Here is a 57,671-nt window from a genome sequence, read left to right on the forward strand (position 1 = left end):
TCGACTATGCCTTCAACGCCGCCAATACCTGCACCAATCATTACGCCGGTTGCAATTTGATCCTCATCGCTTTCTGGATGCCAATTAGCATCTTCTAGCGCTTCGGTTGCGGCCGATACCGCATAAACAATAAATGGATCAACCTTACGTTGTTCCTTTTGTTCCATAAATAAGTCAGGATTATATGTGCCGTTTGTGCCATCACCTAAAGGAATACGGCAAGCAATCTGACATGGCAAATCATCGACCTCAAATTCGCTGACACGACGGGCGCCACTATCCCCATTTATCAATCTCGTCCAACTATGCTCTACATTGCCGGCAAGCGGAGAAACCAGCCCTAGGCCGGTAATGACAACACGCCTCATCATCACATCCTGATCTAACATTCTTTAATTAGAATTTTTTTCAATTTAAATCACAAATTCTCAGACTTTTGAGCATTTGGTATTTATTTTGGGGTATTCATTTTTGTATTCATTCGCCTTTATAGCAACGAATTAACACACTATAAATGAAAGAAAAGCACCTTATAAAAGGCGCTTTTTTTCTAAATTTATCAAAACAGCAAAATGCTATTTTTGACGAAAATTACGCCAAAGCCTTGTCGATGAACTTAACTGCATCACCAACGGTTAGGATGGTTTCTGCTGCATCATCAGGAATTTCAACGCCGAACTCTTCTTCAAATGCCATAACAAGCTCGACTGTATCAAGGCTGTCTGCACCGAGATCATCAATGAAGCTTGCGCCTTCTGTTACCTTGTCAGCTTCTACTCCAAGATGTTCTTCAACAATCTTTTTTACGCGTTCTGCTGTATCACTCATGTCGGAACCTCGACCTCAGTTGTCCCAGCCTTGAATGGCTTGGGGTATTCAAATAAAGCTAATAGGTGCAAATCAGCATTTTGCTGTTTCTTGCACCCTGTGGATATCCCTATTGGGATAAACAGCAGATATCTGCTGCTAGAAATAATCAAAATCATTTACCGAGTTAAAAAGCAAATTATTTTGATCGAAAAAGATAGATCACTTTAAAAAATGATCGACCTCTGATTATCTAAATAGATGCGATAGACCAATTATTAAAAAAATTCAATCGCCATCATCAATAGTTTAAAGCATTTACCATGCAAATAGCACATATAAACGCCCATTTTTTATTTTTTTCACAATTATTTCTAGAAAGCCAACCATTTTTCGCTCTAGAAACATTATAAATAAAATCATAAAAAAGTGATTCAACGGCACTTTTGCAACGACTTTTAAATCATCAATGCAAATTACCATGATAAAATCACTTATCAGATCATTGCCATACCACCATTAACATGAATGGTTTGCCCCGTTACATAGCTTGCTTCATCACTAGCAAGATAAACTGCAGCTTTTGCCACTTCTTGGGCTGATCCCATACGCTTCATAGGAATAGCGCTCATGATTGCATCTTTTTGCTTATCATTAAGCTTATCGGTCATGGCTGATTCAATAAAACCAGGAGCAATGCAGTTAACGGTTACGTTACGGCTAGCAATTTCTTGCGCCAATGATTTTGAAAAACCAATGATACCGGCCTTGGTTGCGCAATAATTGGCTTGGCCAGGATTACCAGTAACCCCAACCACTGATGTAATATTGATAATACGGCCAAAGCGACGGCGCATCATTGGATGGGTTAACTCTTTGGTCAAGTTAAACACTGCGGTAAGATTAACGGCAAGAACTGTATCCCAATCTTCATCACTCATGCGAACAAAAAGGCCATCACGGGTAATGCCAGCATTATTGACGAGGATATCAACGCCGCCCATTTCTTCTTCAACACGCGCACCAAGTGCTTTTACTGCTTCACGATCGGATAAATTGGCAGGAAAGACAAAAACGCGTTCACCAAGCTCAACTGCTAATTCATCCAATTTTTCTTTGCGTGTGCCATGAAGACCAACAATCGCACCCTGCGCATGTAAATTACGCGCAATAGCTTCACCAATACCGCCAGTTGCGCCGGTTACAAGCGCCTTGCGCCCATTAAGTTCAAACATATCTGATCCTCACTGATCATTTTCAAGTCTTTATCATCATGAATTTAGAAATCATAATGACTATATCAAGAAGCCATTACTTTAGAATGAGCCTCTGTCAAAAGGAATTTTAAAACTAAACACCTAATTCTTTAAGTGCTTCTTCGATTTCTGCACCCGTATTTACTGGACGGCCAGTAATATCCTTATTAATACGTCGGGCAAGCCCAGTTAGCACTTTGCCGGTCCCCACTTCATAAAGGGTATCAACATCATTATTGCCAAACCACTCAATAGTTTCACGCCAACGCACTTGACCAGTAACTTGGGCAACCAATAAATCGGCAATCAGTTTTTCATCGCGCACAGGTTCTGCCGTAACATTGGCAACCAAAGCAATAACCGGTTGGTGTTTTTTAACTTCAGCCAAAGCTTCAGCCATAGCATCGCCGGCAGGCTGCATGAGCACTGAATGGAACGGCGCGGATACAGGTAACATAAGCGCCCGTTTTGCGCCTTTTTCACTTGCCAAGCTTGCGGCTTTTTCAACGGCTGCCAAAACACCCGAAATTACTAATTGGCCGCCGCCATTATCATTGGCTATCTGGCAAGCACCAAGACTTGACGCTTCTGCGCAAATTGCATTTACATCACTAGCTTCAAGCCCGATAATTGCCGCCATACCACCTTGACCAACTGGAACCGCTTTTTGCATAGCATTACCACGAATACGCAAAAGCCGCGCCGTATCGGCTAAAGAAAACATGCCTGCGGCACAAAGGGCTGAATATTCGCCCAAAGAGTGACCTGCAACATATTGCACTTTTTGAGGCAAATTTAATCCAAGCGACTGCATTACTTTAATAATAGCCATAGAAACAGCCATTAAAGCAGGTTGAGCATTAGCGGTTAAAGTTAAAACATCTTCGGGGCCTTCAAACATGGTGCTTGATAGCTTTTCGCCCAAAGCTTCGTCAACTTCTTCAAAAACTTGTCTAGCAACAGAAAACTGCTCTGCTAATGCCTTACCCATGCCTACAGACTGGCTGCCTTGCCCTGGAAATGTAAATGCAATTGCCATAAGGATTTGCCTCTTTATTAATATTATACTTATTTTTTGCTAATCATATAGCAAACAATATGATTAGCTACCCCCATGAATTAGGGTAGCTAAAGCTAATTAAACTGTTTTAGCGATGAGTTCTTTAACTGCAGCAATGGCATCATCAGCCTTATCAGCATCTGGACCACCAGCCTGGGCCATATCAGGACGACCACCGCCACCTTTACCGCCGAGCACTTCTGTTGCCACGCGCACAAGATCAACTGCACTTAGTTTATCGGTTAAATCATCGGTGACACCAATAACGATACTTGCCTTACCGTCTTCGCCTTTGCCGATAAACACCACAACGCCAGAACCAATTTGCCCCTTACCGCTATCAGCAAGCGGCTTTAAATCACGCGGTGAAACGCCAGTGACAACGCGCCCCATAAAACCAATGCCGTTAACTTTTTCAAGCGGTTCATCACCACCATTATTAGAGCCACCGCCAAGCGCCAATTGGCGACGCGCATCGCTTAATTCTTTTTCAAGTTTGCGGCGTTCTTCGCTCAGCAAGCGAACGCGCTCAACCACATCATTAACGCTCGTTTTCATCAATCCTGCAAGATCATGCAAACGCTCATCTTGATTTTTGAGATATTGACGAGCCCCATCAGCAGTCAGCGCTTCAAGACGACGCACACCCGCAGCAACAGCACTTTCCGACAAGATGCGAATAAGACCTATATCGCCGGTGCGACGTACATGCGTACCACCACAAAGCTCAATCGACCAAGGGCGATTACGAACGCCATTGCCAGCTTCGGCTTCACCCATGGAGACAACACGTACCTCTTCACCGTATTTTTCACCAAATAGTGCCATCGCACCCTCGGCAATCGCATCATCAACCGCCATAAGCCGTGTTGTGACTGCCGCATTTTGCAAGACAATACGATTAGCAATATCTTCAATCTCATCAAGTTCTTCACGTGAGATTGGCTTAGGATGAGAAAAGTCAAAACGCAAACGATCTGGCGATACTAGCGAGCCTTTTTGCGCAACATGGGTACCAAGAACCTGACGCAAAGCTTCATGTAGTAAGTGGGTTGCCGAATGGTTAGCCCGAATTCTACTGCGACGTTGATGATCTACGGTTAATTCAGCCGCTTCACCAACTTTAATTGTACCACTGCGCACTTTACCAATATGAACAAAGACGCCCTCGCCTTTTTTCTGAGTATCGATGACATCAAAGATAAAATCATCGCCAATGATTGTACCGCTATCACCAACCTGACCACCTGATTCGCCATAGAACGAGGTTTGATTGACGACCAACTGACATTCATCGCCGCTAGCGACACTATCAACCATGACACCATCTTTAACCAAGGCGGTAATAACTGCTTCAAGCTTTTCAGTATCATAACCCAAAAACTCGGTTGAGCCAACCTTATCGCGTACTGCAAACCAAACGGTTTCAGTTGCAGCTTCTCCAGAACCAGACCAATGGGCACGGGCTTCTGCTTTTTGACGCGCCATTGCGGCATCAAAACCATCCGTATCAACCGAGATATCACGGCGGCGCAATGCATCTTGGGTTAAATCGAGCGGGAAACCATAAGTATCATATAGTTTGAATGCAACCTCACCATCAAGCTTACCGCCAGCAGTTAAATCAGCACTTGCCTCATTTAACAAGCCAAGGCCACGTTCCAAGGTTTTACGAAAACGCGTTTCTTCCAGTTTCAAGGTTTCTGATATTAAGGATTCAGCTCGCAACAATTCAGGATAGGCCTGCCCCATTTCACGCGTTAGCACTGGCAATAGCTTAAACAATAACGGATCTTTAGAACCTAATAATTGCGCATGGCGCATAGCGCGGCGCATGATGCGGCGAAGAACATAGCCACGCCCTTCATTTGATGGCAATACACCATCAGCAATCAAAAATGCGGATGAGCGCAAATGATCGGCAATAACTCGGTGACTTGCGGTGAATTCGCCTGCAGCTTTAACGCCAGTAGCTTCTTCTGAAGCTCTAATTAATGTGCGGAAAAGATCAATGTCATAATTATCATGCACGCCTTGCAATACAGCAGCAACACGCTCAAGCCCCATGCCTGTATCAATAGATGGGCGCGGCAAATCCTTGCGTTCATCAAGGCTTACTTGCTCATATTGCATGAACACAAGATTCCAAATCTCGATAAAGCGGTCACCATCTTCATCTGCGCTACCAGGAGGGCCGCCCCAGATCTTATCGCCATGATCGTAGAAAATTTCCGAACAAGGACCGCAAGGCCCTGTATCACCCATTGCCCAAAAATTATCATTGGTGGCAATGCGAATAATCCGATCATCGGTAAGGCCAGCAATTTTCTTCCAAAAATTGGCAGCATCCTCATCGGTATGATAAACGGTTACCAATAATTTATCTTTTGCCAAACCAAATTCTTTGGTTAGCAAATTCCATGCAAAGCTAATGGCTTCTTCTTTGAAATAATCACCAAAGGAAAAATTGCCTAGCATTTCAAAAAATGTATGATGGCGAGCGGTATAACCAACATTATCAAGATCATTATGCTTACCACCAGCGCGAACACATTTTTGTGCTGTTGTCGCACGATTATAGGGGCGCGTCTCAAGGCCGGTAAAAACATTTTTAAACTGCACCATACCGGCATTGGTAAACATCAATGTTGGATCATTACGCGGCACCAATGGGCTAGATGAAACTATCTCATGCCCATTGCGATGAAAAAAATCCAAAAATGTTGATCTTATCTCATTAACGCTATTCATAAATCCACCTTGCTGTTACGCACTTTCCCATCATAATCGGGCACATATAATTGTTCGGTTTATAACAATAATGCCATAATATAAAAGAGCTAAGTTATATTTTTTATATTTTTCAACCAAATGACAACGAAAAAGCATAAAAAATACGCCTTTCCTTTGGTAAAACACATAAAATCACACGTCATTTGACCTAAAAACTACAGCTAACAATCAAAAGGCAGCCATAAGCTGCCTTTTTTAATAAATCCCCCACCACTTGAGCTATCAAGCCCCTAAAGCTTGGGAAGGGCTTCAACAAAGCTCACAGTCTGCCCAAGAGACGGCGCTACAATTTCGCCCTCCCACATAACACGATTACCACGAATAACCGTACCGACTGGCCAACCTGTTACTTGTTCACCATCATAAGGTGTCCAGCCAGCGCGTGAACCAACTTGTTCATTGCGAATGGTTTCTTTGCGTTTTAAATCCACAATTGTTAAATCACAATCATAACCAACGGCAATGCGCCCCTTTTGGGAAATGCCAAAAATACGCGCTGGCCCATGCGATGTCATATCAACAAGACGTTCTAGCGACAAACGCCCCTTATTCACATGATCAAGCATCAATGGCATAATGGTTTGCACACCAGTCATACCCGATGGTGACTGTGGATAAGGTTTATTCTTTTCTTCCAACAAATGCGGCGCATGATCAGAACCAATCACATCAATAATGCTTTGTTGCAAGCCATACCATAATTTTTCACGATGGCGCTTTTCACGCACTGGTGGGTTCATCTGAATGAGCGTACCAAGCCTTGCATAATCATCAGCCGATAAAGTCAAATGGTGCGGCGTTACCTCTAGGGTTGCAACATCTTTATGGTCTTGCAAAAAATCAATCTCTTCTGCGGTGGAAATATGCAACACATGAATACGTGTACCAGTCTCATGGGCAATACGCACCAAACGTTGTGTGCATTGTAATGCTGCAATCTCATCACGCCAAATAGGATGAGAAGATGGATCACCCTCAACACGCAAATCTTTGCGTGCATTAAGCCGAGCTTCATCTTCTGAATGGAACGCCGCACGACGACGCGTATTTTTTAAAATAGAACGCACACCCTCATCATCATCGACCAAAAGATCACCGGTAGAAGACCCCATAAAAACCTTAATGCCAGCCGCACCGGGCAAACGTTCTAATTCTGCTACTTCATGGGCGTTTTCGCGCGTGCCGCCTACCCAAAAAGCAAAATCACAATGCATGCGATTTGTTGCCCTTTTCACCTTATCAGCAAGGGCAGCTTCAGTAGTGGTTAACGGCTTAGTGTTTGGCATTTCAAAAACGGCTGTCACACCGCCAAGCACCGCTGAGCGAGATCCTGTTTCCAAGTCCTCCTTATGCTCAAGCCCTGGCTCACGAAAATGCACCTGACTATCAATGACACCGGGTAAAATATGCAAGCCTGTGCAATCAATCACTTCATGAGCACTATTTTCCGACAAGGAACCTATTTGCGCTATTTTGCTACCGATGACACCAATATCACGAATGGCAATGCCATCATGGTTTACAACAGTTGCATTTTTGAAAATTTTATCAAATGTGCGGGACATCACGTTTGCTCCTTGCAGGTTGGCCTTACCCGAATTACGTATTTAATAAAGGAAAGGCAAGGATTATGACAGAGAATCATCCACTAGCAACAGTTTGTGATCGTATATTGATAAAAATTGATGGCGAGGATAGCCAGCATTTCTTGCATAACCTCATCACCACCGATGTTGAAAAGCTTGAAAATGATACAATGCTGCCTGGCGCTTTATTAACACCACAAGGAAAAATTGCCTTTGATTTTCTAATCGGTAAAAAAGGCGAATCGTTTTTTATTGACATTGATAGTGAAATTGCACCGCAATTTATCAAACGCCTATCAATGTATAAATTACGCTCAAAAGTCAATTTAACCCAAGAAAATCAATATATTGTTGAAATATTCAACCAAGAAAACACTGATACTTCAGTTGAAGAATTAAAAAAAGAAAATAATTTACTGTTTTTTAACGATAAAAGATTCTTGCTAAACCAAAACATAATCCGCAACTATAAACTTAACAATAATCAGCAATGCCTTGATAAGAATATTAAAAATTATATATCCTTAAGAATAGCAAATGCTGTGGCGGAAAGCAGCAAGGATTATCAACTCAATGATGCCTTCCCCCATGATGTAAACCTTGACCAGCTTAGCGGAGTTTCCTTTAAAAAGGGTTGCTATATTGGACAAGAAGTGGTGTCTCGCATGCATCATCGCAAAACAGCGCGGCGGCGTATCTTAATTGCCAAAAGTAGCTCACCCCTTCCCCAATCGGGCACCACCATTGAAGCCGACGGCAAACCAGTTGGTACAATTGGAAGCGTTAATGGTGTTGATGGCTTAGCTATGGTGCGCATTGACCGCGTAAAACAAGCAATAGATAAAGCTATCCCCCTAACCGCCAATGGCATTGAAATTACTCTTGAAATTCCATCAATGGTGAATTTTACTTTTCCAGAAAATCTCGACAAAGGTGACTAAAAGATAAATTGGCTAAAATGATAAGTTGACCAACAAAACAAAGAAAGCGGATTAAATATTAAAATATTGGGTGTAAAACTTTTGAATGGATTGAAATTTGTTCACCATTTGTTTTAATTTAAGCCCTATGCTAAGTTTAATATTCTAAGCTCTTATCATGCAATTCAAAGGTTAGACTCTATGGCCAAAGCCGATAATATTGATGGACAACCACGCGCTTGGCAAAGAATGCTTTCCGGCAGACGGTTAGATCTCCTTGATCCATCACCCCTTGATGTCGAAATTATTGACATTGCCCACGGACTTGCCCGCGTTGCCCGTTGGAATGGACAAACACGCGGCGAATATGCTTATTCAGTGGCGCAGCATTCTATGTTGGTTGAACAAATTTTTGTAAGGCTGTTTCCTGATTCTACTCCGACCGAACGTATATTAGCACTACTACATGATGCGCCAGAATATGTTATTGGTGATATGATATCACCATTTAAAGCAGTACTTGGCGGCCAATATGAACTCGTGGAAGATCGCTTGGAAAAGGCCATTAATATTCGTTTTTCTTTACCGGTAAAGCCGTTAAAAAAACTAAAGAAAAACATAAAAAAAGCCGATCGTATTGCCGCTTTTTTTGAAGCAACAAAACTTGCCGGCTTTTCATTGGCTGAGGCCGAGCGCTATTTTAGTAAGCCACAAAATGTTAATCCGGATGGATTAGACCTTATTCCACGCGCAACCCAGCATGTCGAAGGCGGTTTTCTTTCACGCTTCAATGAGCTTGAACAATTACGAGCAAAGCCACCCTTGCCTTAGGGTCAGGACCTATTAATTTAAATGAAATGGCACAATAAACAGCAAAAATATACATTTTTGATATAAAGGGGAGGAAAGCGAAAAGTGGGTGGTATACCCAGTTAAGCTTTACGACGCAGTAGATTACAGCTGTTTTTGTATCCTTTCAGGATATGAGAAATTTTCGCGATAACTTTGTCGAAGCCCCTTGAAAATATTTATATTTCCTGCGGTTCTTCTCCTTGTTCTCACAAAAATTTCCTCATACCATTTCGTTCAAATTAATAGGTCCTGACCATAAGCAAAAGCATCAATAAAATTAAACTTGCTTAGTCATAATTTTAATAAGCTGAAAGAAGCTATTGCATGAATGATAATAATCCAAATAGCTTAGATGTTAACTTAACCAACACACTTATTATCACTCCGCTATCACGGCTAAAATCAGTGATTAAGCAGCATAAGCCAAGCCATATGATTACGCTGCTTAGCCCTAATGCTGTTATATTGCGCGATAAAACAATTGCACCAGAAAACCATCACGTACTTTTCTTTAATGATATTAATGAACCGCGCCCTAATTTAATTGCACCGCAAATGCAAGATGTCGTAGCGATCATTGATGCGGCTAGAAATTGGCATTTAGCGCAAGGCACATATCTAGGCGCAGCTTTATCTCCCCTTCTTATCCATTGCCAAATGGGTATATCACGCTCAACCGCTGCCGCCTATATTATCGCTTGCGCACTGAATGAAAGCATAGACGAAGAGTCCCTTGCAATTAGCTTGCGACAATTATCACCGTCCGCAACTCCTAATGCGCGATTGATTGCTTTAGCTGATGAATATCTAAATCGCAAAGACAAGATGGTAAGCGCGATCAAGCGCATTGGTCGCGGTGCAGATGCAAGTGAGGGCGCCCCCTTCATATTGCCAATTAAGATTTAATTCCATCTATCTTTTTAAATAGAATGTTTTTGATAGCCCCGTACTAATAAAATCATCGGCCGCGTTTAACAACAAGTGCATAATCTTAAAAAATAATTTCTCAAAAACGTTAAGAAAGCCTGTACGTGAGGGGATGTACAGGCTTTCTGCTTCTATAAAAAAATTGGTGAGGGTTATAGAAACAACTCATAAAATACGATTATGACATTATCAATGTTAGAATTGGTATTTAATTTTAATACCGCCACCACCACCTTGCCGCTGACCAACATAGCCTTGAGCATTAACATTAATGTTAAAATATTGATTAGTAGCTATTGGTTGGAAGTTGAAGCCAGCTTCAAATATGCCTGTACTTCCTTGCAATGATGGCTTGTCGAGATTGAACTCATAAGCTCTAGCTGCAATCTCACCATCAAACTCATATTCATAAGCGGCACCAATATAAGGTTTGAACTGCTGATTATATGCATAAGCATAACGTCCACCTATTTGTAGGCGTGAACTTTGGGCGCTATCAAAGCGGAGCTTTTCATTGCTAATTGTGACTGTGTCGCCATCCATATGTACCCATAAATAGCGACTATAGACATCAAGTGATTGTTTTTCATCAAAGTTAAAGACATAACCACCAGCAAGATGACCACCATAATAGCGGCTTTTACTATCATAGGAACCATGATAATCACCCTCTATCCGGTCAATCATATTATTGCCAACATCAAACCTACTGCTGGCACGCCCTGCACGTATTGATGCTTCAAGATAAACGCCTTCAGCTTGATCAACGGCTAAATTGCTTACCCGTCCAAGACCAGTATTTGCAAAGTCTATGCGTCCAAAAAGTCCGCCACCTTTATAATCGGTAGATCCATCGCCATGAACAGAAGCAAAATTGGTAAAGCTATTATAGGTATCATAGGTACCGCGGCCATATTCAAAGAAGGCACCGACTGTTGCTTTATGTCCGACGCTAAAATCAAAACCTGTTGCAATACCAAGTGCCATGTTAAAGCCCTTAATATCGACATGGCTACCAGTATTATAACGCTGTGATGAGCCATTGGCGATCATGAAAGGAATAAAGGCTGGTCGGTTAACATCATCATCATTGGCGCGCACCATAATGCGTATATTATCAATACCTGCTGTTGAAATTAGATCATTTGCCTGATTAAGAAAGCCAAGAGCCGCTGCCCGCCCTTCTGAATAAGATTTAGACTGTGGGTTGACTTGAGCCGCTGAACCAGTGTCTGGATCAGGAGCAACAGGTGTGGGCCGTATCGCAGGATCTACTGGTGTAGGTGTAGGTTCTGGTGTAGGTGTGGGTTCTGGTGTAGGTTCTGGTGTAGGGGGTGTCGTATCCGCTTTTTGGCCAATAGTCAGTACAAATGCTTGATCGCTGCCATTTGGTTTTTGTGACAAGGTTGCTTCATAGATGATAAATTGACCCTGTTTGATTGTATAAGGGCTAGCTGACCATGTACCAGTTGTTTTAGTGATAAAAGTAATTTCATCGCCGTTTTTAAGACGGTTGCCGCTGGCGTTCATATCCGCAACGGTATGTTTAGTATCGGTTAAGTCAACAGCTGTACCACCAGTCGCAATTGACACAAGTGTGTCGCCATTGACTACGTCACTTGGCAGTGTCCAGTTATAATTTTCAAAATTATAAATACCTGATACAGTACCACGATAGCCAACAAGATTGAGCGTATTACCAGAAAACACATCAGCAATACTTATAGTATTGTCGCCATTCAAGCTATAACCACCATAGATAGAACCATATTTGGTAACCTTGCCAGCACTGTCACGTTCGCCAATCGTGATGTCCCCACCTTCCAGTGTAACAATGTTGCCTGTAGCCGAACCACCAACGCCATCAACTGCGTCAATAAGAGTTCCTTTAGCCCCTCCATGGCTATAACCTCCGTAGATATCGCCCCAGATTAACGAAGTTCCAGAAACACTGACCTCGTTGCGGTTAACATCGCCGCCATTGCCGCCATCGCCAGTGCTAGTGTTATAGTCCAAGCCGCCAGCGCCGCCAATACTCAAACCACCATAAACCGCACCACCCCCCATACCGCCGCCGCCAGTACCAGTGCCGCCCTGCGATCCAGTCAAATGCACATCCGTTAATGTAACTGTATTGCCGCTAACATTGCCGCCAGTGCCGCCATAGCCGCCAGTGCCAATGCCATCGTTAGTGCCACCAGTGCCGCCAATGCTCAAACCACCATAAACCGAACCACCACCCATACCACCTACACCGCCGCCGCCGCCATTGCCGCCCTGAGATCCAGTCAAATGCACATCCGTTAATGTAACTGTATTGCCGCTAACAGCACCGCCAGTGCCGCCATTACCGCCAGTGCTGCCATTGCTGCCATTGCCGCCAGTGCTGCCATAGCCGCCAGCGCCGCCAATGCTCAAACCACCATAAACCGAACCTCCACCCATACCACCTACACCGCCGCCATAGCGAGTGCCAGAGCCAGTTCCGCCCTGCGATCCAGTCAAATGCACATCCGTTAATATAACTGTATTGCCGCTAACAGCACCACCAGAGCCACCAGTGCCGACAGTGGCAGGGGCATTGCCAAAGCTGCCAGTGCCGCCAATGCTTAAACCACCATAAACCGAACCACCACCCATACCACCTACACCGCCGCCATAGCCAATGCCAGAGCCAGAGCCCCCCTGCGATCCAGTCAAATGCACATCCGTTAATGTAACTGTATTGCCGCTAACAGCGCCGCCAGTGCCGCCAGTGCTATTGTCGCCAGTGCCAGTGCCATAGCCAAAGCCGCCAGCGCCGCCAATACTCAAACCACCATAAACCGAACCACCACCCATACCACCTACACCGCCGCCGCCATAGCGAATGCCAGTGCCGCCAGTGCCGCCCTGCGATCCAATCAAATGCACATCCGTTAATGTAACCGTATTGCTGCTAACAGTGCCGCCATTGCCGCCATTGCCGCCATCGCCCATGCCGTCCTCGCGATTGCCGCCAGCGCCGCCAATGCTCAAACCACCATAAACCGAACCACCACCCATACCACCTACATCGCCGCCAGTGCCGCTAGTAGTGCCATCTGGCGCTTTGTTGTCGGCGCCATCAATTCCGCCCCAATCATACTCGATGTTTTGCATGATGATTGTATTATTAACAATATCTTTACCGTCGCTCCCGTTTGTGTTTTGTTGATTTCCAGCTGTACCAACACTGACCCCACCATAGATAACGTAAGGAGCCACTGGATCAGAAAGATTTGCTTGCGTTCTCCACACCTGACGGCCACCAGTGGCTGTTAAATCTGCACCATCAGCTGGCTTAATTGTTATTATATTGCCTGTATAAATATTTTGGCCAAAAAGGCTTTTATAGGAACTGCTATTACCCGTTGGGTCTTGATGGAGTTTAGATGAAGCATCATCTGGACTACCAGTATAAACAATATTATTCTCTGCAACGGCTATTGATAAACCTACGGTTGCGATTACAGCTGTACTAACTGCTATAGTTAAGGCAAGGCGCGATGCCGAGCATTTTAAATTAAAGCATTTATCTAAACGAGCCATAATGGAATTTTTCTCTCTTTAAAAAATAATAATACCCGATATTACTGGTTATAAGCCTTATAAGTGCTGAACCTAAATATTGAGATAACTTAAAACGGTAATTTTATTAAAAGTAAATAACAAAGGTTACAATTTTCAGTGAAGTCCTTATAATATATGCTTTTTACATGCTTATATACCAAATATAGAAGATATAAACTAATTAGATCATTCTAATTTATCATTGAAACGGGCATATAATATTCTGTCTACTTGAAATATTTGAACCCATCCAAATTAATTCTACGCTAAAATTAGCTTTATTAAAATTTAGGACCTTGTCGCAAATTATAGTTCGCTTGGCCGTCTTGAATGATTAAATTTTACCACTTTGTGAAATTGGTCTTTTAAGCCGAGAATGATCGCTTTCAATGCCTTGTTGTAATATCTTGGTCGCATAATGAATATGCTTTTTAGAAAACACATTATCTCCAGTCAATGACTGCAAGGCACTAGGAAAAGCTTTTGCTTTATCTGTTCCAATTTTTGCCAAGGGGGGATTAAACTGCAAAGAGCCGATCATCTATGAAAGCCTTGCTAAAAAAGCGTATGGCCGCACCTTTATCCCTCGATGCTTTTGTCAAAAAATCAATGGAGACGCCGTGTTTATCATGAGCTAAGATAGAGATATTTCCGCAAATCTAACCCTTGGCCTTTAACCTTGATAGTGGTCTCATCAATACGAACTGAACCGCAATGAGCTTTTCTAAAATTCCGCAAACGTTTTTCTTGTTTGGCGCATATTTTAATATCCCTATAGCTTAAACAATAACGCAGATACTTGTTTTTAGCCTGAATAATGATCATTGCGTCAAAGTGCCGAACTATTAAAATTGCCTTTAAAATCATTCCTTGCACGATGAAATAATTTGTTCTTTAATCTTTCTAGCATCAATGGCTCCCTAAAACAGGAAAGCATAGTCTCAAGTTTTCATATTTTTTACGTTAACTGAGAATTACGAATAATATTTGCGACAAAGCCTTATTGTTACAGCAATAAAGGCGAAATTTGATAATTGTAACGAGAGGTAGAAAATGGCAAATTTGTTTGAAGTTCATGATGAAAGGACGGAAGAAAATTTCTCTGGCCCAATGGTTGAAATTACGGATAGTTCCAATCGAGATATTTACAAAAAAATATCCGCGCGTTTCAATCTTCGAGGATTTGAAGATTATTCAGATAAAATAGACGAGTATGAATGTAATTCTATACAGATTTATACTGAAAATATTTTAAAAAATAAGTTTAAATTTAACCCGAATTTCAGCCATATAAAAAATAAAGAAAAAATTGAATGTTTCACTATTGCTGGTGAAGGGAGTTTTGCCCCCGATTTCAATATGATTACAGAGTTTAACCAATTTCCAAATGTAAAAAGTTTTTTAGCAGGATTTAAGTTTGGAAAAAATATTACATCACTTTTTCCTTCACTTGAAGCGTTATGTATAATGGGTTGGCGGTTTAGTAAGTTTAAAACACTTGGTGATGCATGGCCTAATCTTCGGTATTTAGCGCTTACAGGTTTTAGTGATGATCTTGAAATTTTTGCAGGCCGCGATTTAAGACGTATTAACTTACAAGAATCTACTCAAGAAGATTTTGAAAAATTTTCATTATTTCCTAATCTAAAAGCTCTTGGATTTACCTTTCCAAGAGGTGAGGCAGATATTTCAGCACTTTCTGATATGAATTCACTGGAAGCACTCAATATTGAAGGTGGTAAGAAGCTTTTTGGTTGGAAAAATTTTTATAGTTCCACTTTAAAGCGTCTTTATGCGAATTATTGTCCATTAGATAATTTAAAAGAACATTTTCCAAATCTTGAAGATTATGCAATTAACTTTCGAATGGATGGGCCAAGGGTCAATCAGCAAAGAGGTGGTGATATGGGTAAACTGCAATTGTGTTGTACAGAAAAATAAATATTATAGTTTATAAATTATTATCAAGATTTAGAATAGCTTTGTCTTTTATTAAAAGGATGTTTTTTTCAAGCCTGCAAACTAATTTGCATAAACTTTATTTAAATATAGTCAATCATATATTGTTCAAACATCATATTAAAGCGGCTCATTGTAGCTTCCCACTTTGGGATAGGACATTGTACATTTTTGCAAGCTGCTATGATCGCGCGCATATCACTTTTACAGCATCAGCAGTTAAGAATGTCTTTTTCTTTTTGCTAGCAGGGCAAATGACATTAACTAAAGTTTTAAGCACCTGATTTTAATGGATATATCGACAGTAAACTGCAGTTATAAAGTTTCTTATAGATCCTTCTTGAGTTTTATTCTCAATTAATTCGCTAATACCAAGTTGTTGGCGAATTAATTAGCCAATTTTTGATTGACAATACATTGTCATTATGACAATATATTACCATGAATAAAAATTTAAATCCCATGAGTAGTTTTGCGATAAGCTTGTTTCGCGCCCACCAAGCCTTGATGGATTGTGGCGAGACAATTGCAAACAAGCATGATATGAGTGCGGCAAGATGGAAATTTCTTGGCGCGCTAGCATTAGCACAAGCACCATTAACCGTTCCGCAAATTGCACAAGATATGGGGCTTACCAGACAAGCAGTGCAACGCTTGGCCGATGAGATGAATGAGCTTTTATATGTAGAAGTTCATATAAACCCAATTCATAAGCGATCAAAACTTTATAGCCTAACCAGACTTGGTGAAGAATTATATAACCGCATCAATGATGATTGGTTAAAGATAGCAGAGCAATTACAAACAAAATTCAACCCACAAGAAGTGAGCCAAAGCATTAATAATTTGGATAAGTTTTGCAAGGCGCTTGAGGATTTAGCAAAATGAAATAATCGATTAGGGCTAATCGCAAACACTATTAATAAAAGTCTGATGTTTGCATGAATTAACAACTTAGCCAACGCGATAAATATATTGTTAAAATTCCGCTGAGTTAAAAATGACAGTCGCTTTATAAGCGTGCGAATAATATCGCATTGCTGCTTGTTAAGCTCGCCCTCAATATAGGATATTAAAAAATGAAGAAAATTGCCCTCTGCCATAGATTGGCGGCAATGATGAGTTGCGCCTTATTGCTAGCGTTTTGGCTTTCTACCATATTATCAGAAATTTTTGGCAGCCTAGCCTGCATTATTACCGTAAAATACTTAATCAGCTATGCTATTTTTCTGCTTATTATATGCTTTATGATGACAGCTATAACCGGTATGAAACTTTCAAAAAAATCAAATAATCCAATCATAAAAAAGAAGAAAATACGCATGCCATTTATAGCACTAAATGGCCTACTTATTTTAATACCATCTGCATTTTTCCTAAAAAATGCGGCCTTACATCAACAATTCAATACTGTTTTTTGGTTTGTACAAAGCATTGAGCTTATCTTCGGCGCAATCAATATTATTTTAGTATTCCAAAATATCAGCTTTGGCATAAAGTTAAAGAAACAACGCAGCTAAATAAAAAGCCCGGCTTTTTACCGGGCTTTTGTAATTTACGCTAAAACACGTGATGTCTTTTTAATATAAGCCTTCAAAGCGTTTTCATTATTTGGAAGCACCTCAAAATGCTCCTCGCGCTCCATCAAATCATCAAGCCAAATAGGTAATTGTGGTGTGACTGATGCCGCGGCTTCCACTGCTTCAGGGAATTTAGCAGGATGCGCCGTTGACAAAATCACCATTGGAACATTGGCATCGGCAAACTGGCGCGATACTTTAACCGCAGTTGCCGTATGAGGATCAGCAACATAATTATTGCTCTGGTAAATATCATGAATAAGGGTTGCTGTTTCCGGCATAGTGCTGCTACCAGCGGCAAAAAGCGCTGATATTGCCTGCATTTGCTTTTCTTCCAAGGTAAAAGCACCAGATTGCTTTAGCGAATCCATTTGCCGTTTAATAGCCGGTGCATCGCGGCCATTGCTTTCAAACAATAGGCGCTCAAAATTTGACGATACCTGAATATCCATAGATGGCGATGTGGTATGGATAATGCCTTTTGTCTCATAGACGCCCGTTTTTAGTGTGCGCGCTAATATATCATTATCATTGGTGGCAATGACCAATTTGGCAATTGGCAAGCCCATACGCGAGGCAACAAAGCCTGCGAAAATATCGCCAAAATTACCTGTGGGCACTGCAAAGGATACAGCACGATCTGGCGCACCAAGGGAAACAGCGGCTGAGAAATAATAAACAACCTGCGCCATAATGCGCGCCCAATTAATGGAATTAACACCAGAAATCGCTAATTCATCGCGGAATTTATGGTCGTTAAATAAAGCTTTTACCAAAGCCTGACAATCATCAAAATTGCCTTCAATCGCAAGAGCATGAACATTTGCAGCATTACTCGATGTCATTTGGCGTTGTTGTACAGGAGATACACGCCCTTTGGGGAAAAGAATGAAAATATCAGTACTTTCACGATTGGCAAAAGCTTCAATTGCCGCGCCGCCAGTATCGCCTGAAGTCGCGCCAATAATTGTGGCACGCTTGCCATTTTCGCCCAATATGTGATCCATCAACCGCGCAAGTAATTGCATTGCAACATCTTTAAATGCCAATGTTGGGCCGTGAAATAATTCTAAGATGAATTCATTGCTGGAAGTTTGCACTAAAGGGCAAGTTGCTGGGTGATGGAATGTTGCATAAGCTTGATCAACCATCATATCAAAAACACTGCGCTCAATCTCGCCTTCAACAAAAGGCCACAAAACTGCTTTGGCTATTGCTGAGTAAGATTTTCCGCGTAAAGCACGAATGGCACCTGGTGAAAATTGCGGATAGGTCTCTGGCACATAAAGGCCGCCATCATAAGCAAGCCCTGCCATAACCGCATCTTTAAACCCAAGAATGGGAGCCTCTCCCCGTGTGCTTATATATTTCATATTATTTAAAAGCTCCTGATATAATTTTCATCAAAGATATCAATTGGCTTGGTTCTAAAGCCAAGCCCCGTCAACTAAAACTCGGTTTAGCACAAATTTACCTTGTGCTTCCACACCCAATTATAAAAAAACACTATTGAAAATAATTTTTCATAAATATCAAGCGCAACAAGCGATCAAATTGCAACCATTAGACAAAAAAAGAGCTTAGTTTTACAAATGTATGATTATTTGCTGTTATTTTTGCCGAAGAATCGATAAAAACCTTGAAAAATGCCATAAATTGCATAAAAAGTTCATAGCGGCGTTTTGGCAGTGCTATAAAAGCCACCAAATAATAGTTTTTTTGGAAAGATAATTTTATGATAAAAGCAGGATTGTCACGTTTTGTTTCGAGCAGCGCTGTTATTTTAGCCGCTTGCACTTTTATAGGTGGCTGCACCTCTAATAAGGTTGCAAGTGAACCAACCATCACCGCAGAAGAATTACGTGCTTGGTGCCCTGCTGTCACTATGGATACCGACACTGCTTTTTATAATACCTATACACGCGGCGGCGATGGCAAACCAGACCAAGTAATTTATCAAGCAAATTTTGCTAATGTTACTCGTACTTGCCAATATCCAGCAGGACATATTTCTATGACTGTTGCTGCAGCAGGACGCATTGTACCAGGTCCCAAATTTGCAGGCGGTACTGTAACTATGCCAATTTTGGTAAAAGCAGTTGAAGGCAACCGCATTATCTATTCAAAAAAACATAGCTATTCTGTTCCAATTACGAGCCGTACCGAAGCAACGCAATTTATCTTCAAAGACGATCAAGTCTCGTTCCCAACACCACAAGGCAAAAATGTTAAGATATTTGTTAGCTTTGATGTTAAAGCGCCTGCACGCGCTGTAGTTGATACTTTTGGCTCGGTTGTGACTGAATAAGCCAATCCAAACCCAATAAGTGACAAAGCAGTCAAATGCGTTTCATTTGGCTGCTTTTGTTGCCTAAACGGAAGTAAATCAGCCTAAAAACTCAATTTTTCAATATTATCGTGGATAATAGGATTTATTCCATTTTTACGGTGAGCTAAACATGATAGCTTTACTGTTGCAACATTACCATAGATAATGAAATTATCTTTTTATACCAATATGATGATTGCATATTTATAGTGTGCGAATTATGGTGTGGGCAATCTCCAATCATTGCCCACACCACTGGACTATATGCGTCATGATCAAGCATCTTTTTTTAACTGGCCTTGCCAGTATTATCCTTTCATCAACTGCTTTTGCAGCGCCTGCAACATCAGCATCAACCGGTGATGCTGCAGTATCACAGGTCAAGATTCCTGCAGTTAATAGCTATAATGTCAATGAAAAATATCGCGCTCAAACCGTTGATTTTTCAGGCTATAAACCAGGCACTATTGTTATTGATCCTAAAAATTATTTTCTTTATTATGTTGAATCATCAACCAAAGCACGCCGCTATGGTATTGCGGTTGGCAAGCAAGGCCTTGAATTCCAAGGCTCTGCCAAGATTAAATTTAAGCGCGAATGGCCACGTTGGATCCCAACTAAGGATATGGTAAAGCGCAATCCAACGCATTATGGCAAATTTGCTAATGGCATGGATGGCGGCCCTGGTAATCCACTTGGTGCGCGCGCTCTTTATTTGTGGCAAGGTAATAAAGATACATATATCCGCATTCATGGTACAGTACAGCCTTGGACAATTGGCTCTTCTGCTTCAAATGGTTGTTTCCGCATGGTCAATGAAGATGTGCTTGATCTTTATGACCGCGTGGAACTTGGTAGCGAAGTCATCGTTTTATAAATTCCTGATGCAAAAACACTTTACTGCATTTAACAAAAAGCGGGTTTTTCTCGCTTTTTGTTTTTCAATTAAACATATTTGCACTCACTAAACCTATCACCATAAACTGCACAATCAAATTAAATTAACTTATAAAGTTGATAAGCAGCAAGCTTATTGCCACTAACTATAATTTTAACAAATAATAAAATACACAATGGCATTTTAGACCATTAAAAAAAACGCAGTTTATAAATGTTAAATTGTCTATTTTCCCCTAGCAGAATCATAAAAAAATCATTATCAAAATAATCCCATGGCGCGATATGTTTTCATTACTGGCGGCGTGGTTTCTTCCCTTGGAAAAGGCATAGCCGCAGCAGCATTGGCTGCACTCTTACAAGCACGCGGATACCGTGTACGGATCCGTAAGCTTGACCCTTATCTTAACGTAGATCCAGGCACGATGTCGCCTTACCAACACGGTGAGGTCTTTGTGACGGATGATGGTGCAGAGACCGATCTAGACCTTGGTCACTATGAGCGTTTTACGGGACGCTCCGCCAACAAACATGACAATATTACCACTGGTCGTATTTACCGTAATATTATTGAGCGGGAACGGCGCGGTGATTATCTTGGTGGCACAGTTCAAGTCATCCCGCATGTTACTGACGAGATTAAGAATTTCGTCACATCGGGTAATGATGACTATGATTTCGTATTATGCGAAATTGGTGGTACTGTTGGTGATATTGAGGCAATGCCTTTCCTTGAGGCTATCCGGCAATTGCATAATGAATTGCCACGTCAAAGTGCCGTTTTCGTGCATTTGACGTTGATGCCCTATATCCCAGCTGCTGGCGAACTTAAAACCAAACCAACCCAGCACTCGGTTAAAGAGTTGCAGGCACTTGGTATTGCTCCCGATATTCTTTTGGTGCGGGCAGATCGTCCTATTCCAGAAGCTGAACGGCGCAAGCTTTCACTCTTTTGTAATGTTCGTCCAACTGCAGTTATTCAAGCTCTTGATGTTACGTCTATTTATGATGTGCCTATTGCCTATCATAAAGAAGGCCTTGACAATGAAGTTCTAGCAGCATTTGGCATTGATCCGGCACCTAAGCCTCGGCTTGAGCGTTGGCAGGAAATTATGGCTCGTACCCATAATCCTGAAGGTGAAGTAACCATTGCCATTGTTGGTAAATATACTGGCCTTAAAGATGCCTATAAGTCGTTGATCGAAGCATTATCCCATGGTGGTATGGCTAACCGTGTGCGTGTAAACTTGGAATGGATCGAATCAGAAGTATTCGAAAAAGAAGATCCAAGCCCCTATCTTGAAAAAGTGCATGGTATTTTGGTTCCAGGCGCATTTGGTTTGCGCGGCGCTGAAGGCAAAATTGCTGCAACCCGTTTTGCGCGTGAGCGTAAGGTGCCGTTTTTTGGCATATGCTTTGGCATGCAAATGGCATGTGTGGAAGCTGCTCGTAATCTTGCTGGCATTGCTGATGCATCATCAACCGAATTTGGTACAACGGCCCACCCTATTGTTGGCCTTATGACCGAATGGGCAAAGGGCGAAGCTTTAGAAAAACGATCTGCGGCGGGTGATCTTGGTGGCACAATGCGCCTTGGTGCTTATGAAGCACGTTTAAAAGAAGGCACACATATTGCCAGCATTTATGGCAAGCCGCTTATTTCCGAGCGTCATCGTCACCGCTATGAAGTCAATGCTGATTATAAAGAACAGCTTGAACAACATGGCTTGGTATTTTCTGGCATGTCACCTGATGGTCTCTTGCCTGAAACGGTGGAATATGCTGATCATCCTTGGTTCATTGGTGTGCAATATCACCCAGAGCTAAAGTCGCGACCATTTGAACCGCATCCGCTTTTTGCGTCTTTCATCGCCGCAGCGATTGAGCAAAGTCGTTTGGTTTAATTTAATAAAAGCTGAATATTTTAGGCTTTGAAACAGCTAATAAACTAAAAAGAGTGGTAGAAATTACCGCTCTTTTTTTTTGATTTCATGCAAATATTTTTAAATCTTAGTAAAACCTATCGCTTCGTTCTGTATCCAATATATATTGATAGCAATTGTGTTTTAAAACTGAATCTAGAAATGTTTTTAAATACTTGATTGCAAATTTTAGGATATCTATTCTTATTTTTATAAATATATAACAATCAAATATTAAATCATAATTTTACGATATATTCATTTAAGCAGTCCTTACAAAAACTTGATAAACGACCACTATTCTTAGATTTTTGAATAAATATACCATCATTTAATTGCTTTAAAGCACGGGATTTACCAACTAAAACATGATCCGATTTATCCAAATTTTGTCCATTTAAGAATTGCAATGCAGCTTTATGAGGCGCAGTCTTTGCATATGTGTGATATAAATTAAAATCACTTTCATTCACATAGCAAACTTGCCTTCTTCTTTCCTCACCAAGTTCAAAGTTAAATATTTCAATACAAAATATATTTTTTTTAATAACATTTTTGGATTTTATATCATCAACAACACTATTGCTTGCGCATCTTGTTGTAGTTGTTTTGTGCTTTTCGCAATAAAAAATCATAATATCCTACATTTACTTAAATAATGCAATTTCCAACGGATTTAATCTTTATTGCCTATGAACTTCGAAGCCAAAGTACTTCCTGCAAAAGTTAGGTCAATTTTTGCGTCCGCATAATGCCATAATATACAAAATTTAGAGTTCATAACTGTTTCAACAATAAAAATACGTACTCTGGTAGATAGCCAAGCGTCAAGCAATAATTCTCTAAGATTTGTGGTATCCTCGCCTTGATAATATAGGCAATACAAATTTTCTAATATGTTTAAAGCTTGGATATCTTACCAGATAATCGCGACTAAAAATTATAATCTCGATGATGCCCGCCATTAAAGCAAGTGTGGGAAAACCTTTCATTAAAATCAATATAGCCTTTTAAATGTCATGGGAACGTATTATGTTAAGCTTGAAAAAATCGAAAAGATTTATGGAGCAGGTATGCAAAACCCTAATTCCACTATTCAAGTTGGAAATGTAACATTTGATAATCACGCACCTTTAAGCCTTATTGCTGGTCCTTGCCAGATGGAAAGCAGAGATCATGCTTTTGACATGGCTGGCGCGTTAAAAGAAATCACCGATCGTTTGGGAATGGGGCTTGTTTATAAATCAAGCTTTGATAAAGCCAATCGCACCTCGCTTAAAGCCCAGCGCGGCTTGGGTCTTGAACAAGCACTTGAAATATTTGCTGACCTTAAAAAAGAATTCGGCTTCCCTGTTTTAACCGATATTCACACTGAAGAACAATGCGCAGCAGTTGCCCCTGTTATCGACGTGTTGCAAATTCCCGCATTTTTATGTCGCCAAACCGATTTATTGATTGCAGCGGCTAAAACTGGTCGAGTTATTAATATTAAAAAGGGGCAATTTTTAGCTCCTTGGGACATGAAAAACGTTCTTGCCAAAGTAACTGAAAGCGGCAATCCTAATGTTATGGCTTGTGAGCGCGGTGTTTCCTTTGGTTATAACACGCTCGTTTCCGATATGCGCTCCTTGCCGATTATGGCAAGTTTTGGCGCACCAGTGATTTTTGATGCCACCCATTCGGTGCAGCAACCTGGCGGGCTTGGTGGCTCATCTGGTGGGCAGCGCGAATTTGTTGAGACTTTGGCACGCGCAGCAATTTCCATTGGTGTTGCCGGTGTATTCATTGAAACGCACCAAGACCCAGATAATGCGCCATCTGATGGGCCTAATATGATTAAATTATCTAATCTTGAAGCCTTGTTAGAGCGTTTAATGGCATTTGATGCTTTAGCTAAAAAGTTTCAAAACCAATAAAGCGCAACCATAATAACCCATTATTATGACCATAACCGTCATTTTAACTTAAAAGAGCCAATCAATTAAAAAGGATTTTCCTAATGACTGCTATTATTGATATTGTCGGGCGTGAAATTTTAGATAGCCGTGGCAACCCAACAGTTGAAGTTGATGTTTACTTGGAAGATGGCTCTTTTGGCCGCGCAGCGGTTCCATCTGGCGCATCAACTGGCGCTCACGAAGCGGTGGAATTGCGTGATGGCGGCAGCCGTTATCAAGGTAAAGGCGTATTGAAAGCCGTTGCCGCAGTTAATGGTGAATTGCTTGAAGCTTTGGGCGGTATGGACGCTGAAGATCAAATTTCTATTGATGAAACCATGATCGCCTTGGATGGCACACCAAACAAAGCACGCCTTGGCGCAAATTCCATTCTTGGCGTTTCGCTTGCAACTGCAAAAGCTGCGTCAATGGCGTGCAACTTGCCACTTTATCGCTATGTTGGTGGTACTCAAGCCCATATTTTGCCAACCCCAATGATGAATATTATCAATGGTGGTATGCATGCTGATAATCCAATTGATTTCCAAGAATTCATGATTATTCCAGTTGGCGCACCAAGCTTGAGTGAAGCTGTGCGTTATGGCGCTGAAATCTTCCATACTTTGAAAAAGCGTTTGAAAGATGCTGGCCATAATACCAATGTTGGTGATGAAGGTGGCTTTGCACCCAATATTATGAGTGCAGAAGCTGCTCTTGAGTTTATTGTGGAATCAATCGAGCAAGCTGGCTTTAAACCAGGCACTGATGTTGCCCTTGGTCTTGATTGTGCATCAACCGAATTTTATAAAGACGGTCAATATGTTTATAGCGGCGAAGGTAAAAGCCGCAATGCACAAGAGCAAGCTGAATATTTGCAAAGCCTTTGCAATGCTTTCCCAATTATTTCAATTGAAGATGGCATGGCCGAAGATGATTGGGACGGCTGGAAATATCTTACTGACCTTATTGGTAAAAAATGCCAGTTGGTTGGGGACGATCTTTTTGTTACCAATTCAGCTCGCTTGCGCGATGGCATTAAAATGGGTGTCGCCAATTCAATTCTTGTTAAAGTTAACCAGATTGGCACATTGAGCGAAACCCTCGATGCCGTTGAAACAGCCCATAAGGCCGGTTATACTGCGGTTATGTCGCATCGTTCTGGTGAAACTGAAGATGCAACAATTGCTGATCTTGCTGTTGCAACCAATTGCGGTCAAATTAAAACTGGCTCGCTTGCGCGTTCCGACCGGCTCGCTAAATATAACCAGCTTATCCGCATTGAAGAAGAACTTGGCAGCCAAGCTCGTTATGCTGGTAAAAGCGCATTTCGCTTCTAATCAAATATTACACCATTAAAGTTTAAAAGCGGGGGAAACCCCGCTTTTTTGTAATAATACCTTAATGCATTATAAACTGCATTTTCTACTAGCTTGCCTACATCTAAACTATATACCCATTAAATAACAATAAGTTGCCTTAATCCATCAATGTCCTATTGATTCGCTTTCAATTACATTACGAATCGCTAATTAAAGGATTGCCTAATTATTAAAGCAACCTATGGTTTTAAGCGCCAAACAGCGTAAATTAACTATAAACCCATAGGATTTTATGGCTGAATAGCTATAATTTTGTGTTGTTTGTGCAACAGAGTCATTTTAAGCAACATAGCAGATAGCGCAACGCACAATTTTGCCTAGTTCCCGCCACAAAAACCAAGCAAGATGAATATATCGCAAGATATAAGATCGTAATCTTGTGAAAAAAACAAACAAAAATATATATCTTAGGTAGCAATGAAGTTTGTGTTTTAAAAAATAGTCTAATTTTACTCATAGATAAAACACAAACCTAAATTATAATAGTTCAAAAGAAGCATAAAACTATTAGAGATGTTGGAAAGCAGTATATGATGGTTTATTTCAAAAAACAGACATTACCGGTTATCGGTGTCATCCTTGCATTAGGGATGTCGTCTGCTTTTGCGCTTGACCCATCAATTGACACATCTAACGAAAATCCTTTTGAATTTTTTAAAACTGGCGTTACCGCCTATAAAAGTGGCCATAAGGATGAGGCGATAAAGTCCCTGCGTTATGCCGCCGATATGGGCCATACAGGTGCTAAGTGGAAGCTAGCCCGCATGTATGCAGATGGTGATGGCATTCATGAAAACGATACTGAGGCTTATGATTTATTTACAAAAATTGTAAATGACTCTATTGATCCTGGCTCGCAAAACGAAACTTATGTTTCTGATGCTCTTGTTGCCCTTGCTGATTATAATCGCAAAGGTATTCCCGGGAAATTGCGAGCTGATAAGGCAAAGGCGCGTAGCCTTTATGTGCAGGCAGCCTCCAATTATGGTAACCCTGAAGCACAGTATAAGCTTGGGCGTATGCTGATTGATGGTGAAGGCGGAGACAAAAATCCGATGCAAGCAGCGCGCTGGTTCCAGCTTTCTGCTCGTAAAGGTAATCCTGCAGCGCAAGCTATGCTTGGCAATATGTTATTTCAGGCTGGTAAAACGGTACGTGGTTTAGCGATGATGACTGCCGCTTATGACCGTGCATTACCTGAGGATCGTGAGTGGATCCAAAAAATGCAGGAAAGCGCTTTTGCTATTGCAGGTGAGTCAGACCGCCGTACCGCGATTACTCTTGCTAATGACTTAATTAAAAAAGGCCAATAGGTTTTATATAAGCGCTGAACAACATCGCCCGAACCATTTTTCTGGCATTTCGAATACTTACGACGGCTTCTTCTTTTATTGGATTTTCAAAATACATCAATATTGATGAAAATTGTTGCTTGCAACAACGGTTCCCACCTGTGTTATCGATACGCAATTGCGGTGCGTTGTTCAATTTAGTCTCATTTTTAAAAAACAATTGGATTAGCAATTTACAAAAGCTTCTTGCTATAAATTGCAATTAAACCGACTCATCAACGCCTTTAAAGCCAGTTCACATTTTATTGAGCCACGCTTATGAAGCATCATCTGCAAATGAGCGCCCTGCTCTACAAGAGCTATATTGCGAATAGTTTTGCGCTAAGCAATCTTTTATAGACTGCGTTAACTGATTGATTTATAAATATTTTACAAACTCATACTCAAACTGTGATGCGGCTTACTAGCCATTTCAAACTGCATCAATATGCGCCTTGAAGTTGGCGCTTGCATAAATGTTGAAAATTTTCTACATATTGTAAATGCAAATCATTAGCAATAAGGACTCATTTGATGAAAAAACTACTTCTTATGTTGGCGGCTGCCTCAAGCCTTGTGCTTATTAATAGCGCAGCTTTTGCTGAAAAATTTAAAGCCGTAACCACCTTTACAGTTATTGCCGATATGGCACGCAATGTTGCCGGCGATGCTGCAGATGTTGAATCTATTACAAGACCCGGTGTTGAAATTCATGAATATGAACCAACCCCTGGAGATTTGCGCCGCGCCCAAGGTGCGGATCTTGTTTTATGGAATGGCCTTAACCTTGAATTATGGTTTGAAAAATTCTTTGAAAATGTCAAGGATAAGCCAAGCGTTGTGGTAACTAATGGTGTTGTACCAATGAGCATTAGCGAAGGCCCTTATGATGGCAAGCCAAATCCTCATGCTTGGATGTCGCCCACTAATGCGCTTATCTATGTTGATAATATTCGTGATGCTTTTGTAAAATACGATCCTGATAATGCTGAAATCTATAAGGCCAATGCGGAAAAATATAAGCAAGAAATTCGCGCTGCAATTGATCCTATCCGAGCAGAATTTGATGCATTGCCAGAAAGCCGCCGCTTTCTTGTCACCAGTGAAGGCGCATTTAGCTATCTTGCCCGTGATTTTGGTTTGAAAGAATTTTACATTTGGCCAATTAATGCCGATCAACAAGGTACGCCTCAGCAAATCCGCAAGGTTATTGATGAAGTTCGCACCAATAAAATTCCAGCCGTATTTTCAGAAAGCACTATTTCAGACAAGCCAGCCAAACAAATTGCTAAAGAAACAGGTGCGCTTTATGGTGGCGTATTATATGTTGACTCCTTGAGTGAAGCTGATGGTCCTGTGCCAACCTATATTGATCTTTTGAAAGTAACCAGCGCAACCGTTGCCAATGCTCTTAGTGATAAATCTTCTAAGGAAGGCGAAACAAAGAAATGAATAATACCGGAATCGTTATGAGTGATGTCACCGTCACTTATCGCAATGGTTTTACCGCTCTTAAAAACGCAAGTTTTGATAGCCCAGAAAAAAGTATTACTGCTCTTGTCGGGGTCAATGGTGCTGGTAAATCAACATTGTTTAAAGCGATTATGGGATTTGTACAAGTGAGCCGTGGGACTATATCGGTCCTCGGCCTTCCTGTTAAAACAGCCCTTAAACAAAACATCATTGCTTATGTTCCGCAAAGCGAAGAAGTTGACTGGAGTTTTCCTGTTCTTGTCGAAGATGTCGTTATGATGGGGCGTTATGGCCATATGAATTTTCTGCGCATTCCCCGCGCAATTGATCGCAAGGCAGTTGATGATGCGTTAAAGCGTGTTAACATGCTGGAATATCGCAAAAGGCAAATTGGCGAATTGTCAGGCGGACAAAAAAAACGTGTATTTTTGGCACGCGCCATAGCCCAAGAAGCAAAAGTAATTTTACTTGATGAGCCTTTTACTGGTGTTGATGTTAAAACCGAAGATCAAATCATCACCCTATTGCGGCAAATGCGCGATGAAGGCGCAGTGATGTTGGTTTCAACCCACGATCTTGGTAGTGTCCCGGAGTTTTGCGACCGTACAGTATTGGTTAAGAAAACCATTCTTGATTTTGGACCAACAGAAAAAGTTTTTACCCCGCAAAATTTGGAAAAAGCCTTTGGCGGCGCGCTACGCGCCCGTGGACTCGGTAGCATGGGCGAGCATAATATCCATATTTTAAGCGATGATGAAAAGCCGCTAATATTTGCATCCAATAAGGTACACGCTAATAAAGACAGCGATGAAGGTGATAAGGAAACAGCAAGATGATTGATCTTTTGCTTGAACCTTTCACTTATGATTTTATGTTTACCACCGTTTACGTTACCTGCCTAATAGGAGCATTATGCGCGTTTTTATCGGCATTCTTGATGCTCAAAGGCTGGTCTTTAATGGGGGATGCGCTATCCCACTCCATTATTCCAGGTGTCGTTGGCGCCTATATGCTTGGTCTACCCTTTTCGCTTGGAGCATTTTTTTCTGGTGGTCTCGCGGCCGGTGCTATTTTGTTTCTTAATGAGCGAACAAAGCTAAAAGAAGATGCAATTATTGGCCTTATCTTTACCTCGTTTTTTGGGATTGGGCTCTTCATGCAATCAAAAGCATCCATTCCCATTAAACTTGATGCGGTCATCCTTGGCAACCTTGGTAGTATTGCCATAGAAGATATTATTCAATTGGTCATTATCGGCGTTGTTTCCATTGCCATTATGCTGGTCATTTGGAAAGATTTATTAGTCACATTTTTTGATGAAAATCATGCCCGCTCTATTGGTATTAACACAAAATTGTTGAAAATTATTTTCTTTACGCTTCTTGCAGCATCAACCGTTGCTGCGATGCAAACTGTTGGTGCATTTCTAGTTATTGCTTTAGTAGTTACCCCTGGCGCGACCGCTTATTTATTGTCAGACCGTTTTTCACGGCTTTTGCTTATTGCCATTGCCATCGGTATTTTCACCAGTTTTTTCGGCTCGTATATAAGCTATTTTTTAAACGTACAGCCCGGAGGATTTATCGTTCTTTTGCAAACGGCTTTATTTATCATTGCCTTTTTCTTTGCGCCCAAGCACGGCTATATTGCTGCACGACTAAAAGCCAAACAGGCATTGGAGGATGATCATGCTTGATATCCTATTAGAGCCATTTCAATTCGACTTTATGGTCAAAGGCCTATTGATTACGGTTATTGTTTCCATTCCAATGGCATTTTTATCATGCTTTTTAGTGCTAAAAGGTTGGGCATTGCTTGGTGACGCACTTTCACATGCGGTATTCCCCGGGGTTGTCATCGCCTATATGGTGGGCTTACCTTTTGCGGTGGGTGCGTTTGGCGCCGGTATTTTTACCGCTATGGTTACTGGTTTTTTACAAGCCAATAGCCGCGTCAAACAAGATACTATTCTTGGCATTGTTTTTTCGGGCATGTTTGCCCTTGGGCTAGTTCTGGTTACCACGATAGAAAGTGATGTTCATCTAACCCATATCCTATTTGGCAGCTTACTTGGTGTTAGCTGGAATGATGTTTTATCAACCCTTGGCATTTCTGTCTTTATTACTGTCATTTTAAGCATCAAATGGCGAGATTTCCAACTATTCATCTTTGACCCGATTGAGGCGAAAGCAGTGGGTCTTAGTTTATGGGTTTTACATTATGGTTTGCTTATCATGATATCGCTTGCAATTGTGGCAGCGTTAAAAAGCGTTGGCATTATTTTATCGATTTCACTCCTAATTGCACCAGGTGCTATTGCCTTTTTATTAACGCGTAAATTATCACACATGGTGTTAATCGCCGTAAGTCTTGGGGTTATGGTAAGTTTTTGCGGCATTTATGCAAGCTTCTTTTTTGACAGCAGCCCCGCCGCAACAATAGTGGTTTTTGAAACAGCTATTTTTATTCTTGTGTTTATTTGGCAAAGTTTAAAAAATCGCCGCAATACATTAATCGAGGAATAATTTTAAAGGCATTTTTGAAAAACACTTGTTGTTTTATAAAATACCTTTCGAATTTATAAAAAACTAAGATTTCACTCTTGCTTTTGTTTTCAATCAAAAAACATAATTTAAGGGCTCATCAATTTGATTTGTAGTTACGAAATATTCTAAACCACTTCACAGATGGAATAATTTACACTACATATAAATTATGAAGAATATAGATATTGCTGACAAGAAAAATTGCTTTTTAGGTGTTGAACGCTCGGTACTTGGCTATCGCTGGGTAGATCGTTTAGACAAGGCAAATTTAAACGCTGTTTTAGCAATGACGCAAAAATATGGCATTCCTGACATGCTGGCACGTGTTTTGGTAGGGCGCGGCATTGAAGAAGGCGATGTCAATCAATTTCTTGATCCAACCTTGCGCGATTCTATGCCTGATCCATCAAGTTTTACTGATATGGATAAAGCCGCAACACGCATTGCCGATGCCATTATCAAGCGTGAAAAAGTTGCAATTCTTGGTGACTATGATGTTGACGGCGCATGTTCATCTACCATATTGGCACGTTTTTTACGTAGCTTTGGTCTTTTAGTTGAAATTCATATTCCTGACCGTATTGTCGAGGGCTATGGCCCCAATGATGATGCAATGGCACAACTTGTCCATAATGGCGCAAGCCTCATTGTCACGGTTGATTGCGGCTCTTTAAGTGAAGGGCCTATCGCTGCAGCTGCCAATCTTGGTGCTGATGTGGTGGTACTTGATCACCACCAAATGGGCGATGTTTTGCCAAGCAAGGCATTAGCAGTAGTTAATCCCAACCGCCCTGATGATTTTTCTGGCCATGGCTTTTTATGCGCCGCAGGGGTGGTTTTCATTACTCTTGCAGCTATTTCACGAAATTTACGCACTCGCCAATTTAAAGGGCAAATGCCCGACCTGTTGGCATTGCTTGACCTTGTCGCTTTAGCCACCATTTGTGACGTAGTGCCGCTGATTGGGGTAAATCGTGCTTTTGTGGTTAAAGGCTTACAAGTCGCCCGCAGCATGAATAATGTTGGTTTTGCAGCCCTTGCAAAAGCCGCGCGTATTGGTGAACCATTAAACACGTTTCATCTTGGCTTTTTAATTGGTCCGCGCATCAATGCTGGCGGACGCATTGGCAATTCTGCCCTTGGTAGTATTTTGCTAGGTACCGATAATGGCGATCAAGCAACAAAAATTGCTCTTGAACTTGAAGGCTTAAATAGCGAAAGACAAGCACTGGAAGCGGTGCAGCTAGAAGAAGCGGAAGCGCAAGTTTTATTTGAACTATCGCAACAGACCACCGAGCCATCGGTTATTGTAGTTGCAAGCCCCGATTGGCACCCCGGTATTGTTGGGCTTTTAGCATCGCGTTTGAAAGAACGTTATCAAAGACCAGCCATTGCCCTTGCTATTAAGCCAGATGGGTCAGCAACTGGTTCTGCACGTTCTATCACAGGTTTTGATGTTGGCGATCTTATACGCCGCGCAGTTGAAGAAGGTTTGATTGAAAAAGGCGGCGGTCATATTATGGCGGCGGGTCTTACCATTAATGCGAGCAAGATCAATGATTTTAGAATTTGGTGTAATGCAGAAGCTAATAAGCGTGTTTTAACCTTACGCCAATCAGCAACTCTTGCCATTGATGGTGCAATTTCTGCTAGCGGCGCAACCAATGATTTTATTAAATTGCTAGAAAAAGCTGGTCCTTTTGGTGCTGGCAATGATCAGCCCATTTTTGCAATCCCATCACACTGTCTTGTTGATGTACGCGAAGTGGGAAAGGGACATGTTGCGGTAACTCTTGCCAATGCTGAAGGAAGAAAGCTTAAAGGCATCGCATTTCGCAGCGCCAGTTCTGATCTTGGCACATTTTTATTGGCTAATCGCGGCAATTACATTCACATGGTTGGCAATTTATCGCTTAACTATTGGAATGGCTCCTATTCTCCGCAAATACGCATTATTGATGCTGCCCCTGCCTGATAATGTCAGTGATAAACACTTTAGCTTTGCATATAAAGTGCTTGTGTTAGCAGTACTTAATCCCCATCTATAATTGGAATAATCATTGCAAAGGGCAGCAATTATTCTTAAAGTTTTATAGACATTGCATTTTTTCATATAAATTTCTGTTCACCCTATAAGGTTTATCATGGCAAAAATATTTCCAGCTATTGCAGCTCCAGAAACCGCAAAAATTGCACAAAAATCTGTTCATCATGGCATTGAAAAAACTGATGAATATGCATGGCTACGCGCTGATAATTGGCAAGAAGTGTTTCAAGACCCATCAAAGCTTGACCCGACTATTTTAGCCCAACTGCAGCAGGAAAATGCCTATCAGGCAGAAATGATGACCGGCACGGAAGAATTGCAAGCCAAGCTTTTTGCTGAAATGAAAGGCCGCATCAAAGAAGATGATTCATCAGTTCCTGAAAAAGATGGCGAATTTGCCTATGGTTCAGCCTTTGCAATTGGCGGCGAGCAACCTTTTTTTTTCCGCACCAAACGTGATGGTGGCGAACAATCCATTTATCTTGATGGCCATAAGGAAGGTGAGGATAAAGCTTATTTCCAGCTTGGCGGCGTTAGCTATGCGCCAGACCATAAAAAATTTCTTTGGAGCTATGACGATAAGGGATCAGAATTTTACAATATTAAAATTCGTGATTTTGGGCGCGATAGTGACCATGATGAAATTTTGTCTCACACCAGTGGTGATGGGGTTTGGGATGCCAATGCACAAGGTTTTTTCTATAGCAAATTAGACGAAAACCACCGTGCTAGCGAAATTTTCTATCACCGTCTTGGCACACAGCAAAGCGAAGATAGACTTATTTTCAAGGAGGAAGATACCCGGTTTTTTGTGCAAGTTTCAGGCTCTGCCTTGGAAGATTATATTTTTATTAATCTGCACGACCATGAAACATCTGAAATATGGTATTTGCCAGCCAATGATCCATCAGCACAACCAAAAATAATTAAGGCCCGCGAAACCGGTGTTGAATATGAAATTATTCCCGCCGGCGAACAATTCTATATCTTGACCAATATGGATAAAGCGCGTGATTTTAAAGTGATGGTAACGCCATCAGCGCAGCCAGAGCCAGAAAATTGGCAAGACTTCATCCCCCATGAAGAAGGCCGTTTGATTGTTGGCTTTGATGCTTATGAAAATTATCTTTTATGGCTAGAAACCCAAAACTGCTTGCCTGCAATTAAAGTTTGGAACCGTGAAACCAAAGATGTTCATTCCATTGCCTTTGATGAAGAAGCCTATTCCTTGGGGCTGCATGGCGCAGTAGAATATGATAGCGATATTATCCGCTTTTCCTATTCATCACCAACCACACCGCGCCAGCTTTTTGAATATGATTTGAGCTCGCGTGAACGCAATTTGCTTAAAGAACAAGAAGTACCATCGGGACATAATGCCAGCGATTATATTGCCCGCCGTTTAATGGCTAAAGCGCATGATGGCGAATTGGTACCATTAACCCTGCTTTACCGCAAAGATATTGCTATTGATGGCACGGCCCCATGTCTTTTATACGGCTATGGCGCTTATGGCATGAGCATGCCCGCAAGTTTTAGCACTACGGTTCTATCACTGGTTAATCGTGGTTTTATTTATTGTGTGGCGCATATTCGTGGTGGCAAAGAAAAAGGCTATCATTGGTATGAGAATGGCAAATTAAAGCATAAAACCAATACATTCCATGATTTTATCACTGCCGGCCGCTATTTGGTTGAAAATGGTTTTACGTCCCATGAAAAATTAATGGCTTTTGGTGGTTCTGCAGGTGGTATGCTGATGGGGGCAATTGCCAATATGGCACCCAATGATTATGCTGCCATTGTTGCCGCTGTACCTTTTGTTGATGTTTTAAACACAATGCTTGATGCAAGCCTGCCCCTCACCCCGCCAGAATGGTCGGAATGGGGCAACCCAATCGAATCTAAAGATGATTATGAATTAATTGCCTCTTATTCGCCTTATGACAATGTTAAGCAACAAGCCTATCCGCCAATGTTGATACTTGCTGGCCTAACGGATCCACGCGTCACCTATTGGGAGCCAGCAAAATGGGTTGCTCGCTTGCGTGAACGCAAAAGTGATTATAATCCTGTTTTATTCCGCATTAATATGGATGCAGGACATGCAGGAGCATCGGGTCGCTTTTCACGGCTTGAAGAATGGGCCTATATGTATTCTTTCATGCTAAAAATTGTCAATTATGACATTTTGGCAGAAAAAATCTAATTATAACAATTAAGCTAAACCTATTTTTTTGAGATATTTTAGCTCATAAATTAAAGGAGAAAGTGCAATGATAAACAAAATAAAAGTAATTTTTATAAGTATCTTAATTGCACTTCTTCCGCTAACGTCTTTTGCAGCAGCGCCGGATAGGCAAAATGAATTTTTAGGCAAGCGCTGCAATACTCCGCCCAAAGGCAGCGGCATTATTGCCGGTTTTTTCCGTGGTTGGGAACAAACACCATTTCAATATTATGGCTCTGGCTATATGCCAGTAGAACGCTATCGCTGTTTTCAAACTATGAATGAGTGTAAAACATGGCTTTTCACCATGAATTATTATTATAATGAAAAAACACCAGACGCCTCGCTCTGCACGCAGTTTTAAGCGCATTTTCCGCAAAAATTAAAACAACTTTTGGGTTAAATTAATACCCAAATATAAAGATTAAAAAGTCACCGCTTCCACTCTCTTAATTAATCCATGGGATGCAGCATGTCTAAAGACTATTATTATGGCCTTGGTGCTGTTTTCTTCGCGGCACTTTTATGGGGAACAACAGGAACGGCTGCGGCTATGGCACCACAAGTTGGGCCTATTGCCATTGGCGCGGCGGCCATGGGGCTTGGCGGATTAATCCAAGCTTTTATGGCACGCAAAAAAATATCTGCGCAACTATCGGCCCTCAAAAGGCATTGGGTTTTATTATTGGCAGGGGGCATTTCAGTTTTAGTTTATCCGCTTGCTTTTTATGCTTCTATGCGGCTTGCCGGCGTTACCATTGGTACGGTTATTTCCATTGGTTCAGCCCCATTATGCTCGGTTATTATCGAACGTTTTTTTGAAAGGCATCCAATTTCCATGCGCTGGCTCATTGGCATTTGCGTTGGCCTTGTTGGCATTATTTTACTTTGCCTTGCAACCCACCATGGCGCATCTACCAAAAAGGGCGATGAAAATCCATTGCTTGGTATATTTTTGGGGCTCGTTGCTGGGCTCACCTATGCTGGATATTCTTGGACATCCCGTCAACTTATGCAAAAAGGCATTGCCTCATCGGCAGCTATGGGCGCAACCTTTGGGCTGGGTGGCCTTATGCTCATGCCAATACTTTTGGCAACTGGCGCACCTTTCTTGCTATCGTGGCAAAATTTTTCGGTAGGGCTTTATATGGCTCTTATCCCAATGTTTTTAGGATATTTGTGTTTTGGCTATGGGCTTGCACGCATTAAAGCAAGCCTTGCCATTACCATTACACTTATGGAACCAGTCGTTGCAGCATTTTTGGCAGTGCTTATTCTTGGGGAGCGCTTACCACTTATAGGTTGGCTTGGCGTATTACTAATTCTTGCATCATTGGTGTTTGTAACCTTACCCAGTAACCTATTTAATAAAAAAACAAAAACCGCATCTTGATATTTTCATAATTATGCGATTGGCAAGACCATGATTTCACCGTCGATATTTTAAAAAACTAAAAGCATATTTTTAAATATAAACGGTTAAGGATAAACCGCCATGAGCGATGAAAACTCTCAAAACCTATCGGCAAAAGAAAGAATAATAGCTCTACGCAATATTATTCAACAAAATAATGCTGAAAAGCTGTTTTTGATAGATAACCCAGATAAATTTGATAGCTATAGTATTAATTTTAACTATCGCGGCGGCACAATCACTTATTGCGATTGGCGTGGTCCTGAAATACAATTTGAAACCAATAACACCGACAAATTAATCAGCTATTATTTGCAATTAATAGCTGATTATAAAAAAGATTAGCAGCGATAAGGTACAATACATTATTGCTGCAGCTATATATTACCCTTTAAAGCGGCAAAATGCTACATTTGTTGCTCGTCAGTCCGGCGGGTTTCACGTTGGGTAATAAGACGGGCGGAACGGCGGCCTGAAATGGAAAGCCACAACCAATTTAAAGCAACGGCTAACCGACTTTGCGCGCCAATCAAGAAATAAATATGGGCAACACCCCAAATCCACCATGCAAGAAAACCGGTGAGCCGAATTTTACCAAAATCAATCACCGCAGAATTGCGGCCAATGGTTGCAAGGTTGCCAAGGTGGCGATAATGAAAAGCGGGCGGCGGCGTCAAATTTTTGCGGCGATGATTAATAACCTTTGCAACATATTCGCCTTGTTGCTTGGCGGCAGGTGCAATACCGGGAACTGGATTGCCATTTATTTGCTTTACCGATGCCGTATCACCAATAATGAAAATTTCTGGATGGTTCTCCACCGAGAGATCATCCTTAACAAAAGCACGACCAGCTCGATCTTTTTGCGTATTAATCCAATCAGCAGCATCTGATGCTTTAACCCCTGCCGCCCAAATAATTGTACGGGCAGGAATAGCTTCATCTCCAATGGCGACACCATCTTCATGACACTCGGTTACTGGTTTGCCCGTGCGCACATCAACGCCCATTTTTTGCAAGGTTTTCTTGGCATATTCAGATAATTCTTCAGGAAAGACTGGTAAAACGCGGCTTCCTGCTTCAACAAGCAAAACTTTTGCTTTGGTTGTATCAATATTGCGGAATTCTTTTGGCAAAGTTTTATGGGCAAGTTCAGCAATAATTCCGGCAAGCTCAACACCTGTTGCACCGCCGCCAATAATCACAAAAGTAAGCAGCGCTTCACGCAGTTTAGGATCTTTTTCCATTTCAGCTTTTTCAAAAGCCACCAACATGCGCCGTCTTATAGTTGTTGCATCTTCAAGATCTTTAAGACCAGGTGCAATATCCTCCCACTCATCTTTACCAAAATAGGCATGCCGCGCGCCAGTTGCTAAAACTAACGTGTCATAGGGTAATTGCTTACCGTCGGATAGACTAACTTGCCGTGCTTCCTTATCAATTGCTGTTACCTTACCAAGATAGGTGGTAATATCTTTACGCTTGCGCAGTAAATGACGAATAGGCCACGCAATTTCTGATGTTGCAAGAATGGTAGTTGCGACCTGATAAAGCAGTGGTTGAAAAAGATGGTGGTTACGTTGGTCAATCACGGTAATTACAGTATTTGGGCATTTTATTGCTTTGGCTGCAGAAAGCCCCGCGAAACCGCCACCCACAATAACCACACGATGATCAGACATTACTTACTCCTTAAAAAGGCAATTCCAAAATAGCAACAATTAATGCCTTTAAGCTACTATGAAGCTTTAATTTATTCGGGGTATATTAGCAGACAATGAAAAAATAAAAATCATTAAATTTTGATTTCAATCAAATAATATTGAAAACTAAATCGTTTTCAATAAAAATCTGTTGTTGTTTTGAAACACTATAAATCGCACTAAAATTTATCATCGAATAAGGCATAAAATCTATCTAACCTGCCCTATAGCACGACCATTACATTAAAAAACAGGCCGCACTTGGCACATGGTCAAATTATAGCCAAAAATGATTTACCTTTGATTAAAACTGCTCCAGCTTGAAATCCTCACAGCTTTCTTTCATCATTTCTGCCCAGTCGCGCAATAATTTACTGCGGCTTTGGGGATAGCTTTGTGGCAATGCATTACAGCTTAAAATCCTATCGGTTCTAAAATGCCTAAAATCATCGCGTTCCTCGCAATGGGCCAAGATTATCCGGCTTTTTGCAAAAAAAGCTAATCCAAAAGCCCAAATAATCCGTTTGCTAAATTTACCATGGGCATCACAATAGGTAATCGCAAGCTTTTTATGATCGCGAATGACTTTGCGCAACAACGTGACTACTTCCATAGTTTCAGGCTGGTTAAACCGCGTATCAGGCGGAACATGTAGTGCAACAGCTTGCATTGAATCGGCTAAGGCTTTGGGCAAACAAGCCGCAATTTTTGCCATGGCAGAGCGTGCATCTTGCAACAATGCGCCCTCGCCCAAACTTGCAACCAAGCGCGACCCAAGCACCAAGGCTTCCAATTCGTCATGACTAAACATTAAGGGCGGTACATGAAACCCGGGGCGTAAAACATAGCCAAGCCCTGCCTCGCCCTCAATTGTTGCACCTTGCGCTTGCAAACTTGCAATATCGCGATAAAGCGTCCGCAAACTTACCTGTAATTCATTGGCAAGCACAGCTCCCGTTACAGGATAACGGTAGCGACGCAACAGGTCTAATAGAGCAAGCAGGCGTTCTGATTTGGTCATAAAAAGCTAAATGGCAAATGAATAATCGGTTTAAAAATGAAATTGGACCATATCACCCAATATCCAGAAATTCTATAGCAACTTAGATTAGGGGCTGGACCTATTAATTTAAATGAACTGGCACAATAAACAGTAAAATATACACGGAGGAAAGCAAAAAGTGGGTGGTATACCCATTTGAGCTTTACGACGCTGTAGATTGCAGCTGTTTTGTGTCCTTTCAGGATATGGTAAATTTTCGCGATAACTTTGTCAAAGAGCCTTGAAAATATTCATATTTCCGGCGGCTCTTCTTCTTGTTCTCACAAAAATTTCCTCATACCATTTCGTTCAAATTAATGGGTCCTGCCCCTAGAATGTAACAAAAGCAATTATGGACATTGATAAGGGCTTAAACCAACCATATCTTGACCCGTTTGGGTATTTTTAATTGTAACAACGGATTTTGGATTAAACTTGCAAAGCATTCGCCGATATTTTCCAAACATATCGCTTGTAGCATCTGTTAAATTAATTTTTGGTCCTAACTCTTTACCATTAGCATCATGTGCAACAATACGATAAGTTCCTGATACAGTTGAACATGCAGAAATAAAAATAAAGACCAATAAAACACTTATATTTTTCATCATATACACCACCATTACACAACAAAATAATAAATAAAAGGTGTTGCCTAATTAAACGGGTTTAACCTTAGCTATTGTAGCAAAATTTTTGCTTTATCGTAAGATAGGTTGTTAAATATCCATTCTCATTCTTTAAGATGCAGATGGAACGTCTTTTCAGGAATGCTTTTAAATTTGCTGAGCCTTACTTTTGCTAATCCCCAAAGCCTTCAATACCCTTGATATAAACACGCCCCTTGCAAATTCATCTTAGCAAATGGTCAACATGGAAATGTCGTTAACCAAAATCAACCACCGAACAGCGAACAACATCACGAATTTTCTGTTTTAAAATTCTACTACGAATGGAATGCTTATTTTTCACGTCTTATCATAGCCTTATGACGAGTAATTGTCACTTAACTAGGCAAGACCCTTTTATATTTTTTTGCAATTTGTTAATCGACTAAATAGAATAAAAATTCTAATTATTATGACTATGTCATTTAAATTCTTTATATTAATAATTCTAAATATATCGCAATTTCAATTTTAATGGAAACGCAATCATACGCATTACTTTAAGACAAGTTGAATATTTTATAGCTAATGCGGAAACTGGTACATTAGTCTTGCGCCTGAACGGGTTAAGGTGTCCTCGCCATCAATATCGACTGCAATTGCCAATATTGAGGAAGAATTGCAAGCAAAATTGCTTATTCGACAGCATGCTCAAGGGCTGGCTTTAACTTCAGCAGGTAAAAAGGCGTTTATTTGAGCAAAAAATCATTGATGAAACTGAAAACTTAATAATGTAACGGATGATATAACAAACTAGTTGCGCAAACAAATTGTCGTAGGCTGCATGGTGACCTTTGCGCCGATGAATATACCGAAAGTTAGCAAAGGATTATAAAGAGGCGACAACCTAATCACCTATTTGAGCGTTAATCTCAAATAAAGACATATGCTGATACCCGATAGTTATCAGTAAAAAATATAAAAAGACAATCACTCTGTAAAAAAACAAATAGCGGCTAGCTATCCACATGCGATAAATCACCGCAATCTCAATCAAAAAATCCCACAATCACAGACTTACTTGAATTTGTTTGGATAGCTTCTGTACTTATCGAGAAATAAAACTATTGCAATTTAGAATTATTCGATTGAATATATCTATCCAACTCGCAAATGAGATAGTTATGGAGAGATTGTGCATGGAGAGGCAAGATCATATCGCCGATCAACAAACAGCAACTCCCAAAGCTGCAAATAATAAATCCCTTAAGCAGCCAAGATTTTCAATTGGATTTATTCTTGCTAACGACTTTGCCTTGAGCGCATTTGCAAATTTTATTGATGTATTAACCCTTGCCAATAATAAGGTTGCAAGCATCAATCAAACGCCATGTCATTGGTCTGTTTTATCCAATTCCATGAACCCAATTTTTTCAAGTAGTGGTATTGGCGTACACCCTAACCAGTTACTCATTGCCCCAAAAAATTTTGATTATGTAATTGTGGTTGGCCGTTACACGGATAGCCTAAACGAACTTGATAGTAGCTATATTGATTTTCTCCATCTTACAGCACAAAGCAAAATTACGCTTGGTGGTATCGGTACTGGCAGCCTTATTATCCACGCGGCGGGTCTCATGGAAGGCTATCAAACTTGCCTTAGCCCATTGCGCGGTCAAACTTTTTTAGAAAAATATAGTGGTTTGCGCTCTGTTATGGATAAAAGCTTCATCATTGACCGAGACCGCTTAAGCACCGATAGTGCGGCAGGTTCCAGCCAACTTGCTTCCTACATTGTAGCAAAACATATCGGGCGAAGCGAAGCACGTAAGGCTTTGCATACATTGGCGGCTAATGAACCGTTCCCCCCAGATAAAACGCAGCCAACTATCCCCCAAGAATGGCATAGCGATAACCCTGTCGTTGCGAAATCATTGCATATGATGCAGCAAAATATTGATTGTCCATTATCTATAGATGATATAGCCAAAACAATAGGCCATAATAAACGGCAAATAGAGCGCCATTTTCAGCAAGCCCTTGCAACTTCACCACAAGCGGCATTTATTGATATGCGGCTTAATTTTGCCCGCACACTTATTGAAACCACCAACAAGCCCCTTGCGGAAATTGCAATCCAATGTGGCTTTTGCGACTCATCGCATTTAAGCCGCATGTTTCGCCGCCGTTTTGGTAAAAAGCCCTTTGACCTGCGTGCTAAAAACAAGGACATAAGTTAAGCCTTAGAAATCTGGCAAAAAGACACTCGATTTTAAAGATGCTAACTGACTTTGTGATTATTGTTTGGCGGTAAATACTTGGTTGGTAAAATGCACTTCACCTGCAGATATTGTTTTGCGCACGCCATTATCTTGGTAAATAACTAATTGGCAATTTTCATCAATAGTTTCAAAAACCCCAGTGATTAATTTACCATTGACCATGATATTAACCCGCCCACCTAGATTAGCGGCATGTTGCAGCCATTTATCGCGAATTGCGCTAAGGTTTTTTCCCTTATCCCATAAATTATAATTGGTTGCCCATGTATCCGATAGGCTTTCAAACCATTGTGCTGCATCAATATTATAGCCAATATTGTGCAAGGCGGCAGTAGGGTAAGGCATATTATCGGGCGAGCTGACAATATTGCCACCAATACCAATAATGATTGCGTGATTTTGGTTTGGTAAAGTCACCAGTTCCAATAAAATACCAGATAATTTGGCATCGCCCACCAAAAGATCGTTGGGCCATTTTAATTTGACAGGTTCATTGAAAATGCCAAAGCCGATGGAACGCTTGTGTTGTTCTAACGCTTCGATTAATGAGACGCCGGTTACAAAACCTAATGTTGCGGCATTATGCGGCGCAAAATCGTCCACCAATAATAGTGAAACAAAAAAATTACCTTTGGGACTAACCCATTGGCGACCACGCCGCCCACGCCCTGCTAGCTGCTCATCTGCAACTATCCATAATTTTCCTTGGTCGCCGTTCTTTGCAAACTCAGTGGCTAGTTGATTGGTTGAGTCTAAAAGTTCATAAAACTCAACCCGATAACCAGCTTTTTTTGCTTGCGAAGAAAGGCGAACAACCATTTGAAACTTTACTTAATTATTGTCTACGTCGTAATTATTGTGCCATGAAAAGGGATTGTGCGGCTGTTGCTGCCCATGGTGTAATCCATACAGCAAAGAACACATAGAACAATCCAAATACACCGCTCAAGAATAATACAATGCGTAATTCATTTGGCAAAGCTAAGAAGCCGCCCTTGGATTCATCAAACCACATCACTTTGATAAGGCGCAAGTAGTAAAAAGCACCAACAACCGATGCCATCATACCAATGACGGCGAGTGGCACCAAGCCAGCACCAACGGCCGCTGAGAATGTGTACCATTTACCAAAGAACCCAGCCAAAGGCGGAATGCTGGCAAGTGAGAACATGTGCATGGTCATGATTGCTGCCATAAAAGGATTGCTCCAAGCAAGGCCAGCAAGGTCACTGATTTCTTCAACATTACCATCGCGATTACGCATAGCTAGAATAAAGGCGAATGCACCAAGCGTGGTAACAAGGTAAATCGTCATATAAATGATGATACTTTGTACACCAGCTGTAGCAATTTCCAAAGACCCTGCTCCAGCAGCAGCAGAAAGACCAACAAGCGCGTAGCCCATATGGGTAATGGATGAATAAGCCATTAGGCGCTTAATGTTCTTTTGGCCAATACCAGCAAAAGCACCAAGGATCATCGAGGCAATTGCAATGAACACAAGAATTTGCTGCGCTGCAGGCATAATGCTTGATTGTGCACCAATATGGTCTGGACTAAAGCCCATAACCACAATACGACCAATAAGCGCAATAGCTGCAACTTTTGGAGCACCGGCAAAAAAGGCAGTTACAGGTGTTGGCGAACCTTCATAAACATCGGGCGTCCACATATGAAATGGAACAGCAGAAATTTTGAATGCAAGACCCGCAAGCACAAATACCATACCAAAGATAAGACCAAGTGGCGGATGACCACCTGAGAAGCTTTGGGCGATTTCCATGAAACCAATATGGCCAGTATAGCCGTAAACCAGTGAAATACCGTAGAGCAACATGCCTGAAGACAAAGCACCCAAAACGAAATATTTAAGACCAGCTTCAGATGAGCGAGCATTATCACGGTTAAAGGCAGCAAGCACATAAAGGGCAAGAGATTGCAATTCCAAGCCCATATAAAGTGATAGCATATTGCCAGCTGAAATCATGAGCATCATGCCAATAGTTGAAAGCAAGGCGATGATTGGAAATTCAAACTTATCAAAACCGTAATTCTTGGCATAGCCAACCGACATAACCAGTGCGACAAGCGCACCAATCACGGTTAGAACTTTCATGTAACGGCTATAGCTATCCATAATCAAGGCATCGCCAAACACGTTACCATACGGCGGAAACACTACTAATAATACAAGAGCCGCAGCTAAAACAACAACCGCAAGCGTGGTTATCATTGTATAAGATTGCTGTTTTGAATATACGCCCACCATGAGCAACACAAGAGCACCCACTGCGATCACTAGCTCTGGAAGCATGAGCGTCAATTGAGCCATCAAATCAATCTGCATCAGATTTGCCTCTTCTATTGCATCAATGTTGCACTTGAAGCGATTGCCTGCAGTGCATCATTATAATTGGTAATAAGGTTGTTTACGGCACCTGAAATAACATTCAAGATAGCCATTGGATAAATACCGAAGAAAATAGTCAAAACAACCATTGGGTAGAGAAGGAATTTTTCCCGTAGCGATAAATCTAGCAAAGCCTTCAAGCTTTCTTTTTCCAGCGGACCAAAAATGACCCGGCGGTAAAGATAAAGCGCATAAGCAGCCGAGAGAATAACCCCAGAGGTTGCAAAAACTGCAAACCAAGTATTGACTTGGAAAAGTCCAATCAGCGTCAAAAATTCACCAATAAAGCCCGAAGTACCCGGTAAGCCGACATTGGCCATGGTGAAAATTAAAAATACGGTTGCATATTTGGGCATGTTATTGACAAGACCACCAAATGCCGCGATCTCGCGAGTATGCAGGCGATCATAAATGACACCCACACAAAGGAAGAGTGCACCTGATACAAAACCATGCGAAATCATCTGATAAATCGCACCTTCAACGCCTTGGGCATTGGCGGAGAAAATACCCATTGTCACATAGCCCATATGAGCAATTGATGAATACGCAATGAGCTTTTTCATGTCCTCTTGCGCAAGAGCGATCACCGAGGTGTAAATAATTGCGGCAACTGACAAGAAAAAAACGAAATTTGCAAAATATTCTGATGCAACTGGGAACATAGGGATCGAGAAACGCAAGAACCCATAGCCACCAAGCTTCAACAAAATACCTGCAAGAATAACCGAGCCTGCCGTTGGTGCTTCAACGTGTGCATCTGGCAACCAAGTATGGACTGGCACCATTGGCATTTTAACTGCAAAGGACGCAAAGAAAGCAAGCCATAACCACGTCTGCATGGAAGCAGGGAAATGGTGATTGTTTAACAATTCAACAATATCAAGTGTACCAGCATTCCAATACATTGCCATTAAGGCAACAAGCATGAGAAGCGAACCAAGCAAGGTATAAAGGAAAAATTTTATACTTGCATAAACACGGCGCTGACCACCCCATACGCCAATGATGATAAACATTGGAATAAGGCTACCTTCAAAGAAGATATAGAATAGCACACCATCAAGCGCACAAAATACACCAATAACCATTGTTTCTAGAATAAGAAACATAATCATATATTGCTTTACGCGTTTTTGAACTGTTTCCCAACTAGCAAGAATACAAAATGGCATAAGAAATGCGGTAAGCACCACAAATAAGATGGAAATACCATCGACACCCATATGGTAGCTGATTGCTGGTTTACCTTCAGAATTGGTAAGCCAAACAAGTTTTTCAACCATTTGGAAGCCAGCATTGCTGCGATCAAAACCTGCCCAAACGACAAGCGAAAGTACAAATACAAAAATAGTGGTTAATAGCGTAACATTACGAATATTACGCTTGGCAGCCTCACCATCTTCTTTAATCAAGAGGATAAGCAATGCACCGAGTAACGGCAGGAATGTAACCGTTGAAAGAATTGGCCAATAATGCTCACTCATCAGTTTACACTCCAAAATGTTCCAAACATCATCCAAGTGATGAGGGCTGCAACACCGATAAGCATCGCAAATGCATAATGATAGAGATAGCCGGTTTGCATGCGTACAGCGACCTTATTGGTAATAGTAAGAACAAGACTGGCAAGACCATTTGGTCCTAGTCCGTCAATTATTTTTCCGTCAACGACCTTCCAGAAGAAACGGCCAATGGCAAAGGTGGGACGAACAAAAATAGCGTCATATAATTCGTCAATATACCATTTATTGAGCAGGAATTTGTAAAGGCGTGGCATTGCTGTTGCAAGTGCCTTTGGAACGGCTGGCGAAATGATATAGAACCAAAAAGCAAGAACGAAACCAAGAGCCATAACAATAAAGGGTGACCATTTTACCCAAACTGGCACGCCATGAGCATCATGCATCACATGATTATGCTCGGACGTAAATAATGCACCTTTCCAGAAAGCGTCATAATGATCGCCAAAGAAATAGGGCATAAAGATAAAGCCCGCAAGCAAAGCGCCAACCGCCAAAACGAATAAAGGCGCTAACATAACAGGCCCTGATTCATGCACATGATGCATAACGTCAGCCGTTGCGCGTGGTTTGCCGTGGAAGGTAAGGAAAATCAAACGCCATGAATAGAAACTGGTCATAAAGGCGGCAATGACAAGAAGCCAGAAACCATAACCTGATGCAGCATTGTGGGCAGCGTAAGCCGATTCAATAATTGCATCCTTGGAGAAGAAACCTGCAGTACCAATAACAGTTCCTGGAATACCAACGCCAGTCAAAGCGATTGTACCGATAATCATCATCCAATAAGTGGTTGGAATATATTTACGCAAGCCACCCATATGACGCATATCTTGTTCATCAGACACAGCATGGATCACCGAACCGGCGCCAAGGAACAATAATGCCTTGAAGAAAGCGTGGGTGAACAAATGGAATACTGCCGCGCCATAAGCGCCAACACCAAGAGCCACAAACATATAACCAAGCTGCGAACAGGTTGAATAAGCAATAACGCGCTTAATATCATTTTGCACAAGGCCAACAGTTGCCGCAAAAAATGCAGTTGTCGCACCAATAAAGGTAATGACTGTCAAGGCTGTAGGCGAAAGCTCAAAGATTGGCGACATACGTGCAACCATGAACACACCAGCCGTCACCATGGTAGCCGCATGGATAAGAGCAGATACTGGAGTTGGGCCTTCCATCGCGTCTGGCAACCAAGTATGCAACAAAAACTGCGCTGATTTACCCATTGCACCAATGAATAACAATAAGCAGGTAATCGTCAATGCATTGGTGCGGTCAACTTCCCAGCTTAAGAACGTAAAAGTATTAACATAGTCGCCACTACCCGCACGGGCAAAAATATCTTCAAACCCAACAACACCGAAAATCACAAAAATGCTAAACATGCCAAGTAGGAAGCCAAAGTCACCAACGCGGTTCACCACGAAAGCTTTCATGGCTGCCTTGCTAGCTGAAGGTTTTTGATACCAAAAGCCAATAAGCAAATAAGATGCAAGACCAACGCCTTCCCAACCAAAAAACATTTGGACGAGATTGTCAGACGTGACCAACATCAACATCATAAAGGTGAAGAGCGAAAGATAGGCAAAAAAGCGTGGACGGCTTGGATCATGGTGCATGTAACCGATGGAATAGATATGCACAAGCGCCGATACGGTATTAACAACAACCAACATAATTGCGGTTAGAGTATCAACCCGAAAAGCCCAATCAAAGTCCAATCTACCTGATAAAATCCAGCTAAGCACCTCCACATGCTGGGTTTCACCATTTGCATTCATTGCAATTGTAATAAATGCAACCCAAGACAATATGGCAACAACAACCATTAAGCTACAGGTGACTAATTCACTTGCACGCGCACCGATGCTATTGCCAAAAAGACCAGCAATGAGAAAACCAATTAGTGGAAGGAAGACGATTGCGTCAAATAACATGATGCGTCAACCTTTCATCATATTGACATCTTCCACCGCGATAGAACCGCGATTACGGAAGAATACAACAAGTATGGCAAGACCAATTGCTGTTTCTGCAGCAGCAACTGTTAGCACGAAAAGTGCAAAGACTTGGCCTACCAAATCATTTAAAACAGCAGAGAATGCTACGAAATTTAAATTAGCCGAGAGCAAAATAAGCTCTACCGACATTAAAATAATAATAACATTCTTACGATTTAGAAAAATACCGAAAACGCCAATCGTGAACAAGATCGCCGAAACGGTCAGATAGTGAGCAATTTCTATATGCATTTTTTTCTTCCCGTTAAATACCTTTATTGGATTCGACTTTTTTAATCTCAATGGCAGTTTCAGGTGTACGTGCAACTTGGGCAGCAATTGATTGGCGCTTAACATTAGGGCGGTGACGCAATGTCAATACAATTGCCCCAATCATAGCAACCAAAAGCACCAAACCGGCTAATTGGAAATACAATACATAATCAGTATAAAGTATTTCACCAAGCGCTTGTGTATTGGTTTTAGCAACATCACTTGCCGCTTTTGCAGCAATGGTAACATCTGGAATGATCGAGTTCGAAGTAAAAACAACCACAAGCTCAATAAGCAAAATAAGACCGACAAGCGCACCAATTGGTGCATATTGCAATGCACCGCGCTTTAATTCGGCAAAGTCCACATCAAGCATCATGACCACAAATAAGAACAATACCGCAACGGCACCGACATAAACCACAAGCAAGATCATGGCCAAAAATTCAGCGCCGGTGAGCAAAAATAATGCTGCGGCATTGAAAAAAGCCAAAATGAGGAAAAGAACCGAATGAACGGGGTTACGTGCCGCCACCACCATTACGGCACTTGCGATCAAAATGAACGAGAACAGATAAAAAAACGCAACCACAGGACCAGTTAGCATGGGGTTCCCCAAGATAATTCAACGCAGTGACGTGGAATGAAAGCGCCACGTCTTCGCCTGAAAGAAGCTCAATTGAAGCTTCCGATGACAAGAGGGTCAAATATTTGCCCCTCGAAAAGCTGCCTAAACAGCTTTAAATAAAACCCTATAACCGCATACAAAACAAATAGTTACAATGTGATATTAAGGTTATACTAAATTATTAACGATACGGTGCATCAAGCGCAATATTGCGAGCAATTTCGCGCTCCCAACGATCACCATTAGCGAGCAATTTTTCCTTATCATAATAAAGCTCTTCGCGGGTTTCGGTCGCAAATTCAAAATTTGGTCCCTCAACAATCGCTTCAACTGGGCATGCCTCTTGACAAAAACCACAATAAATGCACTTTACCATGTCAATATCGTAACGCACTGTACGCCTTGTACCATCATTACGGCGTGGGCCAGCTTCAATGGTAATAGCTTGTGCAGGACAAATAGCTTCACATAATTTACAAGCAATGCAGCGTTCTTCACCATTTGGATAACGGCGCAACGCATGTTCACCACGAAAACGTGGTGAAATACGACCTTTTTCATAAGGATAATTGATGGTTGGCTTTGGTGCTACAAATTGCTTACAGGCAAGAAAAAAGGCACTTACCAATTCAAGTAGCAATAAAGATTTAGCAGCTTGGAAAAGACTTGACATTATCTTAAACTCCTATGCCAGACCAGTAATTTTTAAGAATGCAGCCGTAAGCACGACCATTGCAAGTGAAATAGGCAAGAAGACTTTCCAACCAAGACGCATGAGCTGATCATAGCGATAACGTGGAACGAAAGCTTTAACCATCGCAATCATAAAGAATACAGCGCAAACTTTGAACAAGAACCAGAACACACCCGGTATCCAATTGAGCCACCAAACATCAAGCGGCGGCAACCAACCACCTAAGAATAAAATCGTAGTCAAGGCGCACATCAAAACAATCGCTACATATTCACCAAGCATATAAAGAAGATATGGGCCTGAAGAATATTCAACCATGTGCCCAGCCACAAGTTCAGATTCTGCTTCAACCAAATCAAAAGGTGGGCGATTTGTTTCAGCAAGTGCTGAAATAAAGAAAATAACGAACATTGGGAAAAGACCTAACCAATGCCAATCAAGGAATGATGCAAATGGCAAACCAGCCATAGTGCCGATACCGTCTTTTTGTGCAAGCACAATTTGAGTAAGATCGAGCGAACCTACGCAAAGTAGCACAGTCACAATCACAAAACCAATGGACACTTCGTAAGATACCATTTGCGCGGCAGAGCGCAATGCACCAAGAAATGGATATTTGGAGTTTGATGCCCAGCCGCCCATAATAACACCATAAACTTCTAACGAAGAAATAGCGAATACATAAAGCATGCCGACATTAATATCAGCAACTGCCCACCCTTCATTAACCGGAATAACCGCCCAACCACAAAGGGCAAGGCCTGCCGAAATGAATGGAGCAAGAAGGAAAATACCTTTATTTGCACCGGCTGGAATGACAGGTTCTTTAACAATAAACTTAATCAAATCCGCAAAAGATTGGAAAAGACCAAATGGACCAACAACATTGGGACCGCGACGCAATTGAACCGCTGCCCAAATCTTACGATCTGCTAAAAGCAAGAATGCAATGATAACCAACAGCGCTACAATAAATAATAGCGACTGCCCGATTGGCAACAATATCTGCATCAAGAAGAAATCTAACATTTTATATCACTCTTCCTCTTGTAACCATTATTCTGCTGCTTGCGGAATGCGACCGCTTGCAAGCGCCGAGCACTCAGCCATAATGGCAGATGAGCGTGCGATCGGATTGGTAAGATAGAAATCTTGTATAGGTAAAACGAATTTTGCTGAACCAAGGGTTTTAAAGCCATTAGCCAAAGTGGTAATATCCTTAACGTCACCCACCAAAATATCATCAATGGCGGCAAAATGCGGATATTCACTATAAAGCTTACGTCTTAAAGCGCCAAGTGAGTCATAAGGCAAACGCACACCCAAAACATCAGACAATGCACGTAAAATTGCCCAATCTTCTTTTGCTTCACCAGGAGCAAAAGTTGCACGATTGGTCATCTGTACACGGCCTTCAGTATTTACAAAAATACCTGATTTTTCAGTGTAAGCTGCACCGGGCAAAATAATATCTGCATTATGTGCGCCATTATCGCCATGGCTACCAATATAAATTGTGAAGCCTTTTTTAGCATTCAAATCAATTTCATCAGCGCCAAGCAAGAATAATACTTCGCTATCACTTACTACGTCTTTTGCCCTTGCATTATCTTCGGCAACAAAACCAAGATCAAGTCCGCCAACGCGTGAGGCTGCAGTGTGAAGGACATTAAAGCCATTCCACTCGTCATTAACCGCACCAATAATTGTAGCAAGCTTTGCAGCCGCCTTTGCAATATTAGCACCATTCTCGCCGCTAAGTGCACCCTGACCAAGTATAATCATAGGTTTTTGAGCAGTTTTCAATTTTTCAAGGAATGAAAGCTTGCCATCAATAAGTTGACTGAGTGTTTCTTCCCCTGCCCCAAGATATTCGAAAGGATAGCGCATTTCACCACGCTCGCCAATCACAGCAATTGGATAATCGCTCTTTCTTTGGCGTTTACGAATACGGGCATTAAGAACCGATGCTTCAAAACGTGGATTACTACCAATGATAATCAATGCATCGGACTGCTCAATACCGGCAATCGTTGTATTGAAAATATAGCTAGCGCGACCCGCTTTTGGATCATGGGCTGCGCCATCTTGGCGGCAATCATAATGGGTGGAGCCAAGCGCATTAAGCAATGATTTTAGCGAATAGATTTCTTCAACTGTCGCAAGATCACCAGCAATAGCACCAATTTTGGTGGCATTTGCCTTATCAATCGCGACTTTAATCGCCGCAAAAGCTTCTTGCCAACTTGCTGACATTAACCGACCTTGGCCATTGCGAATATAAGGGCGATCAAGACGCTGGGTTTTTAAACCATCCCAAATGAAGCGGCTCTTATCTGAAATCCATTCTTCATTAATCGCTTCATTAACCCGTGGCATAATACGCATAACTTCGCGTCCACGCGAGTCAACACGGATAGCTGAACCAACCGCATCCATAACGTCAATAGTTTCAGTCTTGCTAAGTTCCCAAGGGCGTGCATTGAAAGCATATGGGCGTGATGTCAAAGCACCAACAGGACAAAGATCGATAACATTGCCCTGAAGCTCTGATGTCATTGCCTTTTCAAGATAGGTGGTGATTTCAGCGTCTTCGCCGCGACCAATAAGCCCCAACTCAGAAATACCTGCAACTTCGGTGGTAAAGCGCACACAACGTGTGCAGTGAATGCAACGCGTCATCACTGTCTTTACTAACGGCCCAATATATTTATCTTCTACCGCACGCTTATCTTCTTGATAACGTGAGAAGTCACGACCATAAGCCATTGCTTGATCTTGCAAATCACACTCGCCGCCCTGATCGCAAATGGGGCAATCAAGCGGGTGGTTGATAAGAAGAAATTCCATGACGTTTTCACGCGCGCGCTTTACCATAGGTGTTTTTGTAAAGATCTGCGGTGGCTCACCATTAGGACCGGGGCGCAAGTCTTTTACACCCATTGCACAGGAAGCCTGTGGTTTAGGTGGCCCACCTTTTACTTCAACCAAACACATGCGGCAATTGCCGGCGATAGACAAACGCTCGTGAAAACAAAAGCGGGGCACCTCGGCTCCGGCCTCTTCCGCTGCTTGTAGCAACGTATAGTGATCGGGAACCTCGATCTCCTTGTCGTCAACTATGATCTTTGCCATCGTTTTTCCAAACCGGCGGCCTCGCCGCCTATCCTAGAAATTAAACCAAAAAACCTATTCAGCAGCTTCAAGCGCAATATTACGGCTTTGCACTGCATTATGGGTATATTCATCAATCCGCTTTTCAATTTCAGGGCGGAAATTACGAATAAGCCCCTGAATAGGCCAAGCAGCAGCATCGCCGAGCGCACAAATCGTATGCCCTTCAACCTGCTTCGACACATCAAATAAAAGGTCTATTTCGCGCTTTTGCGCGCGCCCTTCAACCATGCGCCCCAAAAGACGCATCATCCAACCAGTACCTTCACGGCATGGTGTACATTGGCCACAGCTTTCATGCTTAAAAAATGCTGCAATACGCCAAATAGCTTTAATAATATCGGTCGATTTATCCATAACAATCGCACCGCCAGTACCAAAAGAAGACTTAACTTCCCTTAAACCGTCAAAATCCATGATCACATCGATCATGTCTTCACCGCGAACGACAGGACAAGATGCACCGCCTGGGATAACGCCTAAGAAATTATCCCATCCACCACGGACACCACCGGCATGTTTTTCAATAAGCTCACGGAAAGTAATGCCCAAAGCTTCTTCAACGGTGCAAGGTGTATTTACATGACCTGAAATCATGAATAATTTGGTGCCCACATTATTAGGACGACCAATAGCTGCAAACCATTCTGCACCACGACGTAAAATAGTTGGCGCAACAGCAATGGATTCAACATTATTAACGGTTGTAGGGCAACCATAAATACCCATATTAGCTGGAAATGGCGGCTTCAAACGTGGCTGGCCTTTTTTGCCTTCCAAGCTTTCAAGCAGCGCAGTTTCTTCACCACAAATATAAGCACCGGCACCATGATGCACAATAATATCGCAAGGATGGCCATGTTTTGGATTTTTACCCAAAAGTCCTGCATCATAGCATTCATCAATAGCTGCTTGCAGCGCTTCACGTTCGCGAATATATTCACCGCGTACGTAAATAAAAGCAGTATGAGCGCCCATTGCAAAAGTTGCAATAACACAGCCTTCAATCAAAGTATGAGGATCGTGACGCAAGATCTCTCTATCTTTACACGTACCAGGTTCGGACTCATCGGCATTGACAACTAAGTAATGAGGACGACCATCACTGACCTTTGGCATGAATGACCATTTCATGCCAGTCGGGAAACCCGCACCGCCACGGCCACGCAAACCAGATGCTTTCATCTCATTGATGATCCAATCACGGCCTTTTTCGATAATGCCTTTGGTGCCGTCCCAACAGCCACGAGACATAGCACCTTTAAGAGATGTGTCTTTTAATCCGTAAATATTGGTGAATATGCGATCCTTATCAGCTAGCATGTCTCACCTATTCCTTTCCGTCCGCAACCATCGGCTTTTAAAGCAATCTCACTCATTAACATAACTACTCTTTAGGCTTTACTGCTTGAGCTTTTACCTGATCACCATCAAGCAATGACGTTAATCCTGTGATTGGTTCTGATGACTTGCGCGAATTTTGCGGCCCAACAGGGACTGACGCACCTTCACCACGCTCAAAAGCATCAATAATTTCTTCTAAACGCTCTGGTGTTAGGTCTTCATAGGTATCTTTGAAAATCATCACCATTGGTGCATTAACGCAAGCGCCCAAACATTCGACCTCTTCCCATGAAAGCGTGCCGTCCGCATTGGTTTCAAATGCATGTTCATTAATCTTATTCTTGCAAAGCTTGATCAATTCACCTGAACCACGAAGCATGCAAGGAGTTGTACCACATATTTGCACATGGGCTTTTGTACCCACTGGCTTTAACTGGAACTGCGTATAAAATGTTGCTACTTCCAAAACACGAATATAAGCCATACCGAGCAAATCAGCGATATACTCAATTGACGCGCGTGTGACCCAACCATCTTGCTCTTGCGCACGCATGAGCAAAGGAATAACCGCCGATTGCTGGCGACCTTCAGGATATTTAGCAATAGTTTTTTCAGCCCATGCCATATTTTCAGCATTAAAAGCAAATGTATCGGGCTGTACAGATTCATCAGCGAGACGGCGAACAGACATTAGCGATCAACCTCTCCAAAAACAATATCAAGGGAACCAAGGATAGCAGCAACGTCTGCAAGCATGTGACCCTTACACAAGAAATCCATTGCTTGTAGATGTGCATAACCTGGCGCACGTAATTTCACACGATATGGCTTATTGGTACCATCTGCGACGAGATAGACACCGAATTCGCCTTTTGGCGCTTCCACTGCTGCATAAACTTCACCCGCAGGAACGTGGAAACCTTCAGTAAAGAGTTTGAAGTGATGAATAAGCGCTTCCATTGAACGCTTCATATCACCGCGTTTTGGCGGGGTAATTTTTTGATCAACACTCGAAACAGGGCCAGTCTTTTCTGAACTTAACAAACGCTCGACACATTGGCGAATAATACGAACTGATTGGCGCATTTCTTCCATGCGGACAAGATAACGATCATAACAATCGCCATTTTTACCGACTGGAATATCAAATTCCATTTCTTCATAGCATTCATAAGGTTGGCTTTTACGTAAATCCCAAGCCGCGCCCGAGCCACGCACCATAACACCAGAAAAACCGTAAGCCCATGCATCTTCAAGCGAAACCGTTGCAATATCAACGTTACGTTGTTTGAAAATACGATTAGGTGTAATAAGCGCATCCAAATTACCAAGCGCTTCAAGAAACGGATCAAGAAATGCACCAATATCTTCAACCAACTGCTCTGGCAAATCTTGATGAACACCACCTGGACGGAAATAATTGGCGTGAAGACGAGCACCACAAGCGCGCTCATAAAATACCATCATTTTTTCGCGCTGCACAAAGCCCCAAAGTGGTGGCGTTAAAGCACCAACGTCCATGGCTTGCGTGGTAACATTAAGAAGGTGGTTTAAAATACGACCAATTTCGGAAAAAAGCACACGAATGAGCTGGCCACGCTTTGGCACCTCAACTTTGAGCATTTTTTCAATGGCGAGCACATAGGCATGCTCTTGATTCATTGGCGCAACATAGTCCAAACGATCAAGATAGGGACCCGCTTGCAAATAGGTCTTAGTTTCCATCAACTTTTCTGTACCGCGATGCAGAAGCCCAATATGCGGATCAACCCGCTCTACCACTTCACCATCGAGCTCCAATACCAAGCGCAACACGCCGTGCGCTGCTGGATGCTGCGGACCAAAATTGATATTAAAATTACGGACATTGACCTCAGCCACGATCAAATCCCTCCGTTTGAAAAGAGCGCCTCAATGTCCTTACCGGTCATCTTACGCGTTTCATTTGCAAATTCATAAAAATGCGGTTTTTCGTCGTAATAAATTTCACTTTTCAATTCAAAACCACTTTGATCGTCAAATGCAGCAGCACTTAAATAGACCATTGATCCATCACGCATACGCCAACCAAGCGAACTTCCACATGATGAACAAAACAGCCGCTCGCCCCAAGAAGACGATGGATAAACTGAAAATTCAACATTACCCAGCACTTCAATCGCTGGATCAACCGCTAGGGACATAAAAACGCCACCAGACATTTTCTGGCACATATGACAATGGCATATGCCGACATCTATACCAGATAGCTTTGCCTTAAAATGCACATCACCACAAAGACATTTACCCTCGCGAATGAAAGTGCTTTCTTCTGGCTGACCTAGATTCATTTCCGCTCTCCTGCTTTTTCATCACCAGGCAGAACATAATCTGTACCTTCCCAAGGTGACAAAAAGTCAAAGCTGCGCATTTCTTGACGAAGAACAACAGGCTCATAAACTACCCGCTTTACTTCATTGTCATAGCGACACTCCACAAAACCAGTAGTTGGAAAATCTTTACGCAATGGGTGCCCTTCAAAACCATAATCGGTCAAGATACGACGCAAATCTGGATGATCTGAAAACAAAACGCCATACATATCGTAAACTTCACGCTCATACCAATCCGCACCTGGATAGACACTGAAAGCTGATGGCACATCTTCATCTTCACTGACCTGAACCTTAACGCGAATGCGCAGATTCTGACGTGGTGACAAAAGATGATAAGATACATCAAAGCGCTTTTCACGCGATGGGAAATCAACACCACTAACGTCAATAATACAGATGAATTGACACTGCACATCGTCACGCAAGAATGTCAACACACCAAGCAGCTCGGCAGGATCAACCAAAAGATTTAACTCACCATAAGCAATCTCTTGGCTCAACACCTTAGAACCTATACGCTCAGCAAGATAGCTATTGAGATCTTCAATTGCTTCAGAAGCCATAATACTCTCCTAGCGCTCGATCGAACCGGTACGGCGTATCTTCTTCTGCAATAAAAGCACACCATAAAGCAGCGCTTCAGCAGTAGGAGGACAACCAGGAACATAAATATCTACAGGAACAATACGATCACAACCACGCACAACCGAATAGGAATAATGGTAGTAGCCACCACCATTTGCACATGAGCCCATTGAAATCACATAACG

At 41.8% G+C, this 57,671-nt stretch carries 50 protein-coding genes (2 of these 50 only partly in view); 22 read left to right on the forward strand and 28 right to left on the reverse strand.

Going from position 1 to position 57,671, the window contains the following annotated elements:
• The 6 genes from fabF to N6B01_RS07805 all read right to left on the reverse strand — a co-directional run.
• A protein-coding gene (gene fabF / locus N6B01_RS07780; RefSeq protein WP_262080613.1) for a beta-ketoacyl-ACP synthase II crosses the window boundary here: on the reverse strand, positions 1-368 show its start. Its footprint begins 895 nt before the window's first position; only the first 368 of its 1,263 coding nucleotides appear in the window; its start codon is at positions 366-368; the stop codon falls past the left edge of the window.
• A gap of 223 nt (positions 369-591) precedes the next feature.
• A complete protein-coding gene (locus N6B01_RS07785) occupies positions 592-828 on the reverse strand; it encodes an acyl carrier protein (RefSeq protein WP_182417206.1) in 237 nt (78 codons plus the stop codon).
• 476 nt (positions 829-1,304) lie between these two features.
• Positions 1,305-2,042, reverse strand: a complete 738-nt coding sequence (fabG, locus tag N6B01_RS07790; RefSeq protein ID WP_262078181.1) for a 3-oxoacyl-[acyl-carrier-protein] reductase — start codon at positions 2,040-2,042, stop codon at positions 1,305-1,307.
• Between the two features lie 115 nt (positions 2,043-2,157).
• Complete coding sequence (gene fabD, locus N6B01_RS07795) at positions 2,158-3,102, reverse strand: ACP S-malonyltransferase (protein WP_262078182.1); 945 nt, start codon at positions 3,100-3,102, stop codon at positions 2,158-2,160.
• 99 nt (positions 3,103-3,201) lie between these two features.
• The gene (gene alaS / locus N6B01_RS07800) at positions 3,202-5,874 is read right to left on the reverse strand and encodes an alanine--tRNA ligase (RefSeq protein ID WP_262078183.1); all 2,673 of its coding nucleotides are present in this window, start codon (positions 5,872-5,874) and stop codon (positions 3,202-3,204) included.
• A 272-nt stretch (positions 5,875-6,146) separates the two neighbouring features.
• The gene (locus N6B01_RS07805) at positions 6,147-7,481 is read right to left on the reverse strand and encodes a dihydroorotase (RefSeq protein ID WP_262078184.1); all 1,335 of its coding nucleotides are present in this window, start codon (positions 7,479-7,481) and stop codon (positions 6,147-6,149) included.
• Positions 7,482-7,546: 65 nt separating this feature from the next.
• Here N6B01_RS07805 and N6B01_RS07810 point away from each other — a divergent pair, with 65 nt between their 5' ends.
• The 3 genes from N6B01_RS07810 (at position 7,547) to N6B01_RS07820 (ending at position 10,180) form a co-directional block, all read left to right on the forward strand.
• A complete protein-coding gene (locus tag N6B01_RS07810; protein WP_262078185.1) occupies positions 7,547-8,443 on the forward strand; it encodes a CAF17-like 4Fe-4S cluster assembly/insertion protein YgfZ in 897 nt (298 codons plus the stop codon).
• A 180-nt stretch (positions 8,444-8,623) separates the two neighbouring features.
• Positions 8,624-9,253: an HD domain-containing protein gene (locus N6B01_RS07815; protein ID WP_262078186.1), complete on the forward strand. Its 630-nt coding sequence runs from the start codon at positions 8,624-8,626 to the stop codon at positions 9,251-9,253.
• Between the two features lie 345 nt (positions 9,254-9,598).
• Positions 9,599-10,180 (forward strand): tyrosine phosphatase family protein, encoded by a 582-nt coding sequence (locus N6B01_RS07820; protein ID WP_262078187.1) that lies wholly within the window; start codon positions 9,599-9,601, stop codon positions 10,178-10,180.
• A 216-nt stretch (positions 10,181-10,396) separates the two neighbouring features.
• On the opposite strand, the gene N6B01_RS07825 is transcribed toward N6B01_RS07820, so the two are convergent.
• Together N6B01_RS07825 and N6B01_RS07830 are read right to left on the reverse strand one after the other, a co-directional pair.
• Positions 10,397-13,771, reverse strand: a complete 3,375-nt coding sequence (locus N6B01_RS07825) for an autotransporter outer membrane beta-barrel domain-containing protein (protein WP_262078188.1) — start codon at positions 13,769-13,771, stop codon at positions 10,397-10,399.
• A gap of 355 nt (positions 13,772-14,126) precedes the next feature.
• Positions 14,127-14,333, reverse strand: a complete 207-nt coding sequence (locus tag N6B01_RS07830; protein WP_262078189.1) for a DDE-type integrase/transposase/recombinase — start codon at positions 14,331-14,333, stop codon at positions 14,127-14,129.
• Positions 14,334-14,845: 512 nt separating this feature from the next.
• On the opposite strand from N6B01_RS07830, the gene N6B01_RS07835 reads away from it, so the two are divergent.
• Complete coding sequence (locus tag N6B01_RS07835) at positions 14,846-15,733, forward strand: hypothetical protein (RefSeq protein WP_262078190.1); 888 nt, start codon at positions 14,846-14,848, stop codon at positions 15,731-15,733.
• Between the two features lie 459 nt (positions 15,734-16,192).
• Positions 16,193-16,639 (forward strand): MarR family winged helix-turn-helix transcriptional regulator, encoded by a 447-nt coding sequence (locus N6B01_RS07840; protein WP_262078191.1) that lies wholly within the window; start codon positions 16,193-16,195, stop codon positions 16,637-16,639.
• Between the two features lie 667 nt (positions 16,640-17,306).
• Here N6B01_RS07840 and thrC read toward each other — a convergent pair.
• Positions 17,307-18,704, reverse strand: a complete 1,398-nt coding sequence (gene thrC, locus N6B01_RS07845) for a threonine synthase (protein ID WP_262078192.1) — start codon at positions 18,702-18,704, stop codon at positions 17,307-17,309.
• Between the two features lie 362 nt (positions 18,705-19,066).
• On the opposite strand from thrC, the gene N6B01_RS07850 reads away from it, so the two are divergent.
• The 3 genes from N6B01_RS07850 (at position 19,067) to N6B01_RS07860 (ending at position 22,461) form a co-directional block, all read left to right on the forward strand.
• Positions 19,067-19,639, forward strand: a complete 573-nt coding sequence (locus tag N6B01_RS07850) for a hypothetical protein (RefSeq protein WP_262078193.1) — start codon at positions 19,067-19,069, stop codon at positions 19,637-19,639.
• 292 nt (positions 19,640-19,931) lie between these two features.
• Positions 19,932-20,537, forward strand: coding sequence for a L,D-transpeptidase (locus N6B01_RS07855; protein WP_182417220.1), 606 nt, complete (start codon positions 19,932-19,934; stop codon positions 20,535-20,537).
• A 295-nt stretch (positions 20,538-20,832) separates the two neighbouring features.
• Positions 20,833-22,461: a CTP synthase gene (locus N6B01_RS07860; RefSeq protein ID WP_262078194.1), complete on the forward strand. Its 1,629-nt coding sequence runs from the start codon at positions 20,833-20,835 to the stop codon at positions 22,459-22,461.
• A 257-nt stretch (positions 22,462-22,718) separates the two neighbouring features.
• On the opposite strand, the gene N6B01_RS07865 is transcribed toward N6B01_RS07860, so the two are convergent.
• Positions 22,719-23,114, reverse strand: a complete 396-nt coding sequence (locus N6B01_RS07865; RefSeq protein ID WP_262078195.1) for a hypothetical protein — start codon at positions 23,112-23,114, stop codon at positions 22,719-22,721.
• A gap of 438 nt (positions 23,115-23,552) precedes the next feature.
• On the opposite strand from N6B01_RS07865, the gene kdsA reads away from it, so the two are divergent.
• The 12 genes from kdsA to N6B01_RS07925 all read left to right on the forward strand — a co-directional run bounded on the left by kdsA (position 23,553) and on the right by N6B01_RS07925 (position 37,181).
• Positions 23,553-24,395: a 3-deoxy-8-phosphooctulonate synthase gene (gene kdsA, locus N6B01_RS07870; RefSeq protein ID WP_182417222.1), complete on the forward strand. Its 843-nt coding sequence runs from the start codon at positions 23,553-23,555 to the stop codon at positions 24,393-24,395.
• Between the two features lie 83 nt (positions 24,396-24,478).
• Positions 24,479-25,753, forward strand: coding sequence for a phosphopyruvate hydratase (eno, locus tag N6B01_RS07875; protein WP_262078196.1), 1,275 nt, complete (start codon positions 24,479-24,481; stop codon positions 25,751-25,753).
• A 575-nt stretch (positions 25,754-26,328) separates the two neighbouring features.
• A complete protein-coding gene (locus N6B01_RS07880) occupies positions 26,329-27,108 on the forward strand; it encodes a tetratricopeptide repeat protein (RefSeq protein WP_182419708.1) in 780 nt (259 codons plus the stop codon).
• A 552-nt stretch (positions 27,109-27,660) separates the two neighbouring features.
• Entirely contained in the window at positions 27,661-28,578 is a 918-nt protein-coding gene (locus tag N6B01_RS07885; protein ID WP_410007205.1) for a metal ABC transporter substrate-binding protein, read from the forward strand.
• Complete coding sequence (locus N6B01_RS07890; protein WP_262078197.1) at positions 28,575-29,435, forward strand: manganese/iron ABC transporter ATP-binding protein; 861 nt, start codon at positions 28,575-28,577, stop codon at positions 29,433-29,435. The genes N6B01_RS07885 and N6B01_RS07890 overlap by 4 nt, the downstream gene beginning before the upstream one ends.
• Positions 29,432-30,295, forward strand: a complete 864-nt coding sequence (locus tag N6B01_RS07895; RefSeq protein WP_262078198.1) for a metal ABC transporter permease — start codon at positions 29,432-29,434, stop codon at positions 30,293-30,295. The genes N6B01_RS07890 and N6B01_RS07895 overlap by 4 nt, the downstream gene beginning before the upstream one ends.
• Positions 30,282-31,124 carry a metal ABC transporter permease gene (locus N6B01_RS07900; protein ID WP_315973306.1) on the forward strand — a complete coding sequence of 281 codons (843 nt, stop codon included), beginning with the start codon at positions 30,282-30,284 and terminating at the stop codon, positions 31,122-31,124. The genes N6B01_RS07895 and N6B01_RS07900 overlap by 14 nt, the downstream gene beginning before the upstream one ends.
• Before the next feature lie 190 nt (positions 31,125-31,314).
• On the forward strand, positions 31,315-33,120 hold the full coding sequence (gene recJ, locus N6B01_RS07905) for a single-stranded-DNA-specific exonuclease RecJ (protein ID WP_262078199.1): 1,806 nt from the start codon (positions 31,315-31,317) through the stop codon (positions 33,118-33,120).
• Positions 33,121-33,289: 169 nt separating this feature from the next.
• Positions 33,290-35,401, forward strand: coding sequence for a S9 family peptidase (locus N6B01_RS07910; protein ID WP_262078200.1), 2,112 nt, complete (start codon positions 33,290-33,292; stop codon positions 35,399-35,401).
• Between the two features lie 67 nt (positions 35,402-35,468).
• Positions 35,469-35,786, forward strand: a complete 318-nt coding sequence (locus tag N6B01_RS07915; protein ID WP_262078201.1) for a hypothetical protein — start codon at positions 35,469-35,471, stop codon at positions 35,784-35,786.
• Positions 35,787-35,894: 108 nt separating this feature from the next.
• Positions 35,895-36,815 carry a DMT family transporter gene (locus tag N6B01_RS07920; RefSeq protein WP_262078202.1) on the forward strand — a complete coding sequence of 307 codons (921 nt, stop codon included), beginning with the start codon at positions 35,895-35,897 and terminating at the stop codon, positions 36,813-36,815.
• 102 nt (positions 36,816-36,917) lie between these two features.
• Complete coding sequence (locus N6B01_RS07925; RefSeq protein ID WP_262078203.1) at positions 36,918-37,181, forward strand: hypothetical protein; 264 nt, start codon at positions 36,918-36,920, stop codon at positions 37,179-37,181.
• Positions 37,182-37,243: 62 nt separating this feature from the next.
• Here the strand turns inward: N6B01_RS07925 and N6B01_RS07930 are convergent, their stop codons facing one another.
• The 3 genes from N6B01_RS07930 to N6B01_RS07940 form a co-directional block, all read right to left on the reverse strand.
• Positions 37,244-38,518 (reverse strand): NAD(P)/FAD-dependent oxidoreductase, encoded by a 1,275-nt coding sequence (locus N6B01_RS07930; RefSeq protein ID WP_262078204.1) that lies wholly within the window; start codon positions 38,516-38,518, stop codon positions 37,244-37,246.
• 325 nt (positions 38,519-38,843) lie between these two features.
• On the reverse strand, positions 38,844-39,560 hold the full coding sequence (locus N6B01_RS07935; protein WP_262078205.1) for a helix-turn-helix transcriptional regulator: 717 nt from the start codon (positions 39,558-39,560) through the stop codon (positions 38,844-38,846).
• A 371-nt stretch (positions 39,561-39,931) separates the two neighbouring features.
• Positions 39,932-40,192 (reverse strand): hypothetical protein, encoded by a 261-nt coding sequence (locus tag N6B01_RS07940; RefSeq protein WP_262078206.1) that lies wholly within the window; start codon positions 40,190-40,192, stop codon positions 39,932-39,934.
• A 628-nt stretch (positions 40,193-40,820) separates the two neighbouring features.
• Here N6B01_RS07940 and N6B01_RS07945 point away from each other — a divergent pair.
• Together N6B01_RS07945 and N6B01_RS07950 are read left to right on the forward strand one after the other, a co-directional pair.
• The gene (locus N6B01_RS07945) at positions 40,821-40,946 is read left to right on the forward strand and encodes a LysR family transcriptional regulator (RefSeq protein WP_410007206.1); all 126 of its coding nucleotides are present in this window, start codon (positions 40,821-40,823) and stop codon (positions 40,944-40,946) included.
• Between the two features lie 442 nt (positions 40,947-41,388).
• Positions 41,389-42,429, forward strand: a complete 1,041-nt coding sequence (locus N6B01_RS07950; protein ID WP_262078207.1) for a GlxA family transcriptional regulator — start codon at positions 41,389-41,391, stop codon at positions 42,427-42,429.
• 57 nt (positions 42,430-42,486) lie between these two features.
• Here N6B01_RS07950 and N6B01_RS07955 read toward each other — a convergent pair whose 3' ends face one another.
• The 15 genes from N6B01_RS07955 to N6B01_RS08025 all read right to left on the reverse strand — a co-directional run.
• A complete protein-coding gene (locus tag N6B01_RS07955; protein ID WP_262078208.1) occupies positions 42,487-43,290 on the reverse strand; it encodes a biotin--[acetyl-CoA-carboxylase] ligase in 804 nt (267 codons plus the stop codon).
• Positions 43,291-43,324: 34 nt separating this feature from the next.
• Positions 43,325-44,818 carry an NADH-quinone oxidoreductase subunit NuoN gene (gene nuoN / locus N6B01_RS07960; protein ID WP_262078209.1) on the reverse strand — a complete coding sequence of 498 codons (1,494 nt, stop codon included), beginning with the start codon at positions 44,816-44,818 and terminating at the stop codon, positions 43,325-43,327.
• A gap of 14 nt (positions 44,819-44,832) precedes the next feature.
• Positions 44,833-46,368 (reverse strand): NADH-quinone oxidoreductase subunit M, encoded by a 1,536-nt coding sequence (locus N6B01_RS07965; protein ID WP_262078210.1) that lies wholly within the window; start codon positions 46,366-46,368, stop codon positions 44,833-44,835.
• Entirely contained in the window at positions 46,368-48,350 is a 1,983-nt protein-coding gene (gene nuoL / locus N6B01_RS07970; RefSeq protein WP_262078211.1) for an NADH-quinone oxidoreductase subunit L, read from the reverse strand. The genes N6B01_RS07965 and nuoL overlap by 1 nt, the downstream gene beginning before the upstream one ends.
• 6 nt (positions 48,351-48,356) lie before the next feature.
• Positions 48,357-48,665 carry an NADH-quinone oxidoreductase subunit NuoK gene (nuoK, locus tag N6B01_RS07975; RefSeq protein WP_182417241.1) on the reverse strand — a complete coding sequence of 103 codons (309 nt, stop codon included), beginning with the start codon at positions 48,663-48,665 and terminating at the stop codon, positions 48,357-48,359.
• A gap of 13 nt (positions 48,666-48,678) precedes the next feature.
• Positions 48,679-49,293: an NADH-quinone oxidoreductase subunit J gene (locus tag N6B01_RS07980; RefSeq protein WP_262078212.1), complete on the reverse strand. Its 615-nt coding sequence runs from the start codon at positions 49,291-49,293 to the stop codon at positions 48,679-48,681.
• 202 nt (positions 49,294-49,495) lie between these two features.
• Positions 49,496-49,987 carry an NADH-quinone oxidoreductase subunit NuoI gene (nuoI, locus tag N6B01_RS07985; RefSeq protein ID WP_182417243.1) on the reverse strand — a complete coding sequence of 164 codons (492 nt, stop codon included), beginning with the start codon at positions 49,985-49,987 and terminating at the stop codon, positions 49,496-49,498.
• Between the two features lie 12 nt (positions 49,988-49,999).
• On the reverse strand, positions 50,000-51,037 hold the full coding sequence (nuoH, locus tag N6B01_RS07990; RefSeq protein WP_182417244.1) for an NADH-quinone oxidoreductase subunit NuoH: 1,038 nt from the start codon (positions 51,035-51,037) through the stop codon (positions 50,000-50,002).
• 27 nt (positions 51,038-51,064) lie between these two features.
• The gene (gene nuoG, locus N6B01_RS07995) at positions 51,065-53,143 is read right to left on the reverse strand and encodes an NADH-quinone oxidoreductase subunit NuoG (RefSeq protein WP_262078213.1); all 2,079 of its coding nucleotides are present in this window, start codon (positions 53,141-53,143) and stop codon (positions 51,065-51,067) included.
• Positions 53,144-53,197: 54 nt separating this feature from the next.
• On the reverse strand, positions 53,198-54,505 hold the full coding sequence (gene nuoF, locus N6B01_RS08000) for an NADH-quinone oxidoreductase subunit NuoF (protein ID WP_262078214.1): 1,308 nt from the start codon (positions 54,503-54,505) through the stop codon (positions 53,198-53,200).
• 64 nt (positions 54,506-54,569) lie between these two features.
• Complete coding sequence (nuoE, locus tag N6B01_RS08005) at positions 54,570-55,217, reverse strand: NADH-quinone oxidoreductase subunit NuoE (protein WP_182417246.1); 648 nt, start codon at positions 55,215-55,217, stop codon at positions 54,570-54,572.
• Positions 55,217-56,407: an NADH-quinone oxidoreductase subunit D gene (locus N6B01_RS08010; RefSeq protein ID WP_182417247.1), complete on the reverse strand. Its 1,191-nt coding sequence runs from the start codon at positions 56,405-56,407 to the stop codon at positions 55,217-55,219. Before N6B01_RS08010 ends, nuoE begins: the two co-directional genes overlap by 1 nt.
• A gap of 2 nt (positions 56,408-56,409) precedes the next feature.
• On the reverse strand, positions 56,410-56,856 hold the full coding sequence (locus N6B01_RS08015) for a GFA family protein (RefSeq protein WP_182417248.1): 447 nt from the start codon (positions 56,854-56,856) through the stop codon (positions 56,410-56,412).
• Entirely contained in the window at positions 56,853-57,464 is a 612-nt protein-coding gene (locus N6B01_RS08020) for an NADH-quinone oxidoreductase subunit C (protein WP_182417249.1), read from the reverse strand. The genes N6B01_RS08015 and N6B01_RS08020 overlap by 4 nt, the downstream gene beginning before the upstream one ends.
• 9 nt (positions 57,465-57,473) lie before the next feature.
• Positions 57,474-57,671: the 3' end of a NuoB/complex I 20 kDa subunit family protein gene (locus N6B01_RS08025; protein WP_182417250.1), read on the reverse strand. Its footprint extends 381 nt past the window's final position; the window shows 198 of its 579 coding nt (coding positions 382-579); the start codon falls outside the window, past its right edge; the stop codon is at positions 57,474-57,476.

It is taken from the genome of Bartonella sp. HY406 (genome assembly GCF_025449315.1).
Taxonomy (GTDB): domain Bacteria; phylum Pseudomonadota; class Alphaproteobacteria; order Rhizobiales; family Rhizobiaceae; genus HY038.

What these genes read in the sequence shown, in the direction of transcription:
- N6B01_RS07925 (WP_262078203.1), top strand. Translation starts at nt 36,918, where the DNA reads ATGAGCGATGAAAACTCTCAAAACCTATCGGCAAAAGAAAGAATAATA.
- N6B01_RS08015 (WP_182417248.1), bottom strand. Translation starts at nt 56,856, where the DNA reads ATGAATCTAGGTCAGCCAGAAGAAAGCACTTTCATTCGCGAGGGTAAA.
- N6B01_RS07885 (WP_410007205.1), top strand. Translation starts at nt 27,661, where the DNA reads ATGAAAAAACTACTTCTTATGTTGGCGGCTGCCTCAAGCCTTGTGCTT.
- nuoL (WP_262078211.1), bottom strand. Translation starts at nt 48,350, where the DNA reads ATGTTATTTGACGCAATCGTCTTCCTTCCACTAATTGGTTTTCTCATT.
- eno (WP_262078196.1), top strand. Translation starts at nt 24,479, where the DNA reads ATGACTGCTATTATTGATATTGTCGGGCGTGAAATTTTAGATAGCCGT.
- fabD (WP_262078182.1), bottom strand. Translation starts at nt 3,102, where the DNA reads ATGGCAATTGCATTTACATTTCCAGGGCAAGGCAGCCAGTCTGTAGGC.
- N6B01_RS07955 (WP_262078208.1), bottom strand. Translation starts at nt 43,290, where the DNA reads ATGGTTGTTCGCCTTTCTTCGCAAGCAAAAAAAGCTGGTTATCGGGTT.
- N6B01_RS07890 (WP_262078197.1), top strand. Translation starts at nt 28,575, where the DNA reads ATGAATAATACCGGAATCGTTATGAGTGATGTCACCGTCACTTATCGC.
- fabG (WP_262078181.1), bottom strand. Translation starts at nt 2,042, where the DNA reads ATGTTTGAACTTAATGGGCGCAAGGCGCTTGTAACCGGCGCAACTGGC.
- N6B01_RS07895 (WP_262078198.1), top strand. Translation starts at nt 29,432, where the DNA reads ATGATTGATCTTTTGCTTGAACCTTTCACTTATGATTTTATGTTTACC.
- N6B01_RS07915 (WP_262078201.1), top strand. Translation starts at nt 35,469, where the DNA reads ATGATAAACAAAATAAAAGTAATTTTTATAAGTATCTTAATTGCACTT.
- nuoN (WP_262078209.1), bottom strand. Translation starts at nt 44,818, where the DNA reads ATGCAGATTGATTTGATGGCTCAATTGACGCTCATGCTTCCAGAGCTA.
- kdsA (WP_182417222.1), top strand. Translation starts at nt 23,553, where the DNA reads ATGCAAAACCCTAATTCCACTATTCAAGTTGGAAATGTAACATTTGAT.
- N6B01_RS07840 (WP_262078191.1), top strand. Translation starts at nt 16,193, where the DNA reads ATGAATAAAAATTTAAATCCCATGAGTAGTTTTGCGATAAGCTTGTTT.
- nuoH (WP_182417244.1), bottom strand. Translation starts at nt 51,037, where the DNA reads ATGTTAGATTTCTTCTTGATGCAGATATTGTTGCCAATCGGGCAGTCG.
- N6B01_RS07935 (WP_262078205.1), bottom strand. Translation starts at nt 39,560, where the DNA reads ATGACCAAATCAGAACGCCTGCTTGCTCTATTAGACCTGTTGCGTCGC.
- nuoK (WP_182417241.1), bottom strand. Translation starts at nt 48,665, where the DNA reads ATGCATATAGAAATTGCTCACTATCTGACCGTTTCGGCGATCTTGTTC.
- N6B01_RS07900 (WP_315973306.1), top strand. Translation starts at nt 30,282, where the DNA reads ATGATCATGCTTGATATCCTATTAGAGCCATTTCAATTCGACTTTATG.
- alaS (WP_262078183.1), bottom strand. Translation starts at nt 5,874, where the DNA reads ATGAATAGCGTTAATGAGATAAGATCAACATTTTTGGATTTTTTTCAT.
- N6B01_RS07880 (WP_182419708.1), top strand. Translation starts at nt 26,329, where the DNA reads ATGGTTTATTTCAAAAAACAGACATTACCGGTTATCGGTGTCATCCTT.
- recJ (WP_262078199.1), top strand. Translation starts at nt 31,315, where the DNA reads ATGAAGAATATAGATATTGCTGACAAGAAAAATTGCTTTTTAGGTGTT.
- N6B01_RS07865 (WP_262078195.1), bottom strand. Translation starts at nt 23,114, where the DNA reads ATGATTTTTTATTGCGAAAAGCACAAAACAACTACAACAAGATGCGCA.
- nuoF (WP_262078214.1), bottom strand. Translation starts at nt 54,505, where the DNA reads ATGCTAGCTGATAAGGATCGCATATTCACCAATATTTACGGATTAAAA.
- N6B01_RS07860 (WP_262078194.1), top strand. Translation starts at nt 20,833, where the DNA reads ATGGCGCGATATGTTTTCATTACTGGCGGCGTGGTTTCTTCCCTTGGA.
- N6B01_RS07820 (WP_262078187.1), top strand. Translation starts at nt 9,599, where the DNA reads ATGAATGATAATAATCCAAATAGCTTAGATGTTAACTTAACCAACACA.
- N6B01_RS07855 (WP_182417220.1), top strand. Translation starts at nt 19,932, where the DNA reads ATGATCAAGCATCTTTTTTTAACTGGCCTTGCCAGTATTATCCTTTCA.
- N6B01_RS07950 (WP_262078207.1), top strand. Translation starts at nt 41,389, where the DNA reads ATGGAGAGGCAAGATCATATCGCCGATCAACAAACAGCAACTCCCAAA.
- N6B01_RS07980 (WP_262078212.1), bottom strand. Translation starts at nt 49,293, where the DNA reads ATGCTAACTGGTCCTGTGGTTGCGTTTTTTTATCTGTTCTCGTTCATT.
- N6B01_RS07940 (WP_262078206.1), bottom strand. Translation starts at nt 40,192, where the DNA reads ATGATGAAAAATATAAGTGTTTTATTGGTCTTTATTTTTATTTCTGCA.
- N6B01_RS07810 (WP_262078185.1), top strand. Translation starts at nt 7,547, where the DNA reads ATGACAGAGAATCATCCACTAGCAACAGTTTGTGATCGTATATTGATA.
- N6B01_RS07805 (WP_262078184.1), bottom strand. Translation starts at nt 7,481, where the DNA reads ATGTCCCGCACATTTGATAAAATTTTCAAAAATGCAACTGTTGTAAAC.
- N6B01_RS07835 (WP_262078190.1), top strand. Translation starts at nt 14,846, where the DNA reads ATGGCAAATTTGTTTGAAGTTCATGATGAAAGGACGGAAGAAAATTTC.
- nuoG (WP_262078213.1), bottom strand. Translation starts at nt 53,143, where the DNA reads ATGGCAAAGATCATAGTTGACGACAAGGAGATCGAGGTTCCCGATCAC.
- N6B01_RS07830 (WP_262078189.1), bottom strand. Translation starts at nt 14,333, where the DNA reads ATGATCGGCTCTTTGCAGTTTAATCCCCCCTTGGCAAAAATTGGAACA.
- thrC (WP_262078192.1), bottom strand. Translation starts at nt 18,704, where the DNA reads ATGAAATATATAAGCACACGGGGAGAGGCTCCCATTCTTGGGTTTAAA.
- N6B01_RS07785 (WP_182417206.1), bottom strand. Translation starts at nt 828, where the DNA reads ATGAGTGATACAGCAGAACGCGTAAAAAAGATTGTTGAAGAACATCTT.
- N6B01_RS07930 (WP_262078204.1), bottom strand. Translation starts at nt 38,518, where the DNA reads ATGTCTGATCATCGTGTGGTTATTGTGGGTGGCGGTTTCGCGGGGCTT.
- N6B01_RS08020 (WP_182417249.1), bottom strand. Translation starts at nt 57,464, where the DNA reads ATGGCTTCTGAAGCAATTGAAGATCTCAATAGCTATCTTGCTGAGCGT.
- N6B01_RS07850 (WP_262078193.1), top strand. Translation starts at nt 19,067, where the DNA reads ATGATAAAAGCAGGATTGTCACGTTTTGTTTCGAGCAGCGCTGTTATT.
- nuoI (WP_182417243.1), bottom strand. Translation starts at nt 49,987, where the DNA reads ATGTCAAGTCTTTTCCAAGCTGCTAAATCTTTATTGCTACTTGAATTG.
- N6B01_RS07825 (WP_262078188.1), bottom strand. Translation starts at nt 13,771, where the DNA reads ATGGCTCGTTTAGATAAATGCTTTAATTTAAAATGCTCGGCATCGCGC.
- N6B01_RS07910 (WP_262078200.1), top strand. Translation starts at nt 33,290, where the DNA reads ATGGCAAAAATATTTCCAGCTATTGCAGCTCCAGAAACCGCAAAAATT.
- N6B01_RS07920 (WP_262078202.1), top strand. Translation starts at nt 35,895, where the DNA reads ATGTCTAAAGACTATTATTATGGCCTTGGTGCTGTTTTCTTCGCGGCA.
- N6B01_RS07965 (WP_262078210.1), bottom strand. Translation starts at nt 46,368, where the DNA reads ATGAGTGAGCATTATTGGCCAATTCTTTCAACGGTTACATTCCTGCCG.
- nuoE (WP_182417246.1), bottom strand. Translation starts at nt 55,217, where the DNA reads ATGTCTGTTCGCCGTCTCGCTGATGAATCTGTACAGCCCGATACATTT.
- N6B01_RS07815 (WP_262078186.1), top strand. Translation starts at nt 8,624, where the DNA reads ATGGCCAAAGCCGATAATATTGATGGACAACCACGCGCTTGGCAAAGA.